Raw genomic sequence first — 57,671 nt, 5'->3', positions numbered from 1 at the left:
TCCTGGGTGTTGTACACCGAGAAAATGTAGCCGCGCGGCAGTTCGCCCCGCAATTCCTTTTCGGCCAGGTCGCCGAGGCCCACACCCTGGCGCGTACGGTAGTCGGCATTGAACACATCTACCCCCTGCACGGCGTCGAGCAGCACCCGCACGGAAAGTTTCTTGTAAGTGAAGCTGGTGCTGAACGAGCCGGTCCAGTCCGGGTTGGGGTTACCAATCACCACGTTGGCTAGGCTGGTACCCTGGGCGTAGCTGGGCTGCCCGTTAGCCTCGCGGGCTGGCGTGAAGTTAACGTCGCCGGTGGCCTGGCCGGTGGCGCGCTCATCCTGTGGGAAACCCTGGGGCGTGAGCAGCAGCGAGCCGTCGGGGTTGCGGGCGTAAGCCGAGCCGTAGAACACGCCCGCCGGCTGCCCGTTGAGCAGATACACGGGCGCACCCGCCACGTTGTCGATGGGCACTGCCGCCGACCCTACCAGGTCCACAATCTTGTTGCGGTTGCGGCTGAAGATGGCGGTAAAATCCCAGCTGAAATCGGTGGTTCGCACTGGTACGGCGCTGAGCTGCACTTCCACACCTTTGTTGGTGAGCCGGGCCACATTCTCCACAATCGACGACCCACCGCGGGAGGCAGCAATCAGGCGGTCCAGCACCAGGTCCTTGGTATTTTGGTTGTACACCGTCACTCCCAACCCTATCCGGTCGTTGAGGAAGCCCAGGTCGGCCCCCACTTCCAGTTCCGTTACCCGCTCGGGCCGCACGCGCGGGTTAGCCAGCCGCGCGCCGGGCACCAGCGTATTGCGCCCCTGGAAACCAACCGGCGTAAACTGGTAAAAACGGTCGTAGGAATTGATGCCGTTCAGGTTACCGGCCTCGCCGTAGCTGGCCCGAAGTTTCAGGGAGTTGAAGGCAGTAGCATACCCGGCGTTCTTCCAGAACCCCAGATCCGAGAGTACCACCGAGCCGCTCACTTTGGGGTAGTATTGGTTAGTTTCGGAAGGCGAGAATTTCGACGACCGGTCGCGGCGTACGGCCCCCGTCAGAAAGGCCAGATTACGGAAGCCAAAGGTGGCCTGCCCGAACACACCACTCAAATCGAACTGGTCCAGTTCGTAGGCCGACGCCACCGTAGTGCTACCCGCTCCACTGACCGTCGTGATAAAAGGCGACAGGTTTTGGCCCTGGGCACGAGCTAGCTCATTACGTGCGTACTGATAGCTATACCCCGCCAGCAGCGTCACCTTGAAATCTTCGGTCAGCTGTCGGTCGTAGCCTACGTTGATGTCGGAGTTTAGCTGAAGCACGTTGTTGTTGGCATCGGCGGCAAAACCCAGCGGGTAACGTGCCAGCGGCAAGCCAGCCGTGGCCTGGTACGGGTAAGGCCGGATGTAGTTCTGGCCGGCCTGGGAGTAGGTATCCACGCCCAGGATATAGTCTACCGAGAAGCCCTTGAACGGCGTCAGATTTACTTGCAAGTCACTGATAGCCCGATTAATGCGCTGCGTAAAGCGCATATCCTCAATGGTAGACAACGGATTTACGCGAGTGGGCTCCACGGCCTGCAAGTTGCCGCTGGCGTCGCGCTGGTTGATGTCGTAGATGTTGTTGGTGATGTTGATGGAGTTGATGGGGCTGTAAAACACGTTGCCGTTGGCCTTCTCATTGGCGAAGCTGTTGTTGTAGGCCACGCCCACCGAAGCCCGTGCCCAGTTGGTAAGCCGCTGATCCACCCGCGCCCGCACGTTGTAGCGCTTGAAATCCGTACCCTCGATAATACCCTGGTTTTTCAGGTAGCCTACCGACAGTAAGTATTGCGTCCGCTCGGCCCCACCCGAAATAGAAGCGCCGTTGTCGGTGCCGTAGCTGGTCCGGAACACGTCGTTGAAGTAATCGTAGCGCGACACGTCCACGAGGTTGGTGGCCAGCTGGGCGGTGGCACCGGCCCGTACGATACCCGTGGTGGTAATACCGGGGTTGGCGGCCAGCTGCTGAGCCGTGGGCGCTCCGATAGTGTAGAGGCGTAGTCCCGCAAAACCAAACTGCTTACCATAGGTGTTTACCGGCACTGATTTGCGCAGCTCATTGATGTTGAAGCTGGTGTACACCGATACCCGCGCTGCCCCGGCTGTGCCCCGCTTGGTGGTGATAAGCACCACACCGTTGCTGGCCCGCGAACCATATTGCGCCGCCGCCGCTGCCCCATTAATGACGTTGATACTAGCAATATCATTGGGGTTGAGGTCGGCTAAGCGGTTCTGCCCGGCATTGGCCGCCCCGATGCCGTTGTCGTTGGATGCCGCCAGCTGCGACACGTTGGTGCTGTTGTTGCTCACAATCACGCCGTCGATTACATACAGCGGATCAGACGAGCCCCGCAACGAGTGAATCCCGCGCAGCCGCACCGACATGGAACCGGAAGGGTCGCCGGAGTTTTGCACGATTTGGGCACCGGGCAGCTTGCCCTGCAACGCATTGAGAGTACCTCCCGTACCTGTTTGCTCTAAGTCGCGGGCCGTTACTGTGTTGATGGCATTGCCTAACTCGCGCTTATTCACGCTGATGGTGGAGCCAATTACCACCACGTCATCAAGCGTCTGGCGCGCTTCACTCACCACCACATCCGTATTCACGCTGGCACTGCTGCCCAACGTAATAGGCTTTGATTGGCCTTTAAAGCCGATGGTGGAGAAGGTGAGCGTGTAGCTGCCGGGCGCTACCTGCACGGGCAGCGTGTAATTACCGTCGGCGTTGGTAGCCGTGCCGAGGGTGGTGCCACCTAGCAGCACCGTTACGCCCGGTACGCCCTGCCCCCGTTCATCCGTAACGCGGCCCTGGAGGGTGTAGGCTTGCCGGGCGCTGTCCTGCGCCACGGCGGGCGCAGTGGCCAGCATGGCGGCTGGCAGCACGCTCGATGCCAAAGCCAGCCTTAGTAAATAGTAGTTGTGTTGCATAGCAAGAGTGGGAAAAGTGGGGTTATATGGAAGAAAGCCTCGGGAAAATATACTGAAAAGCTCCGCACTATCAGGCTGACAGCACCAGATGATAAATCACCGGAAAAAACAGCCGCCACCTTACACTGCCTTCATACCGACAACTCGCTAAGCTCAACCCAAGAGCTGTCGTCGTTCGGGCCGGATAGCAGCTTGGCCGTCCGTTGTAAATCCTGGCCGGCTGCCTCGGTCGGCACTTGCTCCTGAACGCTTGGTGTCTCTGCTATCCATCAGGAGCACAGCACCGAAAACTGATCCTGCGGGTCGAAATGCACTTCAGTAAAGACCTTTCTTCTGCTGAATTCGCCAGGGTAAAGCAGCCGCCGGATGTCCCGCGCATAGCCACGCAGGCCACTTACGGCCTCCAGCTCATCTGGCAGCGTCTCCGCCAGTTCCGCGGCTTGCGCCCAACAGTAGTGGTAGCTGGCAGCAGCAGCCGACGGCACTGTTGCTAGTTGCTGGGTGGTGCGCTCAAGCAGCACGTAGGTTTTCACTGACTGGCACTTACTGAGCCTCAGACTGAGCGTGGATGCAAACAGTAGCAGCAACGCCGCCCATACTGTAGGCGGTACCGGACAGAGTACCAGAACACTGAAGCTTCCTGCGAAAGCACTCAAAGTAGAAAAATACCTAAATTAAATGCCATATATAGTTGACTTCATTTTAGCAGATTTCTAGTTTAGGCTTTGTTTTCCTTAGTAATAGTGCTCTAAAATTCCAATTTGTAGTTGTTTTAATAGTATAAATTCACTTGCCACCTCTTCCTGCAATGGTTGCTAGCCTCTCCTGTTGTCTGACTATTATTCCAGCGCAGGCCCTGTACCGGCCAGAATCCAATTGCGTGTAGCAACCAGATTCCGGCCGTTGTTTTCTCTTGTAGTTTCTATTTCCCCATTTCCCTCTCTCCTATGAACAGACTTTACTTGTTGGCGCCGGCGCTGGGCGCAGTAGTGGCCCTGCCCGGCCACGCCCAGCAGAACCTCCGCACCATCAGCGGCACCGTTACCTCGGTCGCCGACCGGAGCCCGCTGCCGGGCGTAACGGTGCTTGTGAAAGGCACTACCATTGGCGCCAGCACCGGCGCCGACGGCCGCTACACCATTCAGGCCGCGCCGGGTAGCACCCTCATCTTCAGCTTCATCGGCTACACCACCCTGGAGCGTGCCATCGGCGACGGCAATACGCTGGACATCGGGCTGAAAGAGAATACCACCGAGCTGAACGACGTAATTGTGACGGCCTTCGGCATTGCACAGGAGCGGCGGCAGGTGAACTACGGCGCGCAGCAGGTTACCAGCAAGGATATCATTGAGTCGCGCCAGCCTAACATTGTAAATGCCCTGCAAGGCAAGGTAGCCGGGGTGCAAGTCACCAGTTCGGGGGGCGGAGCCGGCGAAGGCGCTTCCATCGTTATCCGGGGCGGCAACTCGCTGGATGGCGACAACCAGCCGCTGTTCGTTATTGATGGCATCATCATGGACAACACGTCCTTCGCCGAATCAACGGCGCCGGGGGGCGGCTCGGCCTTCAACGGCATCATGGGCCGCTCGGTGTCGTCGCCTAACCGGGCCGCCGACATCAACCCCGAGGACGTAGAAAGTATGACTGTGCTGAAAGGGCCCGCTGCCGCTGCTCTGTACGGGCTCCGTGCGGCCAACGGTGCCGTTATCATCACCACTAAAAAAGGTAAATCGGGCGCGGTGACAGTGGACTTCCGTACGCAGGTATCGGTGGACCGAGTGAACCGGCTGCCTCAGCTCCAGGACAAGTACAAGCAGGGCGCGGCCGGCATCTTTGACCCGAGCACGCGAGTTTCGTGGGGGCCGCAGTTTGCGGAAGGCGAACCAGTGTACGACAACCTGAACGACTTCTATAAAACGGCTTACAGCTACCAGAACTACCTGACCATAACGGGTGGCACCGACAAAGGCTCGTTTCTGCTTTCGGCCTCTAACCTCAACCAAACCGGCGTAGCGCCCAATTCCGAGTTCGACAAATCGACAGTGCGCCTCTCGGGCACGCTGCAAGTGTCGCCCAAGCTTAAGGCGCAGGGCTCGGCGCAATACCTGAACTCGGGCGGGCGCCGGCCGTTGCAGGGACCGGGCCTGTTTGGCGGCTCGGGTGGCTACATGGTAAGCTTGCTGAACTGGCCCCGCAACGACGATGCCCGCAACTACCTCAACCCCGATGGTACTCGCCGCCGCCTGATTGGCGGGGTAGGCTCCAGCGACGCCGATAACCCTTACTTCACGGTGGAGCGCAACCCGGTTACGGACCGCACCAACCGCCTCATTGGCAACGCGCAGCTAACCTACCAGCCGGCTAAATGGGCCACGCTCAGCTATAACCTGGGCACCGACGTGTACACCGAAACCGTGCGCTCCATCAGGGCGGTGGGCACCTCGCAGCCCAACAACCAGGATGGTGGCATCTCGGAAACCACCAACCAAAGCCGCCTGGTCAACTCCTACCTCACGGCCGTTTTCACGCACTCATTTAACGACAATATCAGCGGCTCGTTGCTGCTGGGCAACTCCGTCGAGCAAAGCCGCCGCGAATCCACCGACATCATCGGATTGGTGTTTCGCTCACCCAACTTCAACTCCATCAACAATACCGTAAACCGGGGCGCTCTGACCACCAACTCGTTGCGGCGGCTGGTGGGCAATTTTGCGCGCCTCAACTTCGACCTGTTCAAGCAGGTGACGGTGGAGCTGAGTGCGCGTTATGACATGTCGTCGACGCTGCCACGGCCCAGCCAGAACAAGGACTTCGGGCAAGGCTTCCTTTATGGCGCGGCCACGCTGGGATACGAGTTTTCGCGCACCCTGGGCCTCGACAACAACTCCATTCTCAACTACGGCAAGCTGCGGCTGTCGGTGGCGGAAGTCGGCAAGGATACGGGGCCGTACCGCGTGGAGTCTCCACTGGCCCAAAGCACTTACATTGGTGGGGGCTTCCGGCCAGGCTTTTACGGCTCCAATTCCCAGCTGATACCCGAGCGCACCCGCTCCTACGAGGCCGGCCTGGACTTTCAGTTCCTGAAAGGACGGCTGGGACTGGATGCAGGCGTGTATTACGCCGAAACCCGCGACCAACTGATTGCGCCCCGCGTAAGTCAGGCGTCGGGCTACATTCTGCAATACATCAACGGGGGCACCGTAACTAACACCGGTGTAGAAATAGCCCTGAACGGCCGGCCGGTAGTTACTAAGTCGGGTTTCACCTGGGACGTGCTGGCCAACTTCTTCCACAACGAGAACCGGGCTAAAAAGCTCCCCAGCTTCTTAACCGAGGTCAACCAGTCGGATGCCTGGGTGATTGACGTAGCGCGCGGCAGTGCTTTCCCTAATCGGCCTATTACGTCTATTGGGGTAATAGACTATGCCCGCGTGACTGACCCCAATTCCGAATACTTCGGGCAGGTACTCATTAATGCCACCACGGGCTATCCTTCGGTGGTAGCGGGCAATTTCGTGTACGCCGGCGACCGAGCTCCACAGTTCACCACCCAAATCACCAATACCTTGGCCTATAAAGGCTTGTCGTTGGCCTTTATGCTCGATTTCCGGAAGGGTGGCGACGTAGTGAACGGCAACGAATGGGTGGCCGTGCGCTCAGGGTTGAGCAAAAAAACGCTGGACCGCAACCAAACCGCCGTTATCGACGGCGCGGTGCGCAACGCCGACGGCTCGTACGCCGCCAATACTCGCCCGGTGGAACTGACGCAAGGCTACTTCATCAACCAGTTGGCCGGTACGGGCTGGGCGTTTGTGGAAGACGGCTCCTGGACCCGCCTGCGCTACGCCACGCTGGCGTACTCGCTGCCTAAAAAGCTGCTAAGCGGCACGTTTGTGAAGGGCGCTGAGCTGAGCGTAACGGGCCGTAACCTATTGCTGTTCACCAACTACTCGGGCGCCGACCCTGAAACGGCGGCGGCCGGCGCGGGTGTACGCGGCGGTGGCTCCGGCGGCTTCGACTACGGCAGCACCCCCGCCACGCGCGGCGTTGATATGGCGTTGCGGGTGAATTTTTAATTAAAAGGCTATATGGTTGAATTGATGAATTGCTGACTGTTCAAACACTTTTTCAGAACAGTCAACCATTTAACAAGTAGCCATTCAACAATAGAAATTTCATGAAAAAATACCTTCTCCTTCTGGGCCTGCTGGTCGGCGGTGGGGCTCTGAGTTCGTGCGAAACGTTCCTGGATGTCAATACCGACCCCAACAACCCAACCAGCTCGACTCCTAACTTTCTATTACCGGGTGGCATCTCACAGGCGGCGCAGCAGCAGATGTTTACCTCGCTTGTTACGCCGTATATCACCCAGCACATTGTTCGCCGCGCCCCGGCTTCCAGCACCGACCAGTACTACTTCACTACGGGCAACGGCAACAACACCTTCAACTACTTCTACTTCTACGTTTCCGGCAACCTGCGCGCTACTATAACGGCCGCTGAAGCTGAAGGCTCGCCGTACTACGTGGGAGCAGCTAAAATCACCCAGGCTATGTCCTTGGCCCACCTCACCGACATGATGGGCGACGTGCCGTTCACGGAGGCATTCCAGGGTGGCGGCAACTACTCGCCCAAATATGATTCGCAGGAACAGATTTATCAGACCGTGTTCCGGCTGCTGGATGAGGGCGAAGCGGAGCTATCGAAGCCGGCCACGGCCAACGTGCGGCCCCTCTACGTAACCGTACCCAGCCCTAGCGGCGACATTATGTACCGCGGCGACGTGTCGAAGTGGATCAAGCTGGCCTATTCGCTCCGGGCACGCCAGCTCAACCACCTCACCAAAAAAAGCACCTACAACCCACAGGCTGTACTAGCCGCCGTTGATAAAGGCTTCACGTCGTCGGCTGATGACGCACAGATTCAACTGGAAACGCCCGTGCCGCCCATTACGGGCAGTACCAGCATTTTCGGGACGGCGCGCGCCAACTTTGCCGGCGCCACCTATTCACAGAACCTGTTGCGCTACCTCAACGGCAGCACGGCCAACGCGGCCTATCCAGGAGTGCAGGACCCACGCCTGCCCGTAATGGCCACCAGCGTGAGTGTGGGTACCAACCCCGGCGTGTCGGGCGGCACCCCAATTGCGCAAACCGGCAACGCCTCCGACTTTTACTCCAGCTGGTACGCCCGCGACTTGGGCTACTATGAGCTGATTACGTATCACGAGTTGAAATTTATTGAGGCCGAAGCGGCCTTCCGGGCGGGCAATCCGGCGCGGGCGTTGCAGGCGTACCGCCAGGGCATTGAGGCCCATATCCGCAAGCTGAGTGGCGGCGGTACCTTCGCGTCGCAGGGCCTTACGGTTACGTTCCCCGTACTCACGCAACAGCAGATTGACGGCTATCTGAACAGCGCAGCCGTGGCCCAAAACGTGGCACAGCTGGATTACAAGCGCATCATGGAGCAGAAATACATTGCGCTGTTTCTGAACCCGGAGGCTTGGTCGGATATGCGGCGCTTTGATTTTCGCTCCGACATCTACGTGAACCTAGCGTACCCGAACGGGGCTAACCCTATTTTCAACCCTGTTCCCGCCGACCCCACCCAGCGCAAGTTCCCGCGCCGGCTGCTGCCGGCCCTTACCGAGACGCAATATAACCCACAGAACGTAGCAGCCATTGGTGGCCTCGACACCGACTACGCTACCCGCCCACTGTGGTGGGACCAGCCGTAAGCGTTTCCGGCTCTGTTTCTTCTCCCATACGATGCCTTTTTCTATATGAAGATACGTTTCAATTTCCGGCCGCTTCCCCTACGCTTGTGGGGTCTGCTGGCCTTGGCTGGGCTGGCTGCCACAGCCTGCGACGACAAGTTTGACCCGCCTTACGAGCTGACCGGCGACGGTGGCTTTTCCACCATCGGAGCCGCGCCAGCTGGTTTGCAAGCCAAGTATGCCCCTGGCGAAGTGGTCAACCTGCTGGTAGGCTTCAACGCCGCCGACCGAGTGCGGGAGTTTACGGTGTTTCAGGTGGTGGGCCGCACCGATTCGGCTGTGGTAGCTACCCTGCCACCAACCAATCCTGTTTTTGATACACGAGCGGGCATTACGGCGCAGCCTATTCCGTACCGGGTACCAACCAATCTGGCCAACCAAACGGCAGTGCGGGTGGACGTAACCACTACGTTTGAAAACGGCGCGATGCGGCGGCAGCGCTTCACATACAATGTGGCCGCAGCTCCTACCCTGCGCCTAGGCACCACGGCGTCGCCCACTACCATTACCACCTTCCGTAACAACCTGGCCGCCACCGCCCAAACCACCGGCGACATTATTGGTTATAATCTGGTGCTGAATGAAGGTGGCATTGGTGCTATACCCACTACGCCTTCCACAGCTACATTATTCAAGAACGTAGACAGCCTCACCACTTTCTACCGCATTGGAACGGGCGCCCCGGTGCGGGCCGGCGTGGTCCGCAACCCAAGCACCGGCGTGGCCAATGCCCGTACCGTGGATGTAACTGTGCCTAGCGCAGCCCAGGGTCAAACCGTTACGTTTCTGTTCACCTCCTACGCCGGTCCCTACGCGGTAACTGCCACGGCTGCACCCATCACCATAGCCGCGCCTACGTCGTTGGGCCGGGTACGCACGGGCCGCGTCACGGCTGGCCCCAATGCACCGCAGGATTCCGCCTCGTACGATCTACGCCTGGGCGCCAACGTACTCAACAGCGCCGCCGCTACCACCAAAGATTTGTTTGCCAGCGGCATATCCGGCGCCACTGTTAGCCTGGCAGCCGCCAATACCACTACCTTCTACCGAATTCCGGTGGCTACGGCGGCGGCCGGCTACTACAACACGGCTTCGGCTAATGCGGTAGGCACTTTGCTGTACCAGAATGCCACTGGGCTGGCCGCGCCCGGTCCGGTAGCCGCCGGCGACCTGTTTGCGGTGCGTGTACGAGGTGCCGAGCCCATGCTGCTGCGGGTAGTCGGCGTGAAGCCCAGCACCACTGGCTCCACGGCTCGGGTGTTATTCGAGTATCGCGCCATCTGATTTCAGTTTCACTTCTTTACTAAACAGAAACGCCACCCGTTTTGGGTGGCGTTTCTGTTTTATGACCATTGATGGGTAGCATGAGCTATTGCTATATGAGCCGGGCGCTTAGCAACTCGTAGGCGGCTTTGCGCTGTTGGCTGGCGCCGAGCCGCAGCACATCTACCAGGGCCAGTACCTCATGCCACGCGGCATTGAGGCGGGCGGCGGCGGGGGTGCTGGCGTAAAGCGGGCTGACGGATAGGCCCCAGGCCTGCCCTTCCGGGTCGGGCCACACGTAGGCGGGTTCGGTGGGGGCTTGTAGCTGCGGCAGGGCGCTCCAGGCGGTGGGGGTGCCTTGCACGAAGCCGCTGGGATGCGCCGGGAATACGTAGGGTAAGCCGTGCTGCAAAAACCGTAACAAGGCCTGCTGCTGCACCGTGCGGCCATCGGGCGCAAGCAGGCGGGCATACTGGCACCGGCGCAGGGCATCGGAAATTTCGGCGGGGCTGATGAAGAGGGCGGCGGCGAGGTCTTTGCCTTGCCAGGAAGTAGTGGAAAGCGTGGTAATCTTCAATAACACTACTACATCCTGGGGCCGCATACCGTTGTGCTTGCGCATCCAAAAACGGGGTTGAAAGGGGTGGAATTCGCGATTCGCAAACCGTGAATTAGTTGTTGCAGGAAGTGAGTGAGACGAAGGTAGAATAGGAAAACTAATAAACACAAGTTTATTTAAAATTATTCTAAATAAGCTTGACCATGCACTTACCACCGCATACATTTGAGTATTGTTTAGAATATGTCTAAACAAAACACGAAACCATCGAGCAGCCAGCCACTCACGCACTGTCTCGAAACTGCTTTGTCTGCTTTTCTGCTTTATGCATCACCTCACTCCTTTCTGCTTGTTGCTGGGCTTGCCGGCGCCCGTGTTGGCGCAGCAGCGCCCGGCTTTTCAGCCGGACAGCCTGCGCCGCCTGGCGCTGCGGGAAGTGGTAGTGACGGCCACCCGCACCGAGCGCAGCCTCACCGAGGTACCGATTCCGGTAACGGTAGTGAGCCAGCAGCAAATCAAGGCCATGGGCTCGTTGCGGCTCGGCGACGTTCTGAGCGAGCAAACCGGCCTGACCACCGTCAACGACCACGGCCAGGGTATTCAGATGCAGGGCCTCAACCCCGAATACACCCTGATTTTGGTGGACGGGGAGCCGCTGATTGGGCGCACGGCGGGCACGCTGGAACTCTCGCGGGTGGCTGTCGGCAACATTCAGCGGGTGGAAGTGGTGAAGGGGCCGGCCTCGGCGCTGTGGGGCTCGGAGGCGCTGGCGGGCGTGGTGAACATCATCACCGAGAAGCCCCAGCCCGGCACCAGCGGCAACGTGCGGCTGCGCTACGGCTCCAACCGCACCATGAACCTGAGCGGCACCTTCAACACCAAAGGCGAGCGGGCCGGCCTCACGGTTTTCGTGAACCGCTACAGCTCCCAGGGCTACACGCTGCTGCCGGGCAGCACCGGCCCTACGCAGCCGCCTTTCACTAGCTATACCGCCCAAAGCCGCCTCACCTACCGCCTCGGCAAGAAAACCAACCTGAGCGTTTCGGGGCGGTATTTCACCGAAGGCCAGCACAGCGACCTGACCGTAACCGCCGAGACCGGCGCGGCGGCCGTGGTAGCGGCCAAGACCAAGCAGCACGACTACAACTTCAACCCGGTTCTCACGCACCGCTTCAGCAACCAGCTGTTTGCCACGGCCCGCCTCTACCACAGTGGCTACCGCACCCGCGAAAACTACACCTACCGCGCCGACGGCCAGCCCTACGACGCCTCCTACTTCCACCAGACCTTCACCCGCCCCGAGCTGCAACTCGACTGGCAGCTGAAGCCCACCCAAACCCTGACCGGCGGCGCCGGCTACCTGCGCGAAACCGTGGCAGCCACCCGCTACGAGCAGCGCCAAGAGCTACGGGCGCACTACCTGTTCGGGCAGTACGACTGGACGCCGGTGCCGCGCCTGAACCTAGTGCTGGGTGCCCGCTACGACGGCCACAGCCAGTACGCCGGGCAGTTCAGCCCCAAGCTCTCGGGGCGCTACCAAGTGCGGCCGTGGCTGGCGGTACGGGGCTCGGCGGGCCGCGGCTACCGGGCCCCCGACTTCCGGCAGCTGTATTTGAACTTCTCGAATCCGGTCATCGGCTACAGCGTGTTCGGCACCAACCAAGTGCGGGCGAAAGTCACCCAACTGGCAGCCCAGGGCCAACTGGCCACGGACCCCGAAACCGGGCAGCCGGTGGTGTACGAGGCAGTGCTGGCGCAGGCCAGTGGCCTCACGGCCGAAAGCTCGTTGGCCTACAACGCGGGTGTGCAGCTCGACCCAAATGCCAAAACGCGCATCACTATCAACGGCTTCCGCAACGACTTGCGCAACCTGATTGAAACAGCCGCGGTGGCGCTGAAAGCGAATGGGCAGTCGGTGTACTCGTACCGCAACGTGACCCGCGCCTACACCCAGGGCCTGGAGGCCGATGCCCGCTACCTGCTCACGCCCCACCTGACGGTGAGCGGCGGCTACCAGCTGCTGTTCGCCAAAGACAAAGCGGTAATAGACAGGCTGGAAGCTGGCGAGGTATTCCGCAAGGACCTGCAAACCCAGGAAACCGAGCGGGTGCAGCCCCAGGACTACGGCGGCCTCTACAACCGCTCCCGCCACTCCCTCAACCTGAAGCTGTTCTACGAAAATCAGCCAGAGGGGTGGTCGGTGAGTGCGCGGGGCATCTACCGGGGCCGCTACGGTTTTGGCGACCTGAACGGCAACGCCATTCTGGATGCCGACCAGGAGTACGTGCCCGGCTACTGGCTGGTGAACGTGGCGGCGGCCAAAACCTTCCGGCAGCGCCTCACCGTGCAAGCCGGCCTCGACAACCTGCTCGGCTACACCAACCCGACTTACATCAGCACGCTGCCCGGCCGGCTCTACTACGCCAGTGTTGCGCTGGAGCTGGGCAAGCGCAGTAGGTAGTGAGTAGTTGGTATTGAGCAGTTAAGCAATGGACAAATGATTGATTACTAGTCACTCACGTCTGCTGCCTCATACTCTGTACTAACTACTTCATACCAACTACTCTGTACCAACTACCAACTACTAACTACTCATTTCACCCATGCATCACCTGTTCCTCCGTACTGCCGTGGCCGCGCTGGCCGTATCATCGGTTGCTTTCACTTCCTGCTCCGATGATAAGGACGACAACAACGTGGTAGCTCCGGCGCTGGAAATTAAAACCGTCAGCAGCCTGGCGCCGCAGCCCGCGCCGCCCACCAGCACCGGCCAGCCCGGCACGCCCAGGCACTACACGTTCTACAGCCTCGCCGATGGCAAAGAAGTGCCGTACACCGATTCGGCCAGCACGAAATGGGACCTGGCTTTCCGCGGCACCACCATCCTGACCAACGCTGGCACCAGCGGCCCCGGCCGGGGCGGCGCCCAGGTGAAATCCGGGTTGTTTGCGGAGACTGTTGCCGCGCCGGAAACCGGCTACGCCGTGGATGGCACCGCTAAAGCCATTCCGACGGGCTCGGGCAACGGCTGGTACAACTACAATTCCACCACCCACGTCATTTCGCCTATTGCGGGCCGCGTGCTCCTGATTCGGACGGCGGCGGGCAAGTACGCCAAGGTGGAAATCACCAACTACTACAAAGATGCCCCCGCTACCCCCGCGGGCACCGAGCCGAGCGGCTACTACAGCTTCCGCTATGTATACCAGCCCGACGGCAGCCTCAACCTGAAATAACCCTTTAAGTCCGGCACGGGCCGCCTGGCTCCCTTGGTGAGTGAGGCACAAACCGGGTGGCCCGCTGTCGGCACTACGTAGTGAGATACAAGTACTGAGTATTGAGAAATACGTCAATATTTTGATATACAGGTAATTGACGATTATCCAACTACTCGGTATTTATTTTTCTTTCAATACCCATGCGCATTCGTTTTTCTTTCCTGCTGAAAATCAACCTACTGGTTGGGCTGTTGCTGCTCAACCGAATCAGCCAAGCCGCCGCGCCTGCTCGCATTGTGTCCCTGAATGGCACCGTGAGCGAAATCATCTGCCAGCTGGGGCTGCAAAGCCAGCTAGTGGGCGTGGACGTAACCAGCACCTACCCCGAAGCCCTGACCAAACTGCCCAAGGTGGGCCACAACCGCAACATTTCGGCTGAGGGCGTGCTGGCCTTGAGCCCGACTATTGTGGTGGGCACCATGGAATCGTTGAAGCCGGAAGTGGCCAGCCAGCTGAAATCGGCGGGCGTTACGGTGCAGCTGTTTACGCAGGAGTATTCGGTGGCGGGCACCAAGAAGCTGATGCAGCAACTAGCCGCCGCCTTCAACGCCACGGCCAAAGTACCGGCCCTTACTAGGCAACTCGACGCCGAGCTGGCGAAGGCGAAAAAGCCCGCCAAAGCGCCCAAAGTGCTGTTTATCTACGCCCGCGGCACCGGCACCATGATGGTGGCCGGCCAGGGCACGCCGCTGGAAAAAGTTATCGGCCTGGCCGGCGGGCAAAACGCCGCCACCGGCTTCACCGACTTCAAACCCCTAACTGCCGAAGCCCTGGTAGCCGCCAACCCCGACGTGCTCCTGCTCTTCGACAGCGGCCTGCAAAGCCTGGGCGGCAAAGCCGGCCTGCTGAAAGTGCCCGGCGTGGCCCAAACCACCGCCGGCCGCACCGGCCGCGTGGTGGAAATGGACGGCCAGCTGCTATCCGGTTTCGGCCCCCGCCTCGGCCAAGCCACCACCGAGCTAGCCAGTAAGCTTCAATGATTGGATGAAGGGATGATTGGGTGAGGCGAATAGCCTGATTTATAGCGGTTTTCTAAACGGTGTAGAGACGCATACTTGCGTCTCGTCGTCCGCGCCGGTTAGAGGTCGTCGTTCAACGACAAGACGCAAGTATGCGTCTCTACACCGTTCAGAAAACCGCTACAGTTACTGATTGCGCCATTCATCCGTTCATCCAATCATCCCTTCATCCAATCCTTCCCTCTCCATGCCTGCTGTAGCTGAACTTCCTGCCCCACCAAAAACTGCCACCCCTGTGGCGTTACCCCCGACCAATTGGCGGCGGCGGTTGCTGCTGCCGGGGCTGGCGGGGCTGTTGGTGGGCGCGGTGCTGCTGAGTGCCGGGGCCGGGGCGGTACCCATTCCGGTGCCGGCGGTGCTCGGGATTCTGCTGCACAAGCTGGGGCTGACCACTGGCCTTTCGTTTGAGCTGCAACAAGAAGCGGTGCTGTGGGCTATCCGGCTGCCGCGGGTGTGTTTGGGCGTGCTGATTGGGGCGGCGCTGGGGCTGGCGGGGGCGGCTATGCAGGGGCTGTTCCGGAATCCGCTGGCTGATCCGGGGTTGATTGGCGTGTCGACGGGGGCCTCGTTGGCGGCCGTGGCAACCATTGTGCTGGAAGTAACGGTGCTGGCCGCCGTGCGTGAGTGGCTGGGGTTTTACGTGCTGGCGGTAGCGGCTTTTCTGGGGGCTTGCGGTACCACGCTGCTGGTGTATCGGCTGTCCAGGGAAAGCGGGCGGGCGGTGGTAGGCACCATGCTGCTGGCCGGTATTGCCGTCAACTCGCTGGCCGGCGCCCTCACCGGGCTGCTCACCTACGCTGCCACCGATGAGCAACTGCGCAGCATCACGTTCTGGGGCTTAGGCAGCCTGGGCGGGGCCTCCTGGCCGACGGTGCTGGGCGTGCTGCCGCTGCTGGCGCTCCCCATTCTGCTGCTGCCGCGCCTGGGCAAGTCCCTGAACCTATTGGCGCTGGGCGAAGAACAGGCCGCTCACCTTGGGCTGCCCGTAACGCGCCTGAAGCGGCAGCTGATTGTACTGGCCACGTTGGCCGTGGGCACTTCGGTAGCCGTAGCGGGCACTATCGGGTTCCTGGGGCTAGTAGTGCCGCACCTTGTCCGCCTCGCCGCCGGCCCCGACCACCGCGTGGTGCTGCCGGGCGCGGCGCTGGGCGGCGCGCTGGTCCTCACCCTCGCCGACATGCTGGCCCGCACAGTAGTAGCCCCCGCCGAGTTGCCCATCGGCATCCTCACGGCCTTGCTGGGCGCGCCGGTGTTCCTCTGGATTCTGCTGCGCGAGAAACGGCAGCGGCGGGTGTAGCTGGTACTGCAAGCACTTAATTCAGCAAATAACGCATAGAACGTCATGCTGAGCTTGCCGAAGCATCTCGCGTGCTGACACTAGATTACTACTCTTTCATCAGCACGCGAGATGCTTCGGCAAGCTCAGCATGACACGAAAGCTAAAACTCAAATAAGCTCCTAAATCCTGACCCATGTTCAACGTTCAGAACCTACGCTACCAAGTGGGCCGCAAGGTGCTGCTGCAAGGCGTGTCGTTGCAGGCCCAGCCCGGCGAGCTGCTGGCGGTGGTGGGCGCCAACGGCGCGGGCAAGTCCACGCTGTTGCGCCTGCTCAGCGGCGACTTGGTGCCGACCGGCGGGCAGGTGCAGTTTGAAGGCCGCAACCTAAGCAACATCCCCGCGCCGGAGTTGGCGCGCCGCCGGGCGGTACTCACCCAGCAACACACCTTATCATTGGCCTTTGAGGTGCGCGAGCTGGTCTTGATGGGTCGTTATCCGCATTTCCGGGGTCAGCCCAGCGCCCACGACCACGCCGTGGTAGCCGAAGCCCTGGCCCTGGTTGGCCTCACCGACTTAGCCGCCCGCAGCTACCCTACCCTGTCGGGTGGCGAGCAGCAACGCGCCCAGCTGGCGCGGGTGCTGGCGCAGGTTTGGGAAGCCAAAGGCGGTTTCCTGTTTCTCGACGAGCCCTTAACCGGCCTCGACCTCAACCACCAACACCACACCCTCGATGTAGCCCGCGCCCTGGTGCAGCGCGGTTTCGGGGTGGTAGCCGTCCTGCACGACCTCAACCTGGCCGCCCAATACGCCGACCAAGTGCTGCTGTTGCGCCAAGGAGAAACCGTGGCCTACGGCGAACCGGCTGCGGTGCTTACGGCCACCACCATCGAGCATGCATTTGATATAGCCGTGGAGCTGCTGGTGCACCCTAGCCTCGGTTGTCCGCTTATTGTGCCGTGCCCGCGCCCGTTGCCCACCACCCGAGGCTGGGCCTGACTTCTCTGAAAAACACTCACTTACTTTTTTTGCATGTCCGTCATCGAATCAACCACTGCCACCCTGGCTGAGCGCTGGGCGCAGTTCAAGCTCGAAAACCCCAAAAGCCGCATCCGTGACGCCGCCGGGCAGCTGGGCATCAGTGAAGCCGCGCTACTAGCCACCCAATGCACCACCGAAGCTGATGCCCCCGTGGTGCGCCTAACCGCCGATTTTCCCGCCCTGCTGGCCGCCGTGCCCACGCTGGGCCACGTCATGGCCCTCACCCGCAACGACAGCGTGGTGCATGAGCGCAAAGGCCCCTACCTGAAGGTGTCGTTCAACGGACCAACGGGCCTGGTGCTGGGCGACGACATCGACCTGCGCCTGTTTATGAGCCACTGGCACTTCGGGTTTGCGGTGAACGAAAACGGCCGCCGCAGCCTGCAATTCTTCGCGCAGGATGGTGAAGCGGTGCACAAAATCTACCTCACCGAAGCCAGCAACACCACCGCCTACGACGAGCTGGTTAACCGTTTCCGGGCCGCCGAGCAAACCCCGGAGCTAGCCACCCAGCCGGCCCCGGAAGCCACCCCCGAAACACCCGACGCCGACATCGACGTACCCGGCTTCCGCGAGGCCTGGCGCCAGCTCACCGATACGCACGCCTTTTTCGGGTTGCTGCGCACGTTTGGCGTGAGCCGCACGCAGGCCCTGCGCCTGGGCCCGCCCGAGCTGGTGCAGCGCCTCGACAACGAAGCCATTGTACGCGCCCTGGAAGCTGCCGCCGCCACCGACTTAGGCATTATGCTGTTCGTGGCCAGCCGCGGCTGCATCCAGATTCACACCGGCCCGGTGAAGCGCCTGGTTGCCACCGGCCCCTGGTTCAACGTGCTCGACCCCGACTTCAACCTGCACCTGAAACTCGGCGACGTGGCCGAAACCTGGCTGGTGAAAAAGCCCACCACCGACGGCCTCGTGCACTCCCTGGAACTCTACGACGCCCACGGCCGCAACCTGCTCCTATTCTTCGGCAAGCGCAAACCTGGCATCCCCGAGCAAGACGCCTGGCGCGAGTTGGTGAACAAGCTGTAGGTCTACTTCCTACTGAACGGTCATGCTGAGCTTGTCGAAGCATCTCTACCGCGCTAGTATATGATTTACTTTGGCGGTAGAGATGCTTCGACAAGCTCAGCATGACGTTCTTTTTTATCAACAACAACCACACGAAAAGGCCCCCAACCTACAAGCCATTGGCTGTACGTTGGGGGCCTTTTGGTGCGGAAGCTATGCTTCTACTTCGCGGCCGCAGCTTGCGTTTTCAATGAGATAACGCCGGGCTTCAAGCCTTTGCCGGTTACTTTCAGCTGCACGTTGCCGGCCTTGTCGGTGGCTTGCACGGTGGCGACCAGCTGGCCGTGGAAGGCGTGCATTTGCGGCACATGGAACAGCTCCAGGCTGGTAGCATCACCGTTGCCAACGGCGCGAAACTTGCCGGCCCCGCTCACCGCCATTTGTAGCTGGTTGGTGGCATCGGGGCAGAGGTTACCGTCTTTGTCTTCCACGCGGGCCGTCACGTAGGCCAGGTCCTCGCCATCGGCGGTGAGGGTGGTCTGGTCGGCTACCAGCTTGATGTGGTGAGGCTTACCGGCGGTGCGCACGGTTTCTTCGGCTACGGCTTTGCCCTGGGCGTCGTAGGCTACCACTTTGATGCTGCCGGGCGCGTATTTCACGTCGTTCCACATCAGGCGGTAGCGGGTTTGGGGCTTATCCGACGGGCCTTTGGTTTGGCGGCCCTGGCTCTGGCCGTTCACGAACAGCTCGGCCGAGGGGTAGTTGGTGTAGCAGAAAACCGGCGTGGTCTGGCCTTCGCGGCCGGGCCAGGTCCAGTGCGGCAGTACGTGCAGCGTGGGCGAGGCGGTGTTCCACTTGGCGCGGTAGAGGTAGAACCGGTCTTTGGGCAAGCCCGCCAAATCCAGAATCCCGAAGTACGAGCTGTGCGACGGCCACGCTTCATCGTAAGGGGTCGGCTCGCCGAGGTAGTCGAAGCCGGTCCACACAAACTCGCCGATAACGTAGGGCAAATCATCCTGCTTCACGAACTCCTCGTCGGGCGTTTGAGACCAGACGCAGGCCTCCAAATCGTACGACGACGACTGGTTGTTGGGGTACTTTTTCTGCTTGGCCGTCACTACCGGAAACATGTAGGCGCCGCGGCTGCTCACCGTGGAGGCCGTTTCGGTGCCCAGGATGAAGCCTTGGGGCAGCTTGTCGTTGGCTTGCTCGTAGCGCATGGGCTTGTAGTTGAAGCCGGCTATGTCGAGCACCGAGGCGAAGTTGTTGTTGATGGCCGCGTCGATGCGGTCCATGCCGGCCGTGACGGGGCGGGTGGGGTCTTCGCGGTGCACGATGTCCTGGAGGCGCTTGGCAATTTTGCCGCCGCCGGGCGCACTTTGGTCGGGCACCTCGTTGCCGATGCTCCACATAATCACCGAGGGGTTGTTCCGGTCGCGGTGCACCATGTTCACCAGGTCCTTCTCGCTCCACGCATCGAAGTACTGGCTGTAGCCGTTTTTCACCTTCGGCGACTTCCACTCATCAAACGACTCCACCATCAGCATGAAGCCCATTTCGTCGCAGAGCTTTACCAGCTCGGGCGCGGGCATGTTGTGGGAGGTCCGGATGGCGTCGCAGCCCATGTCTTTGAGCAGTACCAGCTGACGGCGCAGGGCGGCCGTGTTGATGGCCGTGCCCAGCGGGCCCAAATCGTGGTGGTTGCACACGCCCTTGAACTTGCGCAACTGCCCGTTCAGCGAGAAGCCTTTGCCGGCTTCAAACTTGAAGGAGCGCACCCCAAACCGGGTGCTGTACTCGTCTTTCAGGGTTTCGCCGGCGTACAGCTTCGAGGAAGCGGTGTAGAGCACGGGCGTTTCCGGCGACCAAAGCTGCGGCTTCGGCAGCACCAGGTTCTGCTCGAACTCTTGCCCATCGGTAGCGGCCAGGGTGGCGGTGCTGGTGGTCAGCACCTGCCCTTGCGCGTCCTTGATTTCCGTGACGAGGCGCAGCGGTTGGAAGGCGTTGTTGGGCGTGGCTACCTGAGTACGCAGCTTCACTTTCGCAAAGTCGGCGTTGATTTCGGGCGTGGTGATATAGGTGCCCCACACCGGAATGTGCACGTCGTCGGTGACGATGAGGTGGACGTTGCGGTAGAGGCCGGCGCCGGGGTACCAGCGCGAAGCTTCCGACTGGTTTTGCAGGCGCACGGCCAGCACGTTGTTGCCGCTGGCTTGCAGGGCGTCGGTAATATCGAAGCTGAACGAGTTGTAGCCGTAAGGCCAGGAGCCCACTTCCTTGCCGTTCACAAATACGTGCGCGTCGCTCATGGCGCCGTCAAAGAGCAGCACCGCCCGCTTGCCCGGCCCGAAATTCGGCACCGCCAGCTGCCGCCGGTACCAGCCGGTGCCGATGAACGGCAGCCCGCCCGTCCGGCCGGCTTTCAGCGTGGCGGTTTTCTCCTGGTTTTGCTCGATTTGCACCTTCTGCAAGTCGTTGTTGCCATCAAAAGGGCCGTAAATGGCCCAGTCGTGGGGTACGCTCACGGTTTGCCACTTGGCGTCTTTGAAGTCGGGTTTGGCCGCCTCGGGCACGTCGCCTTTGGTGAATTTCCAGTTGGTGGTTAGCAGGTACTCCTGGCGGGCCTGGGCGGTGGCAAGGTGAGGCAGCGCAAGCAGCGGCAACGACAGCGTTACCACGGCCCGGCCAATAAAATGGGTGATGTGCATGAGGTAGGTAAAGGGAAACAGAAAATCAGGCATCGTTTGGCAAAGCCACCAGCGCAGTGTGCTTTGCCCACAATTCTCGGCTGAAGTGGCGAAGCTACTCAACCAGCGGCATACCACTTACAGGAAGCAGCTTCAGGAAACGACAATTCCGCACGTTATTTCCCGGCCAGATACTGGTGCATCTCACTGGCAGCCAGCAAGAAAGCACCCACTCCGAAGTTGGCGGTGGAATTTTTATCGACCACCTGGCCGGGAATGGCTTTTTCGCCGATGGGCTGCACGTAGCCGAGCGTGCCGTCGGGCTGGAGGGCCGTGGTGGTGAGGTACTGCCAGGCTTTCTGCACTGTGGGCAGGTACTCCTTTTTGTCGAGTACGCCGTGGTTGATGCCCCACAGCAAGCCGTAGGTGTAGAAAGCCGTGCCGCTGGTTTCGGGGCCGGGGGCGTGCTGCGGGTCGAGGAGGCTGCGGGTCCAGTAGCCTTCGGGCTGCTGCGCGGCTTTGATGGCGGCAGCCAACCCCTTGTACTTGCTTAGGTAGTCGGCGCGGTGCGCATCATCGGCGGGCAAATCCTGGAGCACTTTGGCCAGGCCAGCCAGCACCCACCCGTCGCCGCGGGCCCAGAAGTCTTTCTTGCCGTTCACCGACTTGTGCTGCGGGTACACGTACTTGGCGTCGCGGTAGTAGAGGCCGGTTTCGGCGTCGTACATGATGCTGTTGGCGTAGCTGAAATACTCGTGCAGCTTGGTCAGATACTGCGGGTTGTTGGTGACGCCGTAGAGCTTGGTCATCACCGGCATCACCATGTACAGCCCATCGGCCCACCACCAGTAGTCGTTTTGCGGGGTGCCCATTTCGTACTCCATCACCTCGCGGGCGCGGGCAATGCGCTGGGGCTCCGGCTTGAGCTTGTACAGGTCGATGTAGGTTTGAAAGCAGATCTGCCAGTCGCCGAACAGCACGTAATCGTCTTTCTCGCCGTACTTGTATTTCCAGCTGGCCTTGTCGTCGGACTTGGCACCTTTCCACTGGTTGTGCACGGCCCAGTCTTCGGAAAACTGGCGGTACTTTTCGTTTTTGGTTACGGCGTAGGCGGCCATGTTGCCGGTGTGGTAGGCCGCCACATCCCAAAATGCGCGCTCCTGGGGCGGATGTTCAGCCTGCCAATGGTCGTTTACTTTGGTAATGAGGGCCACCACCTCCTGCGGCTTGGGCTGGCTGGCCGATACACTGCTCTTGGAAGTGGAGCAGCCGGCGCCCAGCAGCAAGGTCACGAAGGCGGCGCCAAGTACATGGGTAATCTTTCGCATTGAGGGAGGTAATGGGGGACAATGGATTGGATACGGCCTATTGCGAACAATAGGCACTTTTCTCATCTACTCCGGTTGTCATGCTGAGCTTGTCGAAGCATCTCGCGTGCTGATGATGGATTACTAATTCAACGTCAGCACGCGAGATGCTTCGACAAGCTCAGCATGACGTTCTTTTCACTTACTGTGTATACACCCTAGTTCAACTCTAGCGCAAAGCCACCGCGCGGGGCCAGCGTCACGCTCACTTTAGAGCCCGTTACGGTGCGGGTGGAGAAGCTGCGGTTGTTTTCGCCGTCGGTGATGAGCGTGCCGCCTCCCGCGGCGCCTAGCTTGCTTAGGTCTAGCTCAATGGTTTTGGGCGCATCGGTGGCGTTGATGCCTGCCACGTACCACTTACCGGCCGCCTGCCGCGCCAGCACGGTGTACTGGCCGGGGTAGCCCTCCAGAAACTTCACATCGTCCCACTGCTTGGGGAGGTGGCGCATGAAATTCACCACGTAAATCGGCTGCTTGGACATGCCATCGGGTGTTTCGGCGTAGTGCTGAATACCCGACTGAAACAGTATCGACAAGGCCAACTCAAACGCGTTGCTGGTTTTGCGCTCCTTACCCTTTATTTCAGAAAACGCTACGGGCGTGAAGTCCATGGGGCCGACGGCGTTGCGGGTGAAGGGCAGCACGGCGCAGTGCGTGGCTTCCCGGTCAGTGTTGCCCTGGTCGAAGGTCAGAAACTCGAAGCCTTTCACGGCTTCCATCGTCATTAGGTTGGGGTAGGTGCGGTTCCAGCCGCGCGGAATGGTGGTGCCGTGGAAGTTTACCAGCAGGCCGGCCTTGGCGGCATCCGTCAGGATGTCCTGGTAGTAGTTCATGAACGACTGTCCGTCGCCGCCGAAGAAATCAACTTTCACGCCCGCAATACCCATCTGCTTGATGCGGGCAAACTCTTTGCGGCGGCTGGCGGCGTCGAACAAGATGTTGGTGGGCGTTTGGGGCGCCTCGTTCCAACTGCCGTTGGAGTTATACCACACCAGCAGCCCCACCTTTTTCGAGCGGGCGTAGGTGGCTAGCTCGGCCATCTTATCGTAGCCGATTTGCTTGTCCCACAAAGCATCTACCAGGCAGTAGTCCCAGCCCATAACGGAGGCGTAGTCGATGAAGCGGCGCTGCACCTTCTCGGTGGTGGCCGCGTCGCCCATCAGCACCCACGACCATGATGCCTTGCCGGGCTTCCCAAACGTGCCAGCTGCCGGTGCCGATGCCGGGGCAGGTGCGCTCAGGTCGGTGGTCAGCGTTGATTCCACTACCGGCGCCAGCGAGTTGCCCAGCACAAGTACGCGCCACGGCGTACGCAACGGCAGCGGGCCTTCGGGCAGCACGGCCGCGCCGGCGGTAGTGCGTTCGGCGTCCTGCGCAAACGCCACGCTGTATTCGGCATCCGGCGACTCGTGCGCGAGGTGGCTGCCGCAGTAGGTGCGGCCCATGCCCGCTTCGGTGAGCAGCAGCCAGTGCCCGGCGGCCTCAAACAGCGCCGGAAACGACCAGCCCTGCCCAATGGTGGAGGACGTGCCAGCCGCTATGCCCATCTGGTAATTCTCTTCGTAGGAAGGTTGCGTTTTGGCCCAACCGGTTTGCGCTTTGGCGTGCGGGTGCAGCCAGCCTTTGGCCGAAGTTGGCAGGTGGAAGGTGGTTTTTTCGGCCGTTACTTTCTGAACATCCTTGCTTTTGCCTTCCACCAAATACTGAAACGCCACCCCCTCATTCGATACCTGGAACACCACGCTCAGCTGCGGCCCCTTACCGCCTGCAAAGTGCACCACCCGCCGGTTGGCCTTGTAGGTGCACTTCGTGCGCTTGTCGGTGGCCATTGTGTAGTTGTCCGTTACCGATTCCACCCGGTCGGCATTTTTCAGCTGCAAGCCCTGGCTTAAATCGGCGCCGGCCAGCTGCAAGCCCAGCTTGGAGGCGCGCAGCACTTCTGTTTGGCCGTAGCGAACCGCATAAGTAGGCACGCCCTGGGCCGTGGTTTCAACGGTAACCCGAATGGTGCCGTCGGGGCTATCAACGCTGATGGGGCTACCGTTCTGGGCTTGCGCTGCCAGGGCTGCCAGCAGGCTCAGGCCTACCGTGAATGAAATCGTCTTCATGAAATGGGTGAGAGTTGTATGCTAGGATGGAATATCGAAACGAAAGCTGGTGTTCTTAAACGGTAAGTAGAAGCCTGATACACTCAGCAATAGGATTGCACGAAGCTACCAGGACAAAGGAAATAATATCTGCCTTAAGTACTACTGGCAGCAATAATATTTAATGGCAGTGTGTTACCCGCCGCAATGCCGCCGTAGTGTGCCACCAGTGAAACAGCTTACTTAATCTAAGCTGCGAGGAAGTTGCCGGTCAGCTGGTTTTTTTGCCTGACGAATAATAGTCGTTAGCACCGTATGCCTGAACAGCAGCGGGCCACAACGCCAGCCGGCTGCAACCCGTCAGCCCGCTGAAAAGCGGACCGACGGGCGAACCTCCGCAACCTGAGCTACTCAAGCAGCTACCCGGCCTGGTTCCGGCCACTAAAAACCAGGACCGGAGCGCCCGTTGAAATCCACTGAAAAAGCGGCGGCCGGAAAGCCCGCCGTTGATTGCGTAACTTTGTGGTATGTCCACTGCTGATTCTATTTCCGCTACTCTTTCTTTGCATGGCCTCCGCCAGACCCCTATGCGCCGGGCGGTGCTGGAGGCCCTGCGCGCTGCGCCCTATGCCCTCAGCAGCCACGACCTGGAGCAACAGCTAGACCCCAGCACCGACCGAATTACGCTCTACCGCACCCTGCGCACCTTCGAGCAGAAAGGCGTTATTCACCGCGTAGTGGGCACCACCGATATTGTGCGGTACGCGGCCTGCGCGCCGTCGGCCTGCACCGAGCACGCCCACACCGACGACCATGTGCATTTCAAATGCACCGCCTGCCAGCAAACCTACTGCCTCGACCAAATAACCGTGCCCGCCGTGCAGCTTCCGCCCGGCTTCCGGGCCCAAACCCGCGACTATCTGCTTTCCGGCGTGTGTGAGCGGTGCCAGCCGGCGCAGTAAGCGCACTGCACCAGCGCTAGTGCTGGCAATTAACCAATTACGCCGGTTGTATTTCCGAAATACTGTTGGGCTTGCAACACTAGTAGTACTTACCTTGTCGTTATAGTGTGCAAGTGCTCTGGTAGTTTTCGAACTGCTTATAGCCACCAGACGGCGAAGCGGCTGATTCACAGTGAATAGCCCAGATTTCACCACCCTATCAGCTGCTTCCCTGTCTGGTTTTCGGGTTTCCCGACGGCCCCAAGCTGTTTATCTGCAAAAAAAGCCTCCCTGTAAACAACAGTGGAGGCTTTTTCTTTAGCGGAATACTACGGCAAGGACCCGGCTTGCTAGCGGCCGCCAAACAGCCGCTGGAAGAAGCCCCGTTTCTTGCGAGGTTTCACCTTGGTTTTGACTTTGGTAACCGTGCCCGCTGCCGTAGTAGTGCGCGCAACCGCCGGGCGTGGGGCTGGGCGGGTAGGCGGTACGGGCGTAGTAGCCACTGGCGGCACGGTAGTAGTGGGCGGCACCGGCACGGCATCGGTGGGGGCTTGCGCCACAATAATTTCGACGGGGCGGCCGGTGGTGCGCACGTTCACGGGGCGGCTTTCGTTGTGCAGCCGGTCTACGGCCGTGAGGTAGTAGGCGTAGCTGACGCCGGGGCGGGCGGTGGTATCCACGTACACCAGGCCGGTGCCAGGCCGCGCCCGGAGCACCGTCAGAATGTGGCGCGGGTCGTCGGGGGAAGGGGTTTCGTTGGCGGTGAAGCGGTAGAGCACGTAGTAGGCGGCCAGGTCACCGTCGGGGGCGGCGGGGGCGTGCTGCCAGGTGAGCGTATTGGCAGCTGCGGAAGCGGTGAGCACCAGGTTTTGGGCGGCGCGGGGCGGCACGGCATCCAGCCACGGCATAGTAGGCACCAGCGCCGGGTACCGGAACAGATTCAGGCGCAACGAGTCGGCGGCGTGGCGCGGGTTGGAAATCAACGACTTCGAGCTGAAAAACACGCTACCCTGCACGTCGGACGGGAACGAGCGGTTGGTGCGCACCTGCCGGGGCAGCTCGTGGCGGCCCAGCCAGGCGGTGTCGCGGCGGCTGGTTTCCAGCATGCGGTAAGCGCCCTGCCCAATGTAGAGGTGCCGCCCAAACCGGTTGCGCGTCCACCACTCCACCAGCACCGGATAGGCCGCCACCTTGAAGCTGCTGCTCCAGTACAGCTGCGGCAGAATGTAATCAACCCAGCCTTGACGGGTCCATTCGCGGGCGTCGGCGTACAGGCCGGAATAGCCCTCAAACGCCGAGGTGGCCGAGCCTTCCGGGTCGTTGCGCTGGTTCATCCACACGCCAAACGGCGACACCCCAAACTTCACCCAGCGCTTGGCGTGCTGAATAGAGTCGTGCAGGTCACGGATCAGGAAGTTCACGTTCTGGCGGCGCCAGTTGGGCAAGGTCAGGCTGTCGGGGTTGAACTGGGCAAAAGCCGCTTCGTCGTGAATCACTTGGCCGGCTTCCGGATACGGGTAGAAGTAGTCGTCGAAATGCACCCCGTCGATGTCGTAGCGGCGCACCACGTCCAGAATCACACGGTTGATGTATTGGCGCACTTCGGGCAAACCGGGGTTGTAGAGCAGCTTGCCGGCGTAGCGCAGAAACCACTCCGGATGCTGCCGAAACGGGTGGTTGGGGGCCAGCCGGCGCGTGACGGAATCCATGCTGGCCCGGTACGGGTTGAACCAGGCATGAAACTCCATGCCCCGGTTGTGGGCCTCTTCAATCAGAAACGGGAGCGGGTCGTAGGCGGGGCTGGGGGCCTTGCCCTGGGTGCCGGTCAGCCAGCGGCTCCAGGGTTCCAGAGCACTCTGGTAGAAAGCATCGGAAGCGGGCCGCACTTGCACAAATACCGCATTAATGCCGTTGCGCTGCTGCTGATCCAGCATCCGGATATACTCGCGGCGCTGCTGCTCGGGCGTGAGGTTGCGGGAACTGGGCCAGTCGATGTTTTCCACGGTGGCAATCCAGACGCCGCGCAATTCGCGCTTGGGCGGAACGTCGGCGGTGGCCGGGCGGCAGGAAACGGCCACCAGGCCGGTGGTCAGAAACAGAAAAGCAACTAGGCGGGCAGCAGCAAACAATCGGGGCATCGGCACGAAAACGCAAAAGAGGGCCCCAAAAGTACGCACATATACCGGCGCCGTAGCGGGGCGGGCTACAAGTATTCGAAGGGCACATCCAACAGCCCGAACTCCTGCCAGCCCTCGAAATCGAAATGCCACCACTCGGCCGGGTAGTTGACAAACCCAAACCGAGCCATAACGGCCAGCAGCAACGCCCGGCTGCGGCGGGCCGTCGCCGGTACCGGCTCGTAAGCTGAATGCGCGGCGGGCGTGAGGTCGTCGAAGTCGGTGGGCATGGGCAGGCGCTGGCCGGCTGCATCCACCAGGGCCACATCCACGGAGCAGCCGCGGTTGTGCCGGGAGCCGCGCCAGGGCGGGGCGGCGTACGTCTCATCCTGCACCCGCTCCCAGAGCTGCACCGTCACGCGGTAGGGCCGGTAGGCATCAAACACCAGCAAGCCCAACCCCTGTGCCGCCAGCGCTGCCTGCACCTGCCGTAAAGCCGCTGCGGCCGGTTCCCGCAGAAACGCCGCGGCCACGCCGTACAGCGGCTCGCCCAGCAGATTGGCGGCCGTGGCGTACCGAATATCCAGCTGCACACCCGGCACGTAGTCCGCCAGGTTTACCAGCTGGCGGCGGGGGTTTTGTTGCACCTGCTGCCGGTAAGCAGCCAGGCTGGCTACAACGGGCGGGTTGGAGGGGTTGGGGGCAGCACCGATCATCAGGGTGCGTCCTCTCCTGTTACCTGATAATCCAGCTGAAACCGGTGCAGGTTGGCCGGGTGCTGCCGGGGGCGCTGCCGCTCGTAGTCGTACACGGCCTCACCCAGGGCGCGCAAAAACGGAAAACCAATGGTGTTGTAGTCGTAAAGGTCGTCGTTGAGTACCCCGTCGGCATTCGTGTAGATAACCGCCGCCAACAGAAATTCCACGCCGTGCTCTACGTCCACCACGTAGGCGTTGTCGATCAGGAAGCCATACGCCTGCCCGATTTTGTTGAACACCCGCACCCCCGGCGGCAGCGGTGCCTGCCCGCCCCCGCCAAGCAGAAACTTGGCGTAGGTAGCCGGGAAGTGGATACTATCGTAGTGCGGCGCCTGGCTTTCGCCCGGCAGCATGGACAGGTAGCGGTACAGAAACCGGTAGTCGGCCTCCGCGAGCGACAAGCGGCGCTTTGCCGGTACCGTCTCAGGAAACAACAGGGCTTGCAGCACCTGCTGCTGCTCAGGCAGTGGGAAGCTGTTTTTGGCGCTAAAGTCGAGCGAGCCTTCCACGCGCTGACTGCCTTGCAGATACGCCTGCCCGATGCGAAAATCGGTGGCCGCCAGCCGGGGCAGCGGCTGTGCGTTATAGGCCGCGGGCTGCACGTACAGGGGTTCGGTGAGGGCGGTATCGGCGTAGAATGCCAGCGGATTGGTGTGGCGCGAACCGGGCTCCTCGTCGCCCACCGACAACCGGTGCACCAGCCGGGTCCGGCGCAGCCCCAGCTGGCGCACCCCGGCATTCAGCTCCTGCTGCCCCACAAACTCATAGAGCCGATTATACGCGTCATTGTCGCTTACCAGCAGCACCTTGCGCACATACTGCCCGATACTGGCCCGCCCCGAAGCAGCCGACGTGTCGCGCACAACCCGAGTCTGGCCGGTGAAGGCCGAGTCAATCCGGAGCGGTGAGGCGGCAGTGAGGCCGGGCACCTGGGGGCGCAGCCGCCGCAGCTTGGCCAGGGCCAGGGCCGCCGCTGGCAGCTTCACGGTGCTGGCCGGGTAGAAATACTGCCGCGCCGACGCGCCATACCGGAACCGGCGAAAGTGTGGCCGCCCCCGCGCGTCGCGGTTGATTTGGGTGTACAGGATCTGGACGCGGTACGCAGCCGGGTTGCGCAACACCAGCCCGAAATGCATTGTATCCGCCCGTAGCAACCGGGGCAGCGGGTTGCCTCGCTGGGCCTGAGCGCCAAAACTGGTAGCCATTGTCAGTAGCACCAAACCCCATTTCGCCCACCTTGCCTTGGAAAGCAACCTTCTCATCAGGCTATAAATGTACGGCAAAGGCAGCTTGTTGAAACGGCAAGAAGCTGGCTTCCTTCCCTGATACGGAGGAAAACCAGCTTCTATGCCTGCCGTTAGCTTGTTTGGCTTACTCGGCGCCCTGGTCGTCGGGGCTGCCGTCGGGAGCGGAATCGGGGCCACCTTCAAGGCCGTTGGTTTGGCCGGCGTCGCCGTAGTTGCCGCGAATGCCCGAGCCGTCGCCCATGTTGCTTTGGGTACTGGTGGCTTCGGGGTTGCCGCTGGCTTTGGGGTCTGGGTCGGCTTGCCCCGGAATGCGGCCGCCGGTGCTCATCTGGTCGGCTTGGTTTTCAGCGTCAGCTTTCTGGCTGGCGTTCTGGTTGGGGTTCTGCTGGTCGGTTGCCATAAGATTGGATGATTGGGAGAGAGGATGATTGGATGGTTAGATGAAAGGATGATTGGGTGAGAGGGTGATTGGATGAGAGGATGAATGCTTGAGTGGGGAATGAGGATGTTGACTACTATCCAATCACCCTCTCACCCAATCACCCTCTCATCCAATCATCCTACAAATTCACTTGGCCGATTTCGCCGCCTGATACGCCGGTGCCGGCGCTGGTGGAATTGCCGCCTACGTCGCCGTCCTGGGCGTTGCCGGGCGCATCGTAGTTAGGGGCCCCCGACCGAACCCGGGCGCCTTTGATTTCCTGGCCGCCTTCGGTGCCGCCGCTGCCGGAGTTATCGTCGGCATTGTTGCCGGTATCCGAGCCGCCGGGAGCCTGGCGTCCTTCGGGCTGGCGCTGGGCGGGTTGGGAATTGCTGGCTTCGGGTAGGTTGCTGGCGTCGGTGGGGTTTTCGGTTGGTTGGTTCATAGCCGTATTCGGTTCGATGAGTGGATATGGGAGAGCAGTAAAGGGCTATACGGGGAGCGGCCCGCCGCGTTGGCAGAGGGCGTATGGTAGTCCGGGGGCTTTTCCAGAACTTGGAGGGCAACGCTCTCTTATCCGTTTTCCATTCTGCTATGTCCGATTTATCCTCCGCCAATTCCCTCACCGAAAAAACCGACGCGCAGCTGCTGTTTCTGGCGCAGCACCCCGACCTCTACCATCCCGACCTGATTGTGGCTGCCCTCCGGGAACTGCGCCGCCGCGGCATCAGTCCCGAGCCCACTCAACCTGAGCCCCGCCGCCACGAAAACCGCCTGCCGGCTTACGAGGAGGAAGCACCGGAACCCGCTCTCTGGCAACGCCCTGCTCCGTGGGTGGCGGTGCTGGCCGTGCTGCTGATTGGGGGCATTCTGTACTGGAACAACCTGCAAAGCAAGGCGGCGCAAACCCTGGCCGTGCAGCCAGCAGAGGAGAAGCCCATTGTGCTGGAAACGGTGGAAACGCACCTTATTCCCACTTTCGATTCCCTGACCCGCACCCAGATTGCCCAGGAAATGCGCCAGCTAACGGCGGCCGAGCGCACCGAAGACACCTCCGCCACCCGCCGCTACCGGATACTGGCTACCCGCTACTGGAACGCCGAAAACCAATCCACTTACCTGTTCAGTAAGCTCAACGGCAACGCTACCGATGCCGGTTTGGCCGCCCAAGCCCCCGTAGTGGTAGAAGAGTGGCGCCGCCTGACCAAGGCCCTGGTGTATGACCACAGCCTGACGCCGGTGCTGGCCGAGCGCATGAACCTGATGCGCCGCGCCGCCTACCTGCGCATCAAAACGCTTCAGGAGGTAGCCCGCCACGCCCAAAACGACCAGCCCATCCTCGACCCGAACATCCTCAGTTTGCGCGATTCTGCCACCCACATGCGCGAATCGTTGCTTAGCCGCGAGCAGCAGCTCAACCAGATGCGCCGCATGGTGATTCAAGCACCCTGACAAACCAGCAGACCACTAGCTCTGCCTAACTGAAAACAGCCGCCAAGCCGTCAGGCTTACCGCCGGGGTTGCCCGTTCTGCGGCGGGCAACCCCGGCGGTGCTTTTTTGGGCTGGGAATTGTTGGAACAGCTACCGGATGCCGGATGGCCTTGCCACCTGGATAATCCGGTTTCTCTCCCCTGCCCTACGCATGGCCGCTTCTCCCGACCCTTTCTCCGATAAAACCGACGCTGAGCTACTCTTTCTGGCCCAGCACGGGGCGCGTTACTCGGCCGCCGTAGCCGATGCGGCCGTGCGGGAACTACAGCGCCGCGGCCTGATTCCGGCTGAGTTGCCCCAGCCGACCGCCGCGCCGGCTGCGCCTGCGCCGGAACCGGCCAACAGCGCTTGGCAGCGGCTAAGACGAGTAGTGCGAAGTGTGCTGTGGCCACGGCCGGGCTACTTCTTCACGCCTTTGCTGGTGCTGGCCAACCTGCTCGTGTTTCTGCTGATGGGATTGAGCGGCGTTACCCTTTGGTCGCCGGCCAGTGCCGATTTGGTGGCTTGGGGCTCCAACTATTCTCCGCTTATTTCCACTCAACCGTGGCGGCTGTTCACCAGCATGTTTCTGCATGGCGGCCCGGCCCATCTGCTGCTCAACCTGAGTGCCCTGCTGCTACTGGGGGTGCTGGCCGAAGCAAAAGTGGGCCGCTGGCTGTGGCTGCTCGCTTATGTGGTAAGCGGCATTGGGGGCAGCGTGGCTAGTTGGTGGTGGCACCTGGCGCGCGGTGGCAACTCGGTAGGGGCCTCGGGGGCCATTTTCGGGCTGTATGCACTGCTGCTGGCCCTGCTCCTGACCCGCACGTATTTCCATAGCCGGCAAGACCGCGCCAGCATCATCGGGCTGCTGCTGTACTTTGCGCTGGGTAGCCTGGTAGGTGGGCTGGAAGGCCCCACCACCGACAATGCCGCGCATTTCGGAGGCTTGCTCACTGGCTTTGTAGTGGGGTTGCTGGCGGCACTCACCACGGCCCGAAAACCCAGTACGCCAACCAATTAGCAACCATCATACTCCACAGTCAGTATATAATATAGCTAAATTTAACCCGCTGTAATACAACCAACGGCAATCTTACATCATCTATTATAGTGCTCTGTGAGGTAACTAATCACCCTAGAACTACTCTCCATCTTCCTTTCCAACTTCCTTTTCATTTATGAAAGCAACCTTACTCGCCTTAGCAGCCACGGCTGCTAGTTTGCTGACCACCACAACTGCCTCCGCTCAGGTAGCCACCGTACCAGGCGGTACCTTCGATACCTGGGTAACGCGCAACACCCTTGAGGTTCCTCAGAACTGGACTACCATCGATGAGGCAATTAAGTCGAATCCGCTTTTCGGGGCCCTTTATTCAACGGTTACCACCTCCAAGGATGCCAGTAGCCGTACGGGGGCTTTTGCCGCCAAAATGGAAACCAAGACCGACTTTCTCCTCAGCGGATTGCTTGGGCCAATACCCGGCGGCGTAGTGTTGGGCACGGTATCAGCCGATGAGGCTATTGATGTGCTGGATGAGCGGCAAATCAGTACGGTAGGAGGTTTGCCTTTCACGACACGGGCGGCCAGCATGCAGTTCTACTACAAGCTCACGGGCACCAACGCCTTGGCTGACTCGGCTTATGCCTTGGTTTCGCTGACGCGCACAGTGGGTGGCGTGCTGCAAACCGTTGCCAGCGGCGAATTGCGTTTGCAGCCGGCCGCAACCTATACCTTGGCTACTATCCCACTGACGTATCGTTCATCCATAGCACCTGATTCTGTGCACATTGGCTTCGTTTCGGGTCTGGGTGAGGTCCGTACTGTCGGCACCATCCTTACCGTCGACGACGTGACGATGAACGGCGTGGTGGCTTCCACGCAAAACCCCGCGCTGGCCGCGGCTCTCACGGTGTATCCAAACCCCAGTGCTTCCGGCGAATTCCGGTTGGCCTCGCCCAGCCGCCCAGCCGTGGCCACGGCTCCTTACAGCATCACCGATGCTACCGGCCGCATTGTACGGACAGCGGCCGCCGCTCCTAGCAGCTTGGCAGCGGGCCGCCCGCTGGAGCTAAAGGGCCTGCCCGCGGGCGTGTATCTGCTGAACCTGCGCACACCAGAAGGCCCGCTCACTCGTAAGCTGATGGTTGAGTAGTTTGCTTTAAGCCTGCTTTCGTATTGCTCCCGCTGCTGATACCCATTGGCAGCGGGAGTTTTTTTGTTGCAGATGGTTGTTACCCTATTCAGCGGCGCTCTGCTTATTGACTACCATGTATCTTATGCGCCAGTGCCCTGCCACTTACTTGCAACGCCTTGCCCCGTGACCGACGACCTGCCTACTTCTGATGCCAACGCTGCCAATTCGCAACCCGGCAAACAGCCTTCACGCTGGCAACGGGCCGCCGCAGTGGTTGGCCGGGCCGCGGCAGCGCCGTTCAATGCTGCCGACTATCTGTACCGCACCGGCCAAGCCAACCGGCATTTCACGCTTCCTATTCTAAATGGCGCTTTCGGCGACCAGTTGGCCGAGCGTAACGACCGGCGGGCTATCCAGATGAGCTTCCGCCGCCACGCCGCCGATGTACCCGTGACTTCGCTTGGCTTGCAGCCCACCCCAGACGGACGCCCGCGTAAAACCGTAGTATTCCTGCACGGCCTCATGGGCGACGAAGTTATCTGGCAGGCGGGTTCACCAGACGGCTTGCGCTACGGGCCCCGCTTACAGCAGGATACCGGCGCCAACTGCCTGTATTTGCGCTATAATACTGGCTTGCACATCTCCGAAAACGGCCAACGCCTACACGCCTTACTAACCGAGTTGCTGACCACGTTCCCCCATGCCATCGGCGACTTAACGCTAGTGGGCCATAGTATGGGGGGGCTCGTTATCCGTAGTGCGGGCTATTACGCATCACGCCCGGCGGCTTCGGGCAGTGGTACCGCGCCAGCCGAAACTAATAGCTGGCTGCCGCACCTACGCCATGTGTTTCTGATTGGGGTGCCCAACGACGGTTCGTTTTTAGAGCAGAACAGCCATTTCACGTCGGTGGTCTTGCGCAAAATCAATTTGCGCCCCACCCGGTTCATCAGCGGTCTGATAGATAAGCGCAGCAACGGCATCAAAGACCTGCGGCACGCTATTCTGGTGGATGAGGACTGGCAGGACCCGCACGCCAACGACCTGTTTCCGCCCCGGACGCTGGTACCGCCCCTACCTGGCGTCCGTTACCACGTACTGGTTGGTTCCCTGCTGAAGTCTGCCAACTCAGCCCTTCACGATTATTTCGGCGACGGCCTTGTAGGAGCTGGCAGCGCCCTGGGGCGTGTGTTCGGCGACCCAGGCCTGCCTCCGGAGCAGCAAATCAGCACCCGCATTTTCCCGAAGCTGCACCACGGCACCCTACTCAGCAACCCGGAAGTATATCAGTATCTACAGAACCAGGTGACAGGTGACAGGTGATAAGGCATACTCGGCACCTTGTTGTTCGTTACTTTCTTACTTGAAACCACTTGCTCAAGCCACCAGCTTAGTCTTTCGCGTGAGCTTTAATCCAAGCCTGAATTTGCTCTAGAGCCGCGGGAGCCATTACGGGGCGGGGCTGGCCATTGATAAGGGGCCACTCGGTGGTTGGGGCCTGAAACAAGTGGTTGATGCCATCCAGTTTCTGCGTTGTAACTAGCTTGTTGGCCTTGAGCCCTTTAGCCAGCAACTCAAGATTAACCTGTGCGTCGGCTATATCGTCGCCGGTGCCGTGGAGCAGCAGCACGGGAGTTCGGATGCCAGCCAACGCCGCCTGCGGATCGAAATTAAGATACTGCCGATACCAAGGCGACGTAAGCCGCACAGCGGCATTTTGTACCTCTCCCAGCGGCATGTTCGGGTTGTCTTGCTGAATCATGTTGGCCACAATGGCCTGCGCCTGGCTGTTGTCGGCCGTTTGCCGCACAATTTCCAGCATGGCCCGGCGGCGTTTGCGCAGTGCATCCATCCGCTTGCGGTCCTCCCCTTTCTGGCGCATGCGCTGCTGTTCTAGATACGTTTCCACCTGGGCTGCATTGGAACCCGAAGCGCGGAGCTTCTCTGCTTGACGGCGCGCCGCTTCCCGAGCCTGCTCCTGCCGGCGGGCAAAGCCCAATAGTGCCGTATCGGCTACGCCAGAGCGCAGCAGCAACGATGGCCGTTGCTCAGTCAGTAGCTCGCGGCCCGGCAGGCCGGCCGCTGCCAGCGTCACAACGAAGGCTGGCGGCAAGGGCTGGGCCGCAGCCATCAGCGCAATGTTGCCGCCTTCACCGTGCCCCACAATTCCTACGTGCGCAATGTCAACCAGCGGCCGGGTGCGCAGAAAACTTAGCGCCGCCTGAGCGTCGCGCAGGCGTTCCGTGGTGGTTACCGTGGTAGAGTCGCCCTCCGACTGTCCGGCGCCCCGGTCGTCGAGGCGCAGAACGGCAATGCCCCGGCGGGTCAGGAAATCAGCCAAGCCGCCGGCCAGCGCATAATCACCATACACGGCGTCACGGGTTTGCGTATCGAAGTCGGATAACAACAAGGCGGTTGGGAACGGACCTTCCCCAGCCGGAATGGTGAGCGTGCCAGTTAGGCGCAGGTGGTCGGAGGCGTTAGGCAGGCTTACTTCTTCCACCCGATAAGGAGGCGGAAACTTAAAAGTTTTGGGCGCGGCGGCGGTAGCCGGCGGGATAAACAGCAGCGTGAGCGGCGCAGAGTAGCCGGTTTGCTGCCATACGCCTAGCAGCTGCTGCCCATCGGCCGACCGGCGGCCGACAAAACGGCAACCGGCTTGTTCAGCTTCAAATGTAAGCGTATCACCCCGGGGCGTCACCGTCATAGGTTCTCGGTTGACGCGCTGCATAGGTACATCCAGCACTGCAAATCGGTTGCCATCCGCCAGCTCCGTTACGGTAATCATCATGGGCAAGCTACCGCCTGGTACCGTCAGCGCACCTTTCCACTGCCCCTCCAACGAGTAGCGTTTGGCAGCAGCCGGCGCATTCTGCGCCTGGGTGCGAATAGACAAGCTAACGAGTAACAATAAAACCCACCCCCATACAGAGCTGGAAACCAATTTTTTCATGGCTGGAAAAATGGAAACAAAGGTCCGCTTATGCGGGCCGGTTACAATCCAGCCCACCTACTCAGTGAGTAGATGGGCTGAAGCTTAGGACGCTGCAAGTAAGGCGTTGCTCGACTGTAAAGACAGGGCAATTCGCCGGAAGCCACCAAAAAGCCGGTGAGCTTAGCATTATCATCGCCTAATATTATAGGCCTGTTATGGTAGTAGTACCCGGTCGATAACGTGAACTACTCCGTTGGTTGCCTGCACGTCGGGAATCACCATAGTGGCGGGGGTGGTATTGTTGGTGCCCTTCACCGTAATCGTCCCGTTGGTGAATGTTCCTAGCTGTACGGGGGCCCCTCCTAACGAGTTAACGGTAGTGTTTTCGGGCAATTCGGGCGTGAACTTAGCCCCACCGGCCAGCACATGGTTCAGGAGCACGGCCGTTACGGTAGCTTTAGGCAGCTTACGAATATCAGCTGGCACGTTGAGCGGCACGCCCAGGGCTACGCCTAGCTCTTTAAAGGCTTTATCGGTGGGTGCAAAAACGGTAATATTAGGAGTGGTTGACAGAGGCCCCTGTAATTCGCAATACAGCACTGCCTCCACCAGGAAAGACAGTTCAGGAGCAATGAACACCTGAGCATCCTTCAGTGCCAACGCTGACTCCACCACGTTGCCGCCCGTAGCCAGCAATACCTTGTCGATAACGTGAATGGTACCGTTGGCAGCCTGCACGTCGGTGGCCAGAATTCGGGAGCCGTTTACGTAGGAGTCGTTGCCCTTCTTGATAATACGCCGCACCGGGCCAAGAGCTGAGGCTGAAGTTGAGCCGGTTTGCAAGCTACTGCCAGCTAAGGTGCCATTTGCCACATGATACAGCAAAGTACTCGTCAAAAAAGGCTTCTGCAAGGTTAGCAAGTCTGAAGCCGAATTGAGACCGAGCCGAGCGAAGGCAGCATTGTTAGGTGCAAAAACAGTGAAATTACCAGACCCTTGCGGATCATTAGGATTTTTATTAGATAAAATTCCGGCAACTTCTCCTCGTATAGCGGCATCCTCCAATACTTGAAAGTCAGGATTGGAAACGGCAATACTGGCAATAGTTGGATCTGGGGCTTCATCCTTGCTACAGCTAGCTAAAACAGCCGTACTCAGCGCAAAACAGCAGCACCAACTAAGTAAGTTTTTTTTCATGCGCAACATCTTGTTAAACAGTTAAATAAGAAAATTATTAGAAAAAATAGCTCAGGACTGTGCGCGTAGCCGGGATACCAACGAAATAAAAAGCATTTCGGATTTAACTTCTCACCAATCCACCTGCCCACTGTTTTCGTAGCTCCCTCGCATTAAGCTCAACAAAGACCAAGAACATTTTCACGAAGGTATTATATTTGAATAATTTCTGGATAAGTTCGTTTAACTTTGTTTCTCTAATTGGTCTTTTATGCAACAGATGTACCGTTCATTAATTCTATTTTCACTGGCTAGCTTAGGCAGTGCGTCTATGGCTTCGGCCCAAAGCTTGGTAAGTGGCTTTATGGCTGGCAAAGGCCATGGTTCGGTGGTGGTTTCGAGCACAGTGGAGCGCTATAGCAGTGTGTACCTGGCTCCCACCAAAATTGACAAAGTCCCTATTTTCAATGAGGTGCGGGTTACTTCGGTTAACTTGTATGGCAACTACGGCATCACCGACAAGCTGGACGCGGTGATTAGTTTGCCTTACATTGAATCCAAGGGCAGCGCCGATGAGCGGGTATTGCAGGACCAGAACTATACCAACCGCCGGGCAGGCCTGCAGGACATTACGGTGCTGCTTAAAGCCAAGCTGCTGAGCCGGGAGCTAGGTACCAACGTGCTGGATATTCTGGGGGTAGTTGGCGGCAGCGTTCCGGTCAGCGACTATCAGTCCAAAACGGGCCTGGGATATATTATTGCCATCGGCAACCATTCCAAAAAAGCAAACGTGTCGGGGGTAGCACACTTAAAAACGGTGTCTGGCGTGTTTTTCACGGGCCAAGCCGGCTACAGTGTGCGCGACAACAGCGCCCCGAACGCCTTCGTGGCGGAAACCAAAGTTGGCTACGCCGGCCCGAAGCTGTACGTGGATGCTCTAGCCTCCATTCAGCACTCCGACAAGAGCGGCACCGATATTTTGCAACCAGGCTTCACGGGGTTCTTCCCGGCTACTCGCGTCAATTACGTGCGTTTGGGGGTTAGCGCCTTCCGGCCACTGGCTAAAGGCTTTGGTCTCTCGGTAGGCGCCACAACGTATGTGAGTGGCCGCAACGTGGGCAAATCCACTGGTGTTTCGGGTGGGGTTGCGTACAATTTTTAATACGCCAAACTACTTCGCCAACAGCGTCTGCTCTTGGTTTGAAACCATAAAAAACGCCCTACCACAGTATCGTGGCAGGGCGTTTTTTATGGTTTCAAACCAAGAGCTAGCCGATTACTAACTCGGTAAAGCCTGCCGACACTACTATGCTAGGCAGTGCAAGGCCCGTTTCGAGCGTTACTTCCTCGGCTTCAGATGGCTGGCCATCGGTGCTGTAGGCGGTGGGCCCGAATGGGAGGCCGTGCAGCACCACGCGGTAGCGCGTGAAGCTCGGCTGGTATTCGCCTTCAATGGTTTGCTGGAGCAGCAGGCCTTTATCGGTGCCGAGTACGGTGAAGCGGCGGGTGGTTTGGTGGCCTTCGAGGTAGCCGTAGCCTTCGCCGCCGTCGTCGTACAGCACGCTGCTTTCCTGGCCGGCTTTGTAGTACACGTGCAGGGTTACTTCCTCGATAACCTTCTCACCCACATACTGCTGCACGGGGTAGAACGGCAGCACGGCTCCGGCGCGCACAAACAACGGAATCCGGTCGAGGCCGGCGGTGGCCCACACTTCCGCACCACCCGATTTGGGCTCATCGGTGTAGTAGTAGAACCAGTCGCCGCGGGGCAGGTACATCCAGCGGCCATCTACGCCGGCCTGCGTGATGGGGCACACCAGCAGATGGTCGCCGAGGCCGAATTCGGCCATGCGCAGGTAGGTTTCGGTGTCGTTCTGGTCGAGGAAGGTGAGCGGGCGCAACATGGGTGTGCCTTGTTTCACGTACTGCCAGAAGGTGGTGTACATGTAGGGCAGCAACCGGTAACGCAGTTCAATGAAGCTCTTAGCTAAATTGGCGGCTTCTTCGCCAAAGCTCCAGGGCTCCTGGTCGCCATGGTCGCCGGAACTATGGGTGCGGAAGAACGGGTGGAAGGCGCCCAGCGCAATCCAGCGCACGTACAGCTCGGCGTCGGGCGTATCGATAAAGCCCCCAATATCGGAACCCACGAAGCTAAAGCCGCTGATGCTCAGGCGCTGACACTGGATATTAGCCAGCCAGAGGTGCTCCCAGGAGGCAATATTGTCGCCGGTCCAGGCCGAGGAGTAGCGCTGCCCACCCGCGTAAGAGCTGCGCGTGATGCTGAAGGGCCGGTTGGGGTAGCTGAACTGCTTGACGCCGGCGGCCGTAGCCCGCGCCATTTGCATGCCGTAGATGTTGTGCGCCTTTTTGTGCGAAGCCGGGTGCCCATCGTAATGGAAGCGCACATCATCGGGGAAGGTGCCCTTCTCGAACACGGCCGGCTCGTTCATATCGTTCCAAACGCCTTTCACGCCATCCTCCTGAATCAGGCCTTTAAATAGCCCGGCCCACCACTCGCGCACCTCGGGGCGGGTGTAGTCGGGGAAGTTACAGAGGCCGGGCCACACCGAGCCTTTCATCAGGGGGCCATCGGCGCGGCGGCAGAAGTAGTCGTTGGCCAGCGCCTCGGAATACACGCTGTAGTTGGGGTCAATCTTGATGCCGGGGTCGATGATGACGATGGTTTTGAAGCCATCGGCGGCCAGCTCCTGCACCATGCGCTTGGGCTCCGGAAAGTGCGTGGGGCTCCAGGTGAAGCAGCGGTACCCGTCCATATAGTCGATGTCGAGATACAGGGCGTCGCACGGAATCTGCCGGTCGCGGAAGCCTTGGGCAATGGCCTTCACGTTGCTTTCGGGGTAGTAGCTCCACTTACACTGATGGTAGCCCAGCGCCCAGAGCGGCGGCAGTTCGGGCGGGCAGGTCAGGCGGGTGTACTCCTGGGTTACTTCGGTGAGCGAGGGGCCATAGATGAAGTAGTAGTTCATCTCGCCGCCCTGCGACCAGAAACTGGTGACGTCGGCGCGCTCGGCCGCAAAGTCGAAGTGCGACTTGAACGAGTTGTCGAAGAAGATGCCGTGGGCCAGGCGCTGCTGCAATTCCAGGTAAAACGGAATGTTCTTGTAGAGCGGGTCGGAGCCTTTCACGTAGCCGTAGGTGTCGGTGCCCCAGTTGGTGAAGCGCCGGCCGCGCAGGTTCATGTTCTCGGGCTTGTCGCCGAGGCCGTAGTAGCACACGCCGCTTTGCACCTGCTTGCTCATCTTCACGATGTCGTTGCCGGAGTCGTAGTCGTACTCCCAGTGGAAGCCTTTGTCGTCCTGCATCAGCACCACGCCGGAGCGGTTGAGCACCCGGGTTTTCAGGCCTTCCTTGGCAATGGTGCAAATGAGGCGGTTGGTGGTGATGCGGTAGTGGTCTTCCTTTTCACGGAACTCCAGGAACACTAATTCCTGCCGCGAAGGGACGCCTTCGGGAAAAGCGTAACTAAAATCAGGAGCGAAACCGTTTTCGGTGGCAAAACGGAAGCGCAGCACTTTGTCGGTAATGACTTCAAGCCGTAATTGCACTCCGTTGTCGCAGCGGAAGAGAAAGTCGGTGCCCTCCTGGTGGCTGGCCGTCACTTGACCGGGGTAGAATTCCTGTTTCGCTTTCGCGGCCAGGTCGTTTACCATGTAATTCTGGCCCTCGAAACTATTATCGTTCATATAAAGTGCAGCAGTGCAGAGAAAAAGCAAACAAGCTGAAGTATTCCGGATACACCAAGAATACTCCTATTGAGCCTGTAAAGGTAAAAATGAATCCCACGAAATTTGCCTAACATTGACCATCCAGCGTTTTAATTGCCCTGTTGAACTTACCAGTGCAGTTATTGGATAAATCCGCTCTATCTTACCCCCCATATGAAAACAGCTCCGCTTAAGGTGTTACTACTGGGTTGGGATGGCCCCTCTGCCCCTACCGAAGCAGTGCCCCCAACTCCTACGTTGCTTCAGGCCCTGGCCCCCCGCGCCGAACTAACGCTCTTGCTGCCCCGGCTTTCTGAGCCGATGCGCTTATCCAGCCTGGTCCAGACCACCGGCTTGGGTAACCTGACCGCCGAGGAATTGGCATTACTAGAGCCAGAGCATGAGGCTGACCGGTCGCAACATTGGCAGTGGCCCACCGCCCCTTATTTAGGTGCCACGCACGACCAGGAAGGTGGCCCCGCCATCCCCGCAGCCCCGTACGTTGGCTCTTCAACAGAAGCGTCTGACCTCCCCTATGTTGTGCCGGCCGTTACGGCGGAAGAGGTACAGGAAGGTAGCCTGGGCGTGCAGGAAGCCGCTGATTTGGCTTCCGCTGAGTTGGAAACGCCTGCACCTGCAGAGAATATTCCTTTACAAAACGAACCCAGTGAACCAACCTCGGAACCAGAGCCGCACGCTGTTGCGGAAGAGGTAGCCCCCGCGCCGGCCGCAGCCGAACTGCCTGTTCACAACTCCATTCTGAATGTGGCGCTGGCAGCCTTGCAGGCCCTGCCGGCCGACGAAGCTGGTTTGAATTTCCGAGTGATTCAATACGCCCGCCTGGCTACCCGGCTGGCGGCCACCCAGGATTTCTCGGTGATTTACGCTTCTGATTGGCAGTCGTGGCTGGCGGGTATGGAGATACGGCAGCTGACCGGCAAGCCGCTGGTATTGCACGTGTACAGCCTGGCCCAGGAGCGCAACACACCCGCCGACCGGGGCTGGGTGATGGAAATGGAACGGATGGCCCTGCGCCGCGCCGACCTGATTCTCACTAGCTCCTCGGACTTAGCGTTGCGGGTTATCGAACTATATGAAGTAGCTCCGCAGCGTGTCCGGCGCCTGAGCCGCGCGGCCAACCAAGACCCTGATCTGCTGGCCGAAACTATTCTGTCGGCGCTAAGAGAAGTGTCGTAACAAGTAATCCATCGAAGTGAAAAAGCAGCGCGGAACTCGTTCCGCGCTGCTTTTTTTATAGTTGGCTTAGCTACTCAGAAAGCCCGGAAACAGTCTTGCGCTGCTGGCCTCCGCTAGCCCACGCCGGAGTGCTACCTTTGCGGGGCGCGAAGCTTCGCGCTTTACACCTTGTATTTTCTATGGCTGATTCTCAGGAACAGGTTTTTGATGCCGAATTGGAGCTGCATCCTACCGATGGCGGCGTGTTTCTTTTTGTGCCGTTCAGCGTGCCAGACGTGTTTGGGCAGCGTGGGCAGGTGCACGTACGCGGCACCCTCGACGGCTTTCCGTTCCGCTTGCCGCTGACCTTGGACGAAGACGGCCACCACGTGCTGCTAGTCAACAAGCAGTTGCGCAACACCATCGGCAAGACCTGGGGCCTTTCGGTACACGTGACCATGACGCCCGACACCGACGAGCCCAGCTTCACGGTGCCCGATGACCTGGCCCGCGCCCTGGAACGGGCGGGCCTGCGTGCCAAATTCGACCAGCTGGCCTACCCTTACCGCCGCGAGTACGTGCAGTGGGTGGAGCGCGCCAAGAAGGCCGAGGCCCGCGCCCGGCGCATTACGGAAGTGCTGGAAGGTGCCGAAGCCGGCAAGAAGTTGAAGTAGTAACATGGTGAAATAGTGAAATGGTGAGTTTGACATTCTATTAGCGCAATCTGCGTTGGTTGAATATCAAACTCACCATTTCACTACTTCACCACCTCACCTCATCCTACCCGCGTGAGCACAAGGGCGGTGCGGTTGGTTACGTAGAGGCTAAGGTTTTCCAGGCCTTCTTCTTGGAAGGTTTCGTAGGTGAGCGACGTATCCACGCGGTTGTGGCCACCAAATTCGGGGGCATCGGTGCTGAGCAGGATGCGGTACCGGCCGGATTTGGGCACGAAGAAGTGGTAATTGGGGATGCTGCGCGAAACGTGGAAATTGAACACGAACAGCAGGTCGCCCCGCTCGAACACGAGCACCTGATTGGTGCTATCGATGTTGAGCTGATGCGCGGCCGGATTGGCCAAGAGGTGATGCTTGCGAGCCAGCGCCAACTGCGCATGGTCGAAGGCGAGGAGCTGCTGAAACTTCAGGTCGGGGTTGTCGGCGAGGCTCCACTGGCGGCGGGCGAAATGGTAGCTCCAGTCGTTGCCCTCGCGCGGGAAATCCACCCACTCCGGGTGGCCAAATTCGTTGCCGATAAAGTTCAGGTACGCCTCGCCGCCCAAGCTCAAGGTGAGCAACCGAATCATTTTGTGCAGGGCCACCCCCCGTTCGGCAATGGGGTCGGGGTCGGCGGCTTGCATGTGCTCGTAAATGGCCTTATCGAGCAGCCAGTGCGAGAGGGTTTTGTCGCCTACCAGGGCTTGGTCGTGGCTTTCGGCGTAGGCCACGGTTTTCTCACCGGCCCGCCGGTTGGTTAGCACATACCATAGGTCGTGCAGGTTCCAGGCTTCGTCGGGGGTGTGCTTGAGCAGCTTAATCCAGTAATCAGGAATACCCATGCCCAGGCGATAATCAAACCCGATACCGCCTTCCGTAATGGGCCGGCACAAACCTGGCAGGCCGCTCATATCCTCGGCAATCAGTAAGGCCCCTTTCTTGATTTCGTGGACCAGCGTGGTAGCCAGCTGCATGTACAGAATAGCATCGTCGTCGGCTTCGGGGCCGAAATACTGCTCGTAGCTCACGAAGGCCACGCCCTCGCCGTGGTGATGATAGAGCATGCTGGTTACGCCATCAAAACGGAAGCCGTCGAAGTGGTACTCTTCCAGCCAGTAGCGCAGGTTGCTGAGCAGGAAACGCTGCACCTCGGGCTTGCCGTAATTGAAGAGCTTGGAATCCCAGCCGGGGTGGTTGCCGCGCGGGCCGGCGTGGAAATACTGATTACCAGAACCGTCGAAATCAGCTAAGCCCTCGGCCTCATTCTTCACGGCGTGCGAGTGCACCACATCCAGCAACACCGCAACACCGCGCAAGTGGGCTTCATTGATTAGGTACTTCAGGTCCTCAGGCGTGCCAAACCGAGAGCTAGCCGCAAAGAAATTAGCTACGTGGTAGCCGAATGACCCATAGTACGGGTGCTCCATCACGGCCATTAGTTGCACGCAATTGTAGCCGCCGGCCTGAATGCGGGGCAGAATGTGGTCGGCAAATTCGCGGTAGGTGCCCACCCGGCCTTCCTCGGTGGCCATGCCTACGTGGGCCTCATAAATCAGCGGCTCCTTCACCGAGTTGCTGATGCGGAACTTCTGGTCGGTCCAAACAAAAGGCATTTCGGGGCGCCAGAGCTGGCCGGCAAAATCGTGGGTGTGCTCGTCTTGCACGGCGCGGTGCAGGGTGGCCGGCAGCCGGTCTTTGGCGCCGTGCGCGGTTTGCACGTGCACCTTGAAGCGGCTGCCATGCGTGAGGCGGTCTTTGTACTCTTTATCGGGCAGAAATACCTCCCACACCCCGTTTTCACCGCGAGTAAGCGGCGTGGCATGCCGGTCCCACTGGTTGAAGTCGCCAATCAGGGAAAGCGCCTCGGCAGCGGGAGCCCACTCTCGGAACCAGAAACCCCGGCGGCGCGAGTCGTAGTTCATACCCATTTGCTGATGGAAGCTGGCAAACTTGCTCAAAGAGCCCCACTGCGCTTTTATTTCGTCGAGGCGCTGGGTGAGGCGGGTGAGGCGGCGGCGCAGCGTGGGTTCGTAGGGAGTAAGCCAGGGGTCTTGCTGCACCAAAGGAAGATGAGGCGTTTTCAGAGCCGGAATGAGCATATCAGGGGCCATGGGAGCGGGAATGAGGGGGTAAGCCGGAAAGATAGCAACGTATACGAACGTTCAGACAAGCTGAACATCAGCCTACGCAGATATACCTAGTATCAGATCAACAAATTCCGTGAAAAGCCGTCCATCAAGCCCACCGGAACGCCGGAGCGGAAGCCTGCGGCTGGGTAACTTGTTTTGTGCGTATTTTACTGTATCCGTTTTCTATAGCTGGCTTCCTTCCTGTGCAACGACGTATTCTCCTGATTTCTCTGGCCGGTTTGCTGCACGCCTGTAGCCCCAGCCAACCCACCGGCACCTCGGCGGCTCCTACTCTAGCGGCACCAGTACCAGCCGCCACACCCGTTGTGGCCAGCAGTGCCATGGTGGTATCGGCGCACCCGGAAGCCACGCGTATTGGGGTGGACATTCTTAGGAAAGGCGGCAACGCCTACGACGCAGCCGTGGCCGTGCAGTTTGCGCTGGCAGTGGCTTTACCAGCCGCCGGCAACATCGGGGGCGGGGGCTTTTTGCTGTACCGCGCCCCCGATGGCACGGAAGGCGCCCTGGATTTCCGCGAAACGGCCCCCGCCGCGGCCTCACGGGATATGTACCTCGATAAGCAGGGCAACGTGATACCCGACTTGAGCACGCTGGGCCACCTGGCAGCCGGCGTGCCGGGCACCGTGGCGGGCATGGAGGAGCTACACCGCAAACTAGGTAAGCTACCCTGGAAACTAGTGGTGCAGCCCGCCGTGGACCTGGCAGCAAAAGGCTTGGTCTTGACGGAAAAGGAAGCAGCTGGCTTGAACAGTCAGCAGGACGCTTTTGCGAAACTCAATCCGCGCAGTGCCTATCTGAAGACGGCTACTTGGCGCGCCGGTGAAACGATTGTTCATGCCGAGCTAGCCGCCACGCTCGGCCGCATCCGGGACCAGGGCGCGGCGGGTTTCTACCAAGGGCAGACTGCTGACTTCATTGTGCAGGAAATGCAGCGCGGCAAGGGCATCATCACCAAACAAGACCTGGCCAGCTACCAGCCCCGGTGGCGCATGCCCCTGCACGGCCAGTACCGCGGCTACGACGTGCTGGCGTTTCCGCCGCCCAGTTCGGGCGGAGTGGCGCTGCTGCAAATGTTGCAAATGCTGGAGCCCTACAACCTAGGTAAGGCGGGCTGGCATTCGCCACAGGCCACGCACTGGATAACCGAAGCCCAGCGCCGCGTGTACGCCGACCGGGCCACCTACCTCGGCGACCCGGATTTTGGGAAGGTGCCCGTAGCGCAACTGCTCGACAAGCCCTACAACAAGCAGCGTATGGCTTCTACCCTCCCCCACCGGGCTACGCCCAGCGCCCAGGTAACGGCTGGCGCGGGCCTACCGGCCTACGAATCAGACCAGACCACGCATTATAGTATAGTGGATGCCGCTGGCAACGCAGTAAGCTGCACCACTACCCTCAATGGCGCCTACGGCAGCAAGGTGGTGGTGGCGGGGGCCGGCTTTTTGTTGAATAACGAAATGGATGATTTCAGCAGCAAACCCGGTACGCCGAATGCCTATGGGCTGGTAGGCGGCACCGCCAATGCCATTGCGCCCGGCAAGCGCATGTTGTCTTCTATGACGCCGACCATCTTCACGCGCAAGGGCAAACTAGCGTTGGTAGTAGGCACACCGGGCGGTTCCACCATCATTACCAGCGTGTTGCAGGCCAGTCTCAACATCTTCGACTATGGCATGAACGCCCAGCAGGCCGTGGCCGCCCCGCGCCTGCACCACCAATGGCTGCCCGACCAGATTGAGGTGGAAGAAGGCGCCCTGCTACCCGCCGCGCAGGACACGCTCCGGGCCAGAGGCTACACGCTGCACCCGCGCAGTGCCTGGGGCCGCGTTGATGTGATTCGGGTGCGGCCCGACGGCAAGCTGGAAGGCGGCGCCGACCCGCGCGGCGACGATACAGCAGCGGGCTACTAGCAAACATCTAGTTTCACTGAAAAAGGCTCCTCCAGCAACTGGAGGAGCCTTTTTCGGTAAGCAGAAACTGTTCCTTAGCCTTTCAGCGAGGTGGCAGCCGAACTAAGCGTTTGGCCGAGCTGCTCCAGCTTAGCGCTGGCATCGGGGGTGGCGCTAGCGGCGGCTTTGGTGGTATGCTCACCCAGCGTTTGCAACGACTGGCTGATTTGGGAACCGTCGCCGCTGCTGATGGCGGTTTGCAGGTTTTCCAGTTCGGAAGCAATGGCGCTAAGGGCCGGGCTACCGGCACCGTTCAGCGTAGAAATCCAGCTGGTAATGTTGCCGCTGGCCGCAGGAGCAGCACCGCTAAGGCCGCCGCTGAGGGCTTGGATGGTAGCGTCGAGTTGGCTGGTAGATGAAGCTGACATAGTATTGAGGGATTTGGTTGGAAAGAAAAGACTATCACTACTACTCTGCCACCTCGTTAATGTTGATTATCAATTATTTAAACAAGCTATTTGAAAACATATTGCCTACGCGCGGGTGTGACAAATAACTGCCTTGGTTGCGCCGTAGTGGGTCTGAAAAAGAGCTGGCTGGCCCCCACACGGAAGCCAGCCAGCCCAAATCTTATACACTACTTATTTAGTAGCAGAAAAATAACATCCTACCTACGATACCTTCAGATTACCGGAAGCTACTATCAGAGCTTGGCCTAAGTGGCGCAGATGGTCCCCGTCGCCGCCGCGCAGATCGTGGGCAATAACCGAAGTTTCCTGCCCGAGCTGCTGCAACGAAGCGGCAATGGCTGGCCGGTCGCCCCGCTCGATGTGGCCGCGTAGGGTGCGCAGTTCGCTTTGTACCCCCGCTAGTGCTGAGCCCCCAATGCCGTCGAGCGACGTAATCCAGCCGTCGATGGCCGTGAGGCCCGAGTCGAGGGGATGCGTGCCGGGGTGCTCGAAAGCGTGGTAGATGTTGCGGATGGTTTCTTCGATATGCTCGTTGTGATTCATGGGAAAGGAAGTTTGGGAAACAACGGAAAAGCTACCCGACTGTACGCCAGCTAGCCGGCTGGCGTTGCCAGGGCTGGCACCGGCACCAGCAGCCAGCCTTATACGCGCAATACACATCTACGCCACTTACGCAGCCCAGACTGGCAAGACCACCTATTCATAATTTCGCCACTTCCAGAGAAAAAGCTAGCTGAAAGTCGTTGCGGATAGCGTAGGAACCGAGATTCTGGAAGAAGCTGCTGGAGTTGTAGTTCACCCCAAACTGGGTACGGTCGATGGTGGCAGTGCCTTTCACCCGTAGCCGGCTATCGGGCAGTTGCTCTAGCACAACGGGGAACTGCACCGGTTTGGTGATGCCCTTGAGCGTGAGCTGGCCGGTAGCCGTACCGCCACGCACCTCCCGCAGCACGAAAACGGCGGTGGGATACTTTTTGGCATCAAAGAAATCTTCGCCCCGCAGGTGCTCAGTGAGCTTGGCATCGTCGTGCTGAATGGTGTGCATATCGAACTCGAAGCGGCCGTTGCGCAGGGTACGGCCGTCGTAGCTGAGGGTGCCGCGAAGGAGCTGCACGGTGCCCGTAGGGGCCCAGGTGCCGGTTTCGGCGTGGCCGGTCCAGGTGAGGCGGCTGGTGGCGGCCGTGGCTTGGTAGGTAGGAGCAGCGGACTGGGCAGCGGCCATCGTCAGGAGTAGCAGGAAGGCGAGGATGGTTTTCATGGGTTTATGATTGGGTGAATGGATGAGTGGGTGAATGGATGATTGGGTATTGGGACAGGTGAGCAGTGGGCGGCATTGAGGCTGGCATGTTTTACCATCCAATCATCCAATCATCCACTCACCCATTCACCCATTCCCCCATTCCCCCGATGATGCTTTATTTCACTTTGGCTTCGGTTTCAATCAGGCCTATGCCCTTGTAGAGCTTGCCGGTTTTGTCTTTGGCCAGAATATACCAGAGGGCGTCGCCGCCGTAGAGGCTTTGGGCGTTGTCGGCGTAGCGGTAGTTTTTCTGGAACGTGTAGGTCTGGCCGGCGCGGAGCTGGGCGCCGGGGCAGTTGAAGAGCTCCGCAAATTCGGCGGGCGTCTCGCGCAGGTTGGCCTTCCAGCCTTCGGCGCTGTACCAGATGAAGCTGCCACATTCCACTACCTCCAATTCGCCCACTTCTGAGCGCACCATGGTACTGTGCTTCCACACGTAGCCACCCGGCTGCTGGGGGTTGGGCTCCGGATATATGGGGTTGGGCGTGTGCCACAGCGTGATGCCCACGGGCACCTGCCGCAGCTTGTCGGGCAGCACCCGGCTGTGGTCGGGCCAGGCAGCAGGAGCAACGGAAGAAGTTTGGGCCCGCACCGAAACAACGGGGGCCGCCACCAAGGCGGCAACTAGCAGGAGTGTTTTCATGGCCATACCGGGTTGAAGTATGGCCCAAAGGTGGGCGCCTAAACCGCCCCAAACGCCCCAAATTCACCATCGGGACGCCCCACATCATGATATGGGCTTACAGAGAGTAACGGAGTAGCGGAGTAACTGAGTAATCGTTCCGGGTTGCTCGATGCGGCAACAGATTACTCAGTTACTCTGCTACTCCGTTACTTTAAAGTCCCGCGGGGCAACGCCGGTGAACTGTTTGAAGATGCGGTTGAAAGTGGTTTTGGAGTTGAAGCCGCTTTCGAAAGCAATGCCGAGCAAGGTCAGGCGCTGGGCGTCGGGGGTGGCGAGGCGGCGCTTCACTTCCGTTACCCGGTAGCCGTTCACCAAATCGTTGAAGCTCTGCCCGAAGCCATTGTTGACGGTAAACGAAATCAGACGCGGCGCCAAACCCGTGTGCGCCGACAGTTCGGCCAGCGTGAGCGTGGGGTTCAGGTACAGCCGCTCGTCTTGCAGTGCCCGCCGAATCCGCTCTACCACAAGTGGGTCTACGGCGGGGGTAGCGGGCGGGGGCGTCACTTCGTGCGCGGGTGGTGCGGCAGGCAGCTCCTCGGTGGCGTACACTTCCGGAAAAGGCACTGCTATACTGGATGGGGGCTCGGTAGCTGCGCGCGTAGGCACAACTATGGGCGCAGCCGACGCAACGGACGGAGCAACTTCTTCGGGCTCGAAGCGCACGGCCTGCATGTCGGCTTGCCGCAGCCCTACCACCCCAATCAGAAACACCACCACGCCCAGCAGCTCCGTTGAGTAATCGAAGCGGTAATAGAGCTGAAAAAACTCGCGCAGCACCAGCTCCAGCAACCATTGCGCGCTTACCACGCCCACCAACACCAGCAAGGTGCGCAGCCACAGCAGCCGCAGCTGCGACACTTCCGAGAAGTTGTTGAGCAGCCAGCGGCGGTACTCTCGCAGGAGCCGCAAGCTCAAAACCAGGTACGCCGTGAGGGATATCCAGGTACCGATGAACTCCAGGCGGTAGGTGTAAGGCCGGTGCACGTGTTGCCAGAACCAGTTGCGGGCCTCGTAATCCTGGCCGCGCAACCACGCATACAAGGCGGCCTGCACCAGCACCGGCGCAAAGTGCCACCAGTACCGCGGCCGCCACCGAAAATCGTGGTTGACGAGGCTACGGACGTAGAAATACAGCAACGGTCCGAACGCCAACGAGTAGTAGATGGGCGCGAAATACCAGTTGGGGTCTTGGGCGTAAATGCTGGCTACCCGGAAGAATCCATCGAGCAGCCACAGTGCAATGGCCAGCATAAGCAGCGCCAGGAATCGGTTGGGCAACTGGTTGGCGCGGGCCAGCCACAGTAGCCCCGCCGCAAACACGGCTTGGGCTATTACCGCAAACAGAACAACGACCAGGGGCGTAAGCGGAATCTGCATAAGTTGCGGGCGGCTTGCAATACGGCGGCCATTGGTTTGGGGCGGCTAGCTCAACTTTCCAACCAGTAAAATAGCGGTTTCTCCACTCTGCCCTACTAAATTTTACTGGTCCTAGCTTTGGGGTGCGGGCTGCGGGCTTTTAGCGGGCTGGCCGCTCGTCGTGGCCCAGGTGGTGCTTCCGGGGAGCGGCCAGCCGACGAAAACCCAGCAGCTTACACCTGCGCAGAACTACTTGAAAAGGAGTGGCCAAAAAAATAGTAGGGTAGCGTGCGGTTGCTCTATTCCCAGAAACCCAGGTACCATGAAACAGAAAATCCGGGAGTGGCTGCGGCGCTACTTGCCCGCCGAGCTACTGTCGGTGGTGGCTACGCTGGCGGGGGCCTGGGTGGGCTTGCAGAGCACGCACAGCCCGCTAAGTGCCGCACTGGCGGGCACTTGGGCCGGCAACGTGGCCTACTTTGGGTGGCTGCTGGCGCAGGATGTGCAACTGGCCCGCCGGCAGTGCCGCGCGCAACACCAGCCCTACACGCGCCGCACGTTCGGGCGCAACGTACGAGCCTTGGTGGTGGAGTTTGGGCTGGCTGAGGTGCTGGACAGCTTCCTGATTCGGCCGGCACTGCTGTATTACCTGCCGCGTTGGTTGGGCAACTTTACCGGGGGCGTGCTGGCGGCCAAGTTTCTAGCCGACGTCACGTTTTATATTCCGGCCATCGTGAGCTACGAGCTCAGCAAAAAGCGGCTGCGTAATTTCGGTGAGTAGGAGCGTAGCCTGAAAAGTCGTTCCGAGCTTGCCAAGGAAGGACGGCCTTTTGGCTGTGGTTTGGCACAACCTGTATACCGGCCATACATACTAACTATAAACAGCTCAACCCTTGTTGCTTATGAAGCCCCCTGCCCTGCCGGTATTCACGCTCGAGTCGTTTCCGCAGGGGCCGGCGCGCCGGCAGTGGTATGTAGAGCAGTTGGCGCGGCACGTAGCCAATTTTCCGGGAATCAGCCAGCCGCACGCGCACAATTTCTATCTGCTGCTCTACGTCACGCAGGGCTACGGCACCCACACCATCGATTTGGTGAGCTACAACTTGCAACCCGGCAGCCTGTTCTTTATGACGCCCGGCCAGGTGCACCACTGGCAGCTTTCGGCCGATGCCGAGGGCTACGTGGTACTATTCGAGCCGGATTTCTACCTGTTGCGCTACCCCGGCAACCGGCTGTTCGAGTACCCGTTCTTCCAACACGCTCACCCGCCGGTGCTGTACCTGCCGCCGAACGAAACGGAAATTCAGTTTCTGATGGAGCGCATGTGGATGGAGCACGTGACGCCCGCCCCGCAGCAAGACGAGGTGTTTCGGTCGTATCTGCATTTGTGTTTGGAGCTGGCCGCCCGGCACTTTCCAACTGCCCCCGCTCCGGCCCCCGACGAACCCCGCCACGCCCAGCAAGTGCTCCGCGAGTTTGGGGCCAGCATCAACCAGCAGTTTCGGGTGCACCGCGAAGTACAGTACTACGCCGACCAGTTGCACGTGTCGCCCAACCACCTCAACGCGTTGTGTCGCCGCCAGCTAGGCAAAACCGCCAGCAGCTTCATTCAGGAACGGGTGATGATGGAAGCGCGCCGCCTGCTCCGCCACACCGATGCCACCGTGGCCCAAATAGCCGATACCCTGGGCTTCGAGGACGCCTCTTACTTCAGCCGCTACTTCCGCAAGCACACCGGCCTGACTGCCGAAGTGTTCCGGGCCACTGCGTAACGAGGCAAGCCAGCCGTGTTGGCGTTGTGCTACAATGGTTTCGTGAACGATACACCCTACAACGCCTGCTCCGGTCCGGTGGCTTTTTCAGGCCCTCGGGCCGGTCGTTGTGTGCTGGCTATCCGTGCCATGAGCTAACGACGACCCGTCCAACGTCCGAACCATGGGGCCGGCTGCTTAGCTCACGAAAACACGACCAAGACGTTACTTGGCTCGCCCTACAATTGCAATTGATTTGTCCTGTATAAACCCGCAAATGGCACTTACCGGGCTGGCTGCCGTACAATAGCTTTGCACTAAGATTTTCAGCTGGTAACTACCATGTCAAAGATAGATTCATCTGTGCTAGCCGCTCTGGCCCAGCGCTGCCCGCGCTGCCACGAGGGGCCCTTGTTCACGCACTCGGCACTCAATATCACCAAGTTTGCCGATATGCCGGCCGCCTGCCCGGTGTGTGGCCAAGCCTACGAGCCCGAGCCGGGCTTCTACTGGGGGGCCATGTACATCAGCTTCGCTTTTTCCACGGGTATCATGCTGGGGGTGGGTTTTGCGGTGTATTTCCTGCTCCACGACCCGGCCACCTGGGTGTACATTGTGAGCGTAGCGGTAGTGTCTATCCTGCTTACGCCGCTTAGCTTGCGCTATTCCCGCACCCTGATGCTGTACTGGTTTGGTGGCGTGCACTACGACCCCAGCCGCGCCCATATTGTTCGTTCGTAGTATCCGCCGCTAGTCTGGCCGTAAACTACACGTAGTAAGCTTGTTATTATAGTATTTCAGGAGAGCCTGCCAGTATAGGGCAGGCTTTTTTGTGCCTGTGGCTTACATCATACCCCGGAGGGTTTCAGGAAACCTTGTGTAGTGCTACGGGCGGTTGCTCAGGCGCTAAATGCGCCAGGTATCGGCCCGTAGCAGCCCCAACCGCCATCTACCAGGCGAAATCACCACGCTGTGAGTGCGCCCCACCACATAGCAGCCCTGAAAAACCTTATATTTCCTCATGCTGAAATCCTGCCTTTTGCTGAGCGGCCTGCTGGCCCTGCTAACCGCTTGCAACCAACCCCACTCCACCACGGCCGACGCTCAGGAAACGTGCGGGCCGGCGGCCCCAGCGGCCTTCACCATTCGGCACCCGGCCTGGGCCGCCAACGCCAGCATCTACGAGGTAAATATCCGGCAATACACGCCGGAGGGCACGTTTCGGGCGTTTGAAGCGCACTTGCCCCGTTTGCAGCAGATGGGGGTGGGCATTTTGTGGTTGATGCCGGTGCAGCCTATTGGGCAGCGCAAGCGCAAAGGCACGCTCGGCAGCCAGTATTCCATCCAGGATTACCGGGCCGTAAACCCGGAGTTCGGGACAATGGCCGACCTGCGCCACTTGGTGGATGCGGCCCACCAGCGCGGCATGCACGTTATTCTCGATTGGGTGGCCAACCATACCTCCTGGGACAGCCAACTGGTGCAGCAACACCCCAACTGGTTCACGAAAGGCAAGCAGGGCCAGTTTGTGCCTCCGGTGTCTGATTGGCAGGATGTTATTGACTTGGATTACAGCAAGCCCGAGCTGCGCCGCTACATGACCGAGAGCATGACGTTCTGGCTGCGCGAGGCGGGCTTCGACGGGTTTCGGTGCGATGTGGCCGGCCTAGTGCCCACCGACTTCTGGAACAGCACGCGCCCGGAGCTGGAAAAGGTGAAGCCAGTATTTATGCTGGCCGAATGGGACGAGCTGCACGACCCACCGTTTCTGAAAAAAGGCGAATTTGACCCCAACACCGGCTTGCTTGAAAAAGCCTTTGATGCCACCTATGGCCTGCGCCTGCGCTATTTGCTCGACAGCATCAGCCGCGGCCAGCAACCCACGGCGGCCATCAACCGGTATTTGGAGGTGGAGCGCGCCAAGTACCCGGCCACTTCGTACCTGATGTATTTCACCAGCAGCCACGACATCAACAGCTGGGACGGTACCGAGTATGAGCGCCTCGGCAAAGACGCCCTGCCCCAAGCCGTGCTGACGGCCCTGCTACCGGGCATCCCGATGGTGTATAGTGGACAGGAAGCGGCCCTGAAAAAGCGCCTCCGCTTCTTCGATAAAGACACCATTCCCTGGAACGACTACCCACTCCAGGAGTTCTACACCAAGCTGCTGCAACTCAAAAAAAGCCACCCCGCCCTGCGCAACGGCGACTCGTGCAGTGAATTTGAAGCGTTGCCCGTCAGTACCAGCCCCGATGTGTATGCCTTTCGGCGCCAAAAAGACGAAGCCGCCGTGCTGGTAGCCGTAAACATGGGCGACAAGCCGCACGAGCTGATGATGCGCGGCCTAGAATCGGGTACGTTCCGGGAACTGTTCACCGGCCAGATTCTGCGGCTGGGCGAAACCTCGAAAATGCTGCTTACCCCGCACAGTTACCGGGTGTATGAGTTGGTGCCGGAGCAGGACTAAATACCCGTTCGAGACTTGGTAGACTGCCATTTTGAGCTTGCCGCAGCATTTCTCCCGCTTTGTTTTCACGGCCGGCGGTAGTCAGAAGGACAGATACTACGGCAAGTGGCCGCCAGACCAGGCCCGACATTCTTTGTGTGTGTAACCTTCTTCCCTCCTTCTGCTGATGACTGACCTGCTTGCCGCGCAATATGCCCTCGTGCAAAGCAGCCGTAGCGCCCTACTTGCTTACTGCGCTACGCTTGCTCCTGCTTGCTGACTTCACGGCCCCGGTTGCGGCTTTCAATAATAGTAGCATGCGCGACCTGGTGGTGCACGTGGCCAATACATACCGCCACTGGCTCGGTATTGCGGCGCACGGCCAGCCCCACTCCTACTACGCCCCCGCCCAAGTGCCCGATGTGGCGGCCGTGCAACAGCTTTTCCAGGAAATCGATGAGCTGGTGGTTGCATATACTACGCTTGCTGAGCGGGATTGGCAAACACCTCAGACGGTAGCGGTTCCTGGCCGGGCTGCGCCCCTGGCCCTCACGCCGCTGGCCTTGTTCACCCACGTCATCACGCACGAGTTTCATCACAAAGGCCAGCTCTTAAGGATGAGTCGGCAGCTTGGGTACACGCCTACCGACACCGATGTTATCCGGTTCTGACCAGCGGTAACGCAGCCACCAAGTGGCTTTTCCACGTAAGCAGAGCTGCTTTGTCAACTCCCAAAATTCTCTGTTCAGTGCCCGACTCTTCTTTGCATCCCGATTCGCATCTGTTCCAAGTGCAGCACCCCGCCTGGGCGGCGCACGCCAGCATCTACGAGGTAAATGTGCGCCAGTTCACGCCGGAAGGCACATTCCGGGCCTTCGAGGCGCATCTGCCCCGGCTAGCCGACATGGGCGTGGGCATTATCTGGCTGATGCCCATTCACCCGATTGGGGCCGTGCACCGCAAGGGCACGCTCGGCAGCCAGTACGCGGTGCAGGATTATTACGGCGTGAACCCCGAGTTTGGCACCCTCGACGACCTGCGCCACCTTGTGCAGGCCGCTCACGCGCTGGGCCTTTATGTGCTGCTCGATTGGGTGGCCAACCACACCAGTTGGGACAACCCGCTCGTGACCGAACACCCCGAGTGGTACACCCGCGACGCGGCCGGCAACTTTGTGCCGCCCGTACCCGACTGGCACGATGTTATTGACCTCGACTACAACCAGCCCGCCTTGCGCCGCTACATGACCGATGCCCTCCTCTACTGGGTGCGCGCAGCGGACATTGATGGGTACCGCTGCGACGTGGCTGGCCTGGTACCCACCGACTTTTGGGATGCCGCTCGCCAGGAACTCGACCAGGTGAAGCCGGTATTCATGCTGGCCGAATGGGACGAGCTGTACCCTTCGGGGGGCCTGACTTGGGAGGAATTTGATGGCAACACCCGCCTGCTCGAACGGGCCTTCGACATGACGTTTGGGCTGCGCCTGCACTACCTTCTCGACCACATTGCCGAGGAGAAGCAGGAGTTGAGCGACATCGACGTGTATCTGGCCGCCGAACGTGCCAAATACCCACCCAGCGTGTACCTAATGCACTTCACCAGCAACCACGACGTAAACAGCTGGGACGGCACCGAGTATGAGCGCCTCGGCCCGAACGCCCTGCCTTTTGCGGTGCTGTGCGCCCTGCTGCCGGGTATGCCGCTGGTATATAGTGGCCAGGAAGCGGCCCTGAAAAAGCGCCTCGCCTTTTTCGACCGGGACCCAATTGACTGGCAGGACTACCCGTTGCAGGAGTTCTACACCAAGCTGCTGCAACTCAACAAGCGCCACCCTGCTTTGCACAATGGCGTGCTAGAAAGCCGTTTTGAGCGCCTGCACACTTCTCCGGAACTGTACGCATTTGTGCGCCGCCACGAAGAAGCCGCCGTACTCACGGCCATCAATAGTACCCCTGCTGTTCAGCAGCTTGCCCTAACAGAAACCACCAATGGTCTCTGGCGGGACGTATTCAGCGGCGAGCAGCTGGAATTACAGGCGCCTACCTCTTTGTCGGTAGGAGCGCACGGCTGGCGAGTACTTGAGCGGATGTAGCTACGCCAGCTATTATGTAAAGACACTGAATGTTGATACATAATTGAATTAAAGAAAGAATGGTTTTATCGGGCTACTTAAAACGTTTCATTTTGGGAAACATTACGTGAAAATCAATATCATTTCAAGATTCATAGGAGTTAAGAATAATACTATTAATATTTGTTCGTAGTTTAAAACTCCATATTGATAGACCTACAGAGGCGTTTCAACTTTTTCATCAGTTGAAATACCACGCAATATGGACAGTGCCGATATGGTGTCGGTATACTTTAAATTCCGTGTACTATGAGCTTAACCCATACTGAATTTATCACGCTTCCTGCCGAGGAGCAAGGAGGCTATGTATTTGGCCAGGGAACCTACCTTGCCAGCCGCCAGGAGGGTACCTACTGCGTTAA

Annotated in this window: 45 protein-coding genes (2 of these 45 cut by a window edge); 25 read left to right on the top strand and 20 right to left on the bottom strand. The window is 59.8% G+C overall.

Annotated elements, in window-relative coordinates:
* Both J0X19_RS13090 and J0X19_RS13085 read right to left on the bottom strand, forming a co-directional pair.
* Window positions 1–2,948 carry the 5' portion of a SusC/RagA family TonB-linked outer membrane protein gene (locus J0X19_RS13090; RefSeq protein ID WP_394369114.1) on the bottom strand. 253 nt of this gene lie to the left of the window's left edge, so the window shows 2,948 of its 3,201 coding nt (coding positions 1–2,948); it begins with the start codon at window positions 2,946–2,948; the stop codon falls past the left edge of the window.
* A gap of 269 nt (window positions 2,949–3,217) precedes the next feature.
* The gene (locus J0X19_RS13085; protein ID WP_206984807.1) at window positions 3,218–3,481 is read right to left on the bottom strand and encodes a hypothetical protein; all 264 of its coding nucleotides are present in this window, start codon (window positions 3,479–3,481) and stop codon (window positions 3,218–3,220) included.
* Between the two features lie 414 nt (window positions 3,482–3,895).
* Here J0X19_RS13085 and J0X19_RS13080 point away from each other — a divergent pair, with 414 nt between their 5' ends.
* The 3 genes from J0X19_RS13080 to J0X19_RS13070 all read left to right on the top strand — a co-directional run bounded on the left by J0X19_RS13080 (window position 3,896) and on the right by J0X19_RS13070 (window position 10,008).
* Complete coding sequence (locus J0X19_RS13080; protein WP_206984806.1) at window positions 3,896–7,024, top strand: SusC/RagA family TonB-linked outer membrane protein; 3,129 nt, start codon at window positions 3,896–3,898, stop codon at window positions 7,022–7,024.
* Between the two features lie 101 nt (window positions 7,025–7,125).
* The gene (locus J0X19_RS13075; RefSeq protein WP_206984805.1) at window positions 7,126–8,685 is read left to right on the top strand and encodes a SusD/RagB family nutrient-binding outer membrane lipoprotein; all 1,560 of its coding nucleotides are present in this window, start codon (window positions 7,126–7,128) and stop codon (window positions 8,683–8,685) included.
* Between the two features lie 45 nt (window positions 8,686–8,730).
* Entirely contained in the window at window positions 8,731–10,008 is a 1,278-nt protein-coding gene (locus J0X19_RS13070) for a hypothetical protein (RefSeq protein ID WP_206984804.1), read from the top strand.
* 91 nt (window positions 10,009–10,099) lie between these two features.
* Here J0X19_RS13070 and J0X19_RS13065 read toward each other — a convergent pair whose 3' ends face one another.
* The gene (locus J0X19_RS13065) at window positions 10,100–10,609 is read right to left on the bottom strand and encodes a hypothetical protein (protein WP_206984803.1); all 510 of its coding nucleotides are present in this window, start codon (window positions 10,607–10,609) and stop codon (window positions 10,100–10,102) included.
* 262 nt (window positions 10,610–10,871) lie between these two features.
* Here J0X19_RS13065 and J0X19_RS13060 point away from each other — a divergent pair, with 262 nt between their 5' ends.
* The 6 genes from J0X19_RS13060 (at window position 10,872) to J0X19_RS13035 (ending at window position 18,193) form a co-directional block, all read left to right on the top strand.
* Window positions 10,872–13,007 carry a TonB-dependent receptor plug domain-containing protein gene (locus J0X19_RS13060; protein ID WP_206984802.1) on the top strand — a complete coding sequence of 712 codons (2,136 nt, stop codon included), beginning with the start codon at window positions 10,872–10,874 and terminating at the stop codon, window positions 13,005–13,007.
* A 142-nt stretch (window positions 13,008–13,149) separates the two neighbouring features.
* On the top strand, window positions 13,150–13,782 hold the full coding sequence (locus J0X19_RS13055; protein WP_206984801.1) for an HmuY family protein: 633 nt from the start codon (window positions 13,150–13,152) through the stop codon (window positions 13,780–13,782).
* Between the two features lie 182 nt (window positions 13,783–13,964).
* On the top strand, window positions 13,965–14,804 hold the full coding sequence (locus J0X19_RS13050; RefSeq protein WP_206984800.1) for a heme/hemin ABC transporter substrate-binding protein: 840 nt from the start codon (window positions 13,965–13,967) through the stop codon (window positions 14,802–14,804).
* Between the two features lie 274 nt (window positions 14,805–15,078).
* Window positions 15,079–16,140, top strand: coding sequence for a FecCD family ABC transporter permease (locus J0X19_RS13045; protein WP_317194771.1), 1,062 nt, complete (start codon window positions 15,079–15,081; stop codon window positions 16,138–16,140).
* A gap of 175 nt (window positions 16,141–16,315) precedes the next feature.
* Window positions 16,316–17,119, top strand: coding sequence for a heme ABC transporter ATP-binding protein (locus tag J0X19_RS13040; protein ID WP_206984798.1), 804 nt, complete (start codon window positions 16,316–16,318; stop codon window positions 17,117–17,119).
* Window positions 17,120–17,152: 33 nt separating this feature from the next.
* Window positions 17,153–18,193 (top strand): hemin-degrading factor, encoded by a 1,041-nt coding sequence (locus J0X19_RS13035; protein WP_206984797.1) that lies wholly within the window; start codon window positions 17,153–17,155, stop codon window positions 18,191–18,193.
* Between the two features lie 200 nt (window positions 18,194–18,393).
* On the opposite strand, the gene galB is transcribed toward J0X19_RS13035, so the two are convergent.
* The 3 genes from galB to J0X19_RS13020 form a co-directional block, all read right to left on the bottom strand.
* Window positions 18,394–20,913: a beta-galactosidase GalB gene (gene galB / locus J0X19_RS13030; protein ID WP_242582560.1), complete on the bottom strand. Its 2,520-nt coding sequence runs from the start codon at window positions 20,911–20,913 to the stop codon at window positions 18,394–18,396.
* 122 nt (window positions 20,914–21,035) lie between these two features.
* On the bottom strand, window positions 21,036–22,187 hold the full coding sequence (locus J0X19_RS13025) for a glycoside hydrolase family 88/105 protein (RefSeq protein ID WP_206984796.1): 1,152 nt from the start codon (window positions 22,185–22,187) through the stop codon (window positions 21,036–21,038).
* 197 nt (window positions 22,188–22,384) lie between these two features.
* On the bottom strand, window positions 22,385–24,334 hold the full coding sequence (locus J0X19_RS13020) for a glycoside hydrolase family 97 protein (protein WP_206984795.1): 1,950 nt from the start codon (window positions 24,332–24,334) through the stop codon (window positions 22,385–22,387).
* A 506-nt stretch (window positions 24,335–24,840) separates the two neighbouring features.
* Between J0X19_RS13020 and J0X19_RS13015 the strand changes: the two genes are divergently transcribed.
* On the top strand, window positions 24,841–25,275 hold the full coding sequence (locus J0X19_RS13015; protein WP_206984794.1) for a Fur family transcriptional regulator: 435 nt from the start codon (window positions 24,841–24,843) through the stop codon (window positions 25,273–25,275).
* Between the two features lie 329 nt (window positions 25,276–25,604).
* Here the strand turns inward: J0X19_RS13015 and J0X19_RS13010 are convergent, their stop codons facing one another.
* The 5 genes from J0X19_RS13010 to J0X19_RS12990 form a co-directional block, all read right to left on the bottom strand.
* Window positions 25,605–27,392: a glycoside hydrolase family 10 protein gene (locus J0X19_RS13010; protein WP_206984793.1), complete on the bottom strand. Its 1,788-nt coding sequence runs from the start codon at window positions 27,390–27,392 to the stop codon at window positions 25,605–25,607.
* 65 nt (window positions 27,393–27,457) lie between these two features.
* Window positions 27,458–28,087 carry a M15 family metallopeptidase gene (locus J0X19_RS13005; RefSeq protein ID WP_206984792.1) on the bottom strand — a complete coding sequence of 210 codons (630 nt, stop codon included), beginning with the start codon at window positions 28,085–28,087 and terminating at the stop codon, window positions 27,458–27,460.
* Window positions 28,087–29,334 (bottom strand): serine hydrolase, encoded by a 1,248-nt coding sequence (locus tag J0X19_RS13000; protein ID WP_206984791.1) that lies wholly within the window; start codon window positions 29,332–29,334, stop codon window positions 28,087–28,089. The genes J0X19_RS13005 and J0X19_RS13000 overlap by 1 nt, the downstream gene beginning before the upstream one ends.
* A 166-nt stretch (window positions 29,335–29,500) precedes the next feature.
* Window positions 29,501–29,776, bottom strand: coding sequence for a hypothetical protein (locus J0X19_RS12995; RefSeq protein ID WP_206984790.1), 276 nt, complete (start codon window positions 29,774–29,776; stop codon window positions 29,501–29,503).
* 160 nt (window positions 29,777–29,936) lie between these two features.
* Window positions 29,937–30,242, bottom strand: a complete 306-nt coding sequence (locus J0X19_RS12990) for a hypothetical protein (protein WP_206984789.1) — start codon at window positions 30,240–30,242, stop codon at window positions 29,937–29,939.
* Between the two features lie 149 nt (window positions 30,243–30,391).
* On the opposite strand from J0X19_RS12990, the gene J0X19_RS12985 reads away from it, so the two are divergent.
* The 4 genes from J0X19_RS12985 to J0X19_RS12970 all read left to right on the top strand — a co-directional run bounded on the left by J0X19_RS12985 (window position 30,392) and on the right by J0X19_RS12970 (window position 34,726).
* A complete protein-coding gene (locus J0X19_RS12985) occupies window positions 30,392–31,249 on the top strand; it encodes a hypothetical protein (protein ID WP_206984788.1) in 858 nt (285 codons plus the stop codon).
* Between the two features lie 191 nt (window positions 31,250–31,440).
* Window positions 31,441–32,289: a rhomboid family intramembrane serine protease gene (locus J0X19_RS12980; protein WP_206984787.1), complete on the top strand. Its 849-nt coding sequence runs from the start codon at window positions 31,441–31,443 to the stop codon at window positions 32,287–32,289.
* 157 nt (window positions 32,290–32,446) lie between these two features.
* Entirely contained in the window at window positions 32,447–33,421 is a 975-nt protein-coding gene (locus tag J0X19_RS12975) for a T9SS type A sorting domain-containing protein (RefSeq protein WP_206984786.1), read from the top strand.
* Window positions 33,422–33,586: 165 nt separating this feature from the next.
* Window positions 33,587–34,726, top strand: coding sequence for an esterase/lipase family protein (locus J0X19_RS12970; RefSeq protein WP_206984785.1), 1,140 nt, complete (start codon window positions 33,587–33,589; stop codon window positions 34,724–34,726).
* 67 nt (window positions 34,727–34,793) lie between these two features.
* Here J0X19_RS12970 and J0X19_RS12965 read toward each other — a convergent pair whose 3' ends face one another.
* Together J0X19_RS12965 and J0X19_RS12960 are read right to left on the bottom strand one after the other, a co-directional pair.
* Window positions 34,794–36,299, bottom strand: coding sequence for an alpha/beta hydrolase family protein (locus tag J0X19_RS12965; protein WP_206984784.1), 1,506 nt, complete (start codon window positions 36,297–36,299; stop codon window positions 34,794–34,796).
* Window positions 36,300–36,551: 252 nt separating this feature from the next.
* A complete protein-coding gene (locus J0X19_RS12960; RefSeq protein ID WP_206984783.1) occupies window positions 36,552–37,535 on the bottom strand; it encodes a fasciclin domain-containing protein in 984 nt (327 codons plus the stop codon).
* A gap of 310 nt (window positions 37,536–37,845) precedes the next feature.
* On the opposite strand from J0X19_RS12960, the gene J0X19_RS12955 reads away from it, so the two are divergent.
* Window positions 37,846–38,676 (top strand): hypothetical protein, encoded by an 831-nt coding sequence (locus J0X19_RS12955; RefSeq protein ID WP_206984782.1) that lies wholly within the window; start codon window positions 37,846–37,848, stop codon window positions 38,674–38,676.
* A gap of 106 nt (window positions 38,677–38,782) precedes the next feature.
* Here the strand turns inward: J0X19_RS12955 and J0X19_RS12950 are convergent, their stop codons facing one another.
* Window positions 38,783–41,218: a glycoside hydrolase family 31 protein gene (locus J0X19_RS12950; protein WP_206984781.1), complete on the bottom strand. Its 2,436-nt coding sequence runs from the start codon at window positions 41,216–41,218 to the stop codon at window positions 38,783–38,785.
* Window positions 41,219–41,413: 195 nt separating this feature from the next.
* On the opposite strand from J0X19_RS12950, the gene J0X19_RS12945 reads away from it, so the two are divergent.
* Window positions 41,414–42,436 carry a glycosyltransferase gene (locus J0X19_RS12945; protein ID WP_206984780.1) on the top strand — a complete coding sequence of 341 codons (1,023 nt, stop codon included), beginning with the start codon at window positions 41,414–41,416 and terminating at the stop codon, window positions 42,434–42,436.
* A gap of 179 nt (window positions 42,437–42,615) precedes the next feature.
* Complete coding sequence (locus J0X19_RS12940) at window positions 42,616–43,089, top strand: YdeI/OmpD-associated family protein (protein WP_206984779.1); 474 nt, start codon at window positions 42,616–42,618, stop codon at window positions 43,087–43,089.
* A gap of 101 nt (window positions 43,090–43,190) precedes the next feature.
* Here the strand turns inward: J0X19_RS12940 and J0X19_RS12935 are convergent, their stop codons facing one another.
* Window positions 43,191–45,239, bottom strand: a complete 2,049-nt coding sequence (locus tag J0X19_RS12935) for an alpha amylase C-terminal domain-containing protein (protein WP_242582558.1) — start codon at window positions 45,237–45,239, stop codon at window positions 43,191–43,193.
* A gap of 221 nt (window positions 45,240–45,460) precedes the next feature.
* Here J0X19_RS12935 and ggt point away from each other — a divergent pair, with 221 nt between their 5' ends.
* The gene (gene ggt / locus J0X19_RS12930; protein ID WP_206984778.1) at window positions 45,461–47,188 is read left to right on the top strand and encodes a gamma-glutamyltransferase; all 1,728 of its coding nucleotides are present in this window, start codon (window positions 45,461–45,463) and stop codon (window positions 47,186–47,188) included.
* Between the two features lie 74 nt (window positions 47,189–47,262).
* Here the strand turns inward: ggt and J0X19_RS12925 are convergent, their stop codons facing one another.
* From J0X19_RS12925 to J0X19_RS12905, 5 genes are all read right to left on the bottom strand, one after another.
* The gene (locus tag J0X19_RS12925) at window positions 47,263–47,595 is read right to left on the bottom strand and encodes a hypothetical protein (protein ID WP_206984777.1); all 333 of its coding nucleotides are present in this window, start codon (window positions 47,593–47,595) and stop codon (window positions 47,263–47,265) included.
* A gap of 243 nt (window positions 47,596–47,838) precedes the next feature.
* Window positions 47,839–48,180, bottom strand: coding sequence for a hypothetical protein (locus J0X19_RS12920; protein WP_206984776.1), 342 nt, complete (start codon window positions 48,178–48,180; stop codon window positions 47,839–47,841).
* 157 nt (window positions 48,181–48,337) lie between these two features.
* Window positions 48,338–48,895 carry a YceI family protein gene (locus J0X19_RS12915; protein ID WP_206984775.1) on the bottom strand — a complete coding sequence of 186 codons (558 nt, stop codon included), beginning with the start codon at window positions 48,893–48,895 and terminating at the stop codon, window positions 48,338–48,340.
* A 157-nt stretch (window positions 48,896–49,052) separates the two neighbouring features.
* The gene (locus J0X19_RS12910; RefSeq protein WP_206984774.1) at window positions 49,053–49,580 is read right to left on the bottom strand and encodes a hypothetical protein; all 528 of its coding nucleotides are present in this window, start codon (window positions 49,578–49,580) and stop codon (window positions 49,053–49,055) included.
* 180 nt (window positions 49,581–49,760) lie between these two features.
* Entirely contained in the window at window positions 49,761–50,999 is a 1,239-nt protein-coding gene (locus tag J0X19_RS12905; RefSeq protein ID WP_206984773.1) for a helix-turn-helix domain-containing protein, read from the bottom strand.
* Between the two features lie 301 nt (window positions 51,000–51,300).
* Between J0X19_RS12905 and J0X19_RS12900 the strand changes: the two genes are divergently transcribed.
* The 7 genes from J0X19_RS12900 to J0X19_RS12870 all read left to right on the top strand — a co-directional run.
* Window positions 51,301–51,759 carry a hypothetical protein gene (locus J0X19_RS12900; RefSeq protein ID WP_206984772.1) on the top strand — a complete coding sequence of 153 codons (459 nt, stop codon included), beginning with the start codon at window positions 51,301–51,303 and terminating at the stop codon, window positions 51,757–51,759.
* 121 nt (window positions 51,760–51,880) lie between these two features.
* Window positions 51,881–52,750, top strand: coding sequence for an AraC family transcriptional regulator (locus J0X19_RS12895; RefSeq protein ID WP_206984771.1), 870 nt, complete (start codon window positions 51,881–51,883; stop codon window positions 52,748–52,750).
* A 321-nt stretch (window positions 52,751–53,071) separates the two neighbouring features.
* Window positions 53,072–53,470 (top strand): DUF983 domain-containing protein, encoded by a 399-nt coding sequence (locus J0X19_RS12890; protein ID WP_242582555.1) that lies wholly within the window; start codon window positions 53,072–53,074, stop codon window positions 53,468–53,470.
* 280 nt (window positions 53,471–53,750) lie between these two features.
* On the top strand, window positions 53,751–55,196 hold the full coding sequence (locus J0X19_RS12885; RefSeq protein WP_206984770.1) for an alpha-amylase family glycosyl hydrolase: 1,446 nt from the start codon (window positions 53,751–53,753) through the stop codon (window positions 55,194–55,196).
* Between the two features lie 242 nt (window positions 55,197–55,438).
* Window positions 55,439–55,846, top strand: coding sequence for a DinB family protein (locus J0X19_RS12880; protein WP_206984769.1), 408 nt, complete (start codon window positions 55,439–55,441; stop codon window positions 55,844–55,846).
* Window positions 55,847–55,923: 77 nt separating this feature from the next.
* Entirely contained in the window at window positions 55,924–57,270 is a 1,347-nt protein-coding gene (locus J0X19_RS12875) for an alpha-amylase family glycosyl hydrolase (RefSeq protein ID WP_206984768.1), read from the top strand.
* A gap of 288 nt (window positions 57,271–57,558) precedes the next feature.
* Window positions 57,559–57,671, top strand: the 5' portion of a protein-coding gene (locus J0X19_RS12870; RefSeq protein WP_206984767.1) for a hypothetical protein. It continues 172 nt past the right edge of the window; 113 of the gene's 285 nt are visible here — the first part of the coding sequence; its start codon is at window positions 57,559–57,561; its stop codon lies off the right edge, out of view.

The organism is Hymenobacter telluris (assembly GCF_017313265.1).
GTDB lineage: Bacteria > Bacteroidota > Bacteroidia > Cytophagales > Hymenobacteraceae > Hymenobacter > Hymenobacter telluris.
The sequence above is the reverse complement of the archived record's forward strand: the minus strand, read 5'-3'. Positions and strand labels throughout refer to the sequence as shown.

Coding starts and splice junctions, on each gene's coding strand:
- J0X19_RS13080 (WP_206984806.1), top strand. CDS start 3,896: ATGAACAGACTTTACTTGTTGGCGCCGGCGCTGGGCGCAGTAGTGGCC.
- J0X19_RS13075 (WP_206984805.1), top strand. CDS start 7,126: ATGAAAAAATACCTTCTCCTTCTGGGCCTGCTGGTCGGCGGTGGGGCT.
- J0X19_RS13070 (WP_206984804.1), top strand. CDS start 8,731: ATGAAGATACGTTTCAATTTCCGGCCGCTTCCCCTACGCTTGTGGGGT.
- J0X19_RS13065 (WP_206984803.1), bottom strand. CDS start 10,609: ATGCGCAAGCACAACGGTATGCGGCCCCAGGATGTAGTAGTGTTATTG.
- J0X19_RS13060 (WP_206984802.1), top strand. CDS start 10,872: ATGCATCACCTCACTCCTTTCTGCTTGTTGCTGGGCTTGCCGGCGCCC.
- J0X19_RS13055 (WP_206984801.1), top strand. CDS start 13,150: ATGCATCACCTGTTCCTCCGTACTGCCGTGGCCGCGCTGGCCGTATCA.
- J0X19_RS13050 (WP_206984800.1), top strand. CDS start 13,965: ATGCGCATTCGTTTTTCTTTCCTGCTGAAAATCAACCTACTGGTTGGG.
- J0X19_RS13040 (WP_206984798.1), top strand. CDS start 16,316: ATGTTCAACGTTCAGAACCTACGCTACCAAGTGGGCCGCAAGGTGCTG.
- J0X19_RS13035 (WP_206984797.1), top strand. CDS start 17,153: ATGTCCGTCATCGAATCAACCACTGCCACCCTGGCTGAGCGCTGGGCG.
- galB (WP_242582560.1), bottom strand. CDS start 20,913: ATGCCTGATTTTCTGTTTCCCTTTACCTACCTCATGCACATCACCCAT.
- J0X19_RS13025 (WP_206984796.1), bottom strand. CDS start 22,187: ATGCGAAAGATTACCCATGTACTTGGCGCCGCCTTCGTGACCTTGCTG.
- J0X19_RS13020 (WP_206984795.1), bottom strand. CDS start 24,334: ATGAAGACGATTTCATTCACGGTAGGCCTGAGCCTGCTGGCAGCCCTG.
- J0X19_RS13015 (WP_206984794.1), top strand. CDS start 24,841: ATGTCCACTGCTGATTCTATTTCCGCTACTCTTTCTTTGCATGGCCTC.
- J0X19_RS13010 (WP_206984793.1), bottom strand. CDS start 27,392: ATGCCCCGATTGTTTGCTGCTGCCCGCCTAGTTGCTTTTCTGTTTCTG.
- J0X19_RS13005 (WP_206984792.1), bottom strand. CDS start 28,087: ATGATCGGTGCTGCCCCCAACCCCTCCAACCCGCCCGTTGTAGCCAGC.
- J0X19_RS13000 (WP_206984791.1), bottom strand. CDS start 29,334: ATGGCTACCAGTTTTGGCGCTCAGGCCCAGCGAGGCAACCCGCTGCCC.
- J0X19_RS12995 (WP_206984790.1), bottom strand. CDS start 29,776: ATGGCAACCGACCAGCAGAACCCCAACCAGAACGCCAGCCAGAAAGCT.
- J0X19_RS12990 (WP_206984789.1), bottom strand. CDS start 30,242: ATGAACCAACCAACCGAAAACCCCACCGACGCCAGCAACCTACCCGAA.
- J0X19_RS12985 (WP_206984788.1), top strand. CDS start 30,392: ATGTCCGATTTATCCTCCGCCAATTCCCTCACCGAAAAAACCGACGCG.
- J0X19_RS12980 (WP_206984787.1), top strand. CDS start 31,441: ATGGCCGCTTCTCCCGACCCTTTCTCCGATAAAACCGACGCTGAGCTA.
- J0X19_RS12975 (WP_206984786.1), top strand. CDS start 32,447: ATGAAAGCAACCTTACTCGCCTTAGCAGCCACGGCTGCTAGTTTGCTG.
- J0X19_RS12960 (WP_206984783.1), bottom strand. CDS start 37,535: ATGAAAAAAAACTTACTTAGTTGGTGCTGCTGTTTTGCGCTGAGTACG.
- J0X19_RS12955 (WP_206984782.1), top strand. CDS start 37,846: ATGGCTTCGGCCCAAAGCTTGGTAAGTGGCTTTATGGCTGGCAAAGGC.
- J0X19_RS12950 (WP_206984781.1), bottom strand. CDS start 41,218: ATGAACGATAATAGTTTCGAGGGCCAGAATTACATGGTAAACGACCTG.
- J0X19_RS12945 (WP_206984780.1), top strand. CDS start 41,414: ATGAAAACAGCTCCGCTTAAGGTGTTACTACTGGGTTGGGATGGCCCC.
- J0X19_RS12940 (WP_206984779.1), top strand. CDS start 42,616: ATGGCTGATTCTCAGGAACAGGTTTTTGATGCCGAATTGGAGCTGCAT.
- J0X19_RS12935 (WP_242582558.1), bottom strand. CDS start 45,239: ATGGCCCCTGATATGCTCATTCCGGCTCTGAAAACGCCTCATCTTCCT.
- J0X19_RS12925 (WP_206984777.1), bottom strand. CDS start 47,595: ATGTCAGCTTCATCTACCAGCCAACTCGACGCTACCATCCAAGCCCTC.
- J0X19_RS12920 (WP_206984776.1), bottom strand. CDS start 48,180: ATGAATCACAACGAGCATATCGAAGAAACCATCCGCAACATCTACCAC.
- J0X19_RS12915 (WP_206984775.1), bottom strand. CDS start 48,895: ATGAAAACCATCCTCGCCTTCCTGCTACTCCTGACGATGGCCGCTGCC.
- J0X19_RS12910 (WP_206984774.1), bottom strand. CDS start 49,580: ATGAAAACACTCCTGCTAGTTGCCGCCTTGGTGGCGGCCCCCGTTGTT.
- J0X19_RS12905 (WP_206984773.1), bottom strand. CDS start 50,999: ATGCAGATTCCGCTTACGCCCCTGGTCGTTGTTCTGTTTGCGGTAATA.
- J0X19_RS12900 (WP_206984772.1), top strand. CDS start 51,301: ATGAAACAGAAAATCCGGGAGTGGCTGCGGCGCTACTTGCCCGCCGAG.
- J0X19_RS12895 (WP_206984771.1), top strand. CDS start 51,881: ATGAAGCCCCCTGCCCTGCCGGTATTCACGCTCGAGTCGTTTCCGCAG.
- J0X19_RS12890 (WP_242582555.1), top strand. CDS start 53,072: ATGTCAAAGATAGATTCATCTGTGCTAGCCGCTCTGGCCCAGCGCTGC.
- J0X19_RS12885 (WP_206984770.1), top strand. CDS start 53,751: ATGCTGAAATCCTGCCTTTTGCTGAGCGGCCTGCTGGCCCTGCTAACC.